This is a genomic window from Niallia sp. RD1, from assembly GCF_024219955.1.
Classification (GTDB): Bacteria; Bacillota; Bacilli; order Bacillales; family Cytobacillaceae; genus Niallia; species Niallia alba.
This window is the reverse complement of record NZ_CP100420.1, coordinates 4,477,477-4,535,147: the sequence shown is the minus strand read 5'-3', so window position 1 is coordinate 4,535,147 and position 57,671 is coordinate 4,477,477. Positions and strand designations below refer to the sequence as shown.

Here is a 57,671-nt window from a genome sequence, read left to right as displayed (position 1 = left end):
TAAAATGCAAAAGACATATTCTTTTAATCCATCGCCTTTTTTAGAGAGATAAAATTTATAGGAAAATAGTGCATACTGCTTTACTTTAAAACGTTTTCTTAAAAAAATTTAATTTTCTAAGGGGTATTTTTTCTTGTTTAAAAAAGACTATACATACATAGATAACATAGACAAGTATAAATGAATAAAATAGAAAAAAAGGAGAAATCCTGGTAAAGGAGGGGTTGAATTGCCGACACCTAGTATGGAAGACTATATTGAGCGCATTTACAACCTAATAGAAGATAAAGGATATGCACGAGTATCAGATATTGCGGAAGGCTTATCTGTACATCCCTCCTCTGTAACAAAAATGGTTCAGAAATTGGATAAGGATGAATATCTAGTTTATGAAAAATATAGAGGCTTGGTTTTAACGCCAAAAGGAAAAAAAATCGGGAAACGACTAGTCTATAGACATGAGCTATTAGAGCAATTATTAAGAATTATTGGTGTCAAAGAAGAGAATATATACGAAGATGTGGAAGGAATTGAACATCATTTAAGCTGGGACTCGATTGATCGCATTGGAGATTTGGTTCAATTTTTTGAGGAAAACCCAGAACATACAAAAGAATTAAAGTTAATTCAGCAAAAAAACGATTCGATCGAATAAGGGAAGGGCAATTCTCTCTAGGTATGTGCTACTTAACATAACAGTAGCATGGACGCCTACAGAGAATTGCCCTTATTGGTTAATGAAGAAAGTCAATTAATAGATAGGGGGGTAATTGTCAAAGTTATCAATTATAGAAAAGGATAGATCTTCTTCCTTTCTTTCATTCTCAACAACTTCTACTCCATCGATAACGCCTGTTTCGATATCCAGTAGTGCTTTGCGATAGGAGATTACTCTTCCATTAGAGGTTTTAAAACTAATAATGTCTCCTAGATGATTTCTTTCAACTGCAATTATTTTTTCCATACAAAGTAGCTCCTTTCCTCGTGAAAAATATAAATTTTATTCCTAGCAATTAATGTATATGAAATAGTATATACAAACATATTCAAAATTATCATTATTTACTTTTGTGTTTTATGCAATCGTAGAAAATATATTTATCCCACTCTTAACGGACAGTAAGACTCTTGCAGTAAGCTTATGAAAATACGAGGAAGATAGGAGGGAGATCAACTGTCCATAAAGGTCCCCTTGGTTCAACTAACCATCAGTGGGGGATGAAGGGAAATCCCTACTGATGGAAGTTTCACTTTATCTCTACCCCAAATTTATATTTTCATTCCCGTTTCTAGATGATATCCTAAAATTAACAATTTAAAAGAGGTGAGAGTATGGGGAGATATGGATTAGAGGAGTTCTTAACAAAAACAGAGCAAAAAGATAAGGATGAAGGAATTTTTGAACTAGAAACAGAGAGAATGCTCGAAATAAATTTAACAAATCAAATATGGGCAAAAGCAGGAAGTATGGTTTCTTATCGTGGAAACATTCGATTTACAAGGGAAGGTATTTTGGAACATGGACTAGGCAAAATGTTTAAGAAAGCATTAACAGGCGAAGGTGCCTCTCTTATGAAAGCAGAAGGCAATGGAAAGCTTTATTTGGCTGATCAAGGAAAGAAAATTTCCATCCTGCATTTAAATGGGGATTCTATCTTTGTGAACGGTAATGATTTACTTGCTTTTGAACCATCGATTAAATGGGATATTAAGCTAATGAAGAGAATTGCAGGGATGCTTTCTGGTGGTTTATTTAATATCAATCTATCTGGAAGTGGCCTGGTTGCAATTACTTCTCACTATGAACCACTAACACTAAGAGTTACTCCAAATAACCCAGTATTTACAGACCCTAATGCAACAGTTGCGTGGTCGGGAAACCTACAGCCAGAATTTGTAACAGACATAACCCTTAAAACTTTTTTTGGTAGAGGTAGCGGAGAATCCATTCAAATGAAATTTTCGGGAGAAGGCTTTGTCGTGATTCAGCCATTTGAAGAAGTGTATTTTTCCAATGGTGGCGGCAATAATGGCTAAGTTGTGCATCAAATTAAATTGTAAAGGAAAGAAAGTATTGCCTGTTAGGCAGTATTTTCTTTCCTTTTAACTTGATAAGTTAATAGTATTATTTCCACTCGTAAGGTGTTTCTTGATAGACATAATAATTTAGCCAGTTGGAAAATAATAAATGAGCATGAGAACGCCAACTGTTTAACGGCTTCATACCTGGATTGTTATTTGGGAAATAACGTAATGGAAGATGAATATTTAATCCTTTATCTTTATCTCGTTTATATTCCTCCGCTAGTGTACAAGAATCGTATTCTAAATGACCTGTAATCATGATTTGTTTTCCTTTATTTGCACTGATGATAAATGCGCCAGCATCATCTGAGGCAGATAATAGCTCTAGGTTCGAATGGGCTTTAATTTCTTCAATTGATACATTTGTATGCCTTGAGTGAGGGGCTAAAAAGCTGTCATCAAACCCACGCATTAACTTATCCGACGGATTTAATACAGAGTGGGAATAAATTCCGTAACATTTTTGATCTAACTGATACTTATTAATCCCAAAATGATGGTAGAGAGCTGCTTGTGCTCCCCAACAAATATGAAGAGTAGATGTAACATTTGTTTTAGACCATTCCATTATTTTCGTTAATTCTTCCCAATAATCAACTTCTTCAAAGCTCATTAATTCTACAGGCGCACCTGTAATAATCATCCCGTCGTATTTATTTGTTTTTATTGCTTCAAAGTTACGATAAAATTGTTCCAAATGGTATGGACTTGTATTCTTTGATTCGTAAGATGCTGTTCTTAAAAAGGATATATTTACTTGTAAAGGGGTATTCCCAAGCAAGCGTAAGATTTGTACCTCTGTTTTTTCTTTTTGGGGCATTAGGTTTAATATTAATATGTTTAATGGTCGGATATCTTGTGCTTTTGCCCGACCTTCTTCCATTACAAAGATATTTTCATCTTCTAGTATTTCACGTGCTGGTAAGAGATGAGGAATTTTTATTGGCATATAGGTATTTCTCCTCCTAAAGATAGAATCATCTTATAATGTATTTCTATGATGGAAATAGTAGTGTTACACAAAGATATACGGTCGTTTTTCTTAGAAATAACCGAATATCTTAAAAGTTATCAAATGGAATGTTTCTTTATCATGGCACTTTCTTCAACATAGCTTATTATAAATTTGATTTGAATATGTCGCAATCATAATGTTTTGAATTTTAGAAAAGATAGATTATTTTATCCCACTCTTAACGGAGGGCACTGAAAAACTGGCTAGTAATGATGATGGACAATAGCCACTTTTTAAACATAAGATGATGGATTTGTTTTCCGAGGCATCCGCTCGCTTTCCATGGGGCGAGTGCCAAGCCTCCCATAGGAGTCGAGCGGACGCCTCTCCAAACCAACCTTATTTTCACTTTCAAATATGCTTGCTCTTCATTTCACACGAAAAAAAAGACTTTTTCAGTGGCCTCCTCTTAACGGACAGTGAGACTCAACCATAAGCTTACGAGAATACGAGGAAGTTTGGTGTGATTAACTGTCCGTAAAGCCTCGATTGGTTCAACTAATCATCAGTGGGGGAAGAAGGAAAAACCCCAAATGTTGGAAGTTTCACTTTATAGAAAATTATAAGGAGATTGCTAGTAGAAATAAATAAGGATTGGGAACTAATTGAAGAGAGCGTAGAAGGATTTTGTCGAAACGTGTACTTATAACGTCTCTTTTATTGTACAATACTAATTGAAGGTTGAAATTGCAGGAGGAAAATCATGGAGGTAAAGACGAAAATGAAATCTGACATCGAAATTGCTCAACAAGCAGTAATGAAACCAATTATACATATTGCCGAGAAACTTGGCTTATCAGACGATGATATTGAATTATATGGAAAATATAAAGCGAAAATTTCTGCAGATACATTAAATACTTTGAAAAAGAATAAAGCAGGTAAACTTATCCTTGTGACAGCTATTAACCCAACTCCCGCAGGAGAAGGGAAATCGACCGTTACAGTTGGTTTAGGTGATGCATTGAATAAATTACATAAAAAAGCAGTTATTGCGATGAGAGAACCTTCCTTAGGTCCAACAATGGGCATAAAAGGAGGAGCAGCTGGTGGCGGAAAGGCACAAGTGCTTCCAATGGAGGATATAAACCTGCATTTCACTGGAGATCTTCATGCCATTACAACGGCAAATAATGCTTTAGCAGCTTTAATAGATAACCATATTCACCAAGGGAATGAATGCCGCATTGATCAGCGCAGAATCGTATGGAAAAGAGCTGTGGATTTAAACGACCGGGCTCTAAGAAAAGTAGTTATCGGGTTAGGTGGTCCATTACAAGGAGTACCAAGGGAAGATGGCTTTGACATTACCGTTGCTTCTGAAATTATGGCCGTATTATGTTTGGCATCCGATATTAATGATTTAAAAACTCGATTATCACGAATGGTCGTTGCCTATAATATAGATAAAGCTCCTGTGACAGTTGGAGATTTGAAAGTTGAAGGAGCACTTACTTTACTACTTAAAGATGCAATTAAACCAAATTTAGTTCAAACGATCGAACATTCTCCAGCTATTATTCATGGTGGTCCATTTGCGAATATTGCCCATGGCTGCAATAGTGTTATTGCGACAACTGCTGCGGTAAAATTAGGAGATTATGTAGTAACAGAAGCTGGATTTGGAGCAGATTTAGGGGCAGAGAAATTTTTAAATATTAAGTCGAGAAATAAAGAGATAAATCCTGAAATTGTTGTGATAGTTGCAACGATTCGAGCGTTAAAAATGCATGGAGGAGTTTCTAAACAAGAACTTGCCATGGAAAATACCGAAGCACTTCGAACTGGTTTTGCAAACCTGCAGAAGCATGTGGAGAGTATTAAGGAATTCGGCTTACCATTTGTTGTAGCCATTAATAAATTTATAACAGATACAGAATCAGAAATTAACGTGTTGAAAGAGCTATGTGAACAAGCAAACATTCCCGTTGCTTTAACAGAAGTATGGGAAAAAGGTGGAGAAGGTGGCTTAGAACTTGCTCAAAAGATATTAGCTATTTTGGAAAAGAACGAACATACATTCCAAAACTTATATTCTCTTGAATCCACAATAGAAGAAAAGATTCTTGCGATTGCCACCAAAATTTATGGAGCGAATAGAGTGGAATATTCTTCTAAAGCAAAGAAACAAATTGCTGACTTTGAAAAATTCGGCTGGGGTAATCTCCCTATTTGCATGGCGAAGACACAATACTCCTTATCTGATGAACCGTCATTAATCGGCAGACCAGAAGGGTTTTCGATTACGATTCGTGAGTTTAAGCCTTCTATTGGCGCAGGATTTCTCGTAGCCCTTACTGGAGATGTCATGACAATGCCTGGTTTACCAAAAAAACCAGCTGCTTTAAACATGGACGTTGATGAAGATGGAAAAGCGGTAGGATTATTTTAAAATAGTCAAAGTAAAGCGCAAGGATTATATACCCACAATGTAAGAGATTTCTTTTATATGTAAGTAAAAGGCTTGCGCTTTTATAGGCAGCCTGTTTTCTAAAGGATTGTTGTTTTTTCAATAGAAAAAAAGAATTAGTTGGAAAAATGGAGCAGCCGGAATATACGAAGACGCCACGGGGATTAGCGAGACAGCCTGAGACCCCGGAGGCGAAGCTGAGGAGACTCAGCGCGAGCCCCACCCCCACGGAAAGCGAAGTGTATTCCGGCTGTGGGTAATCGCAACAAACTTTACGAAAACAGCCTTTCTAAAAGATCGGTATTCTTTCAATAGGAAAAAGCAAAGGAGAAAAAAGAATGTTTGATCCCACTGCCTTTGAAAATATGAGAACAGTGATGGAAGGTCTTATTTATGACCGCGATTTGGATGGGGATATCATCGTCCTAGATCGTAATGATTTATTTAACAGTAGTAAACTCGCAAGGAAGTATACAATAACATTTCGATTGAAAAATCAACAAAATGCAAAAGTAATGTTTGAATTATTTGCTGATTTACATAATTTATCGGCAGAACTTTTAGCTACTAAAAATAAGAAAAGTTTAATTGGTGCTTCCATCTATATTCATCTATTTTTAAAACATAAAAAGGACACAGAGATTTATACACTGTTACAGCATACATTAGAAGATATTTGGGGAAAGGACATGAAGATCATCCAAGAAGTTAGTTTCTATCCCCTTGATTCTGATGATATTGTCCATAATCATATTACCATTGATTTTAAACGCTTAATTACAGAAGAACAGATTGATGATATGATAACCATGATGGAATTTATGGAAAAAACGTTACATTCGTTGCAATCTCATGATTCATTATTAACTGTATAAGGAGAATGTTGTATGAGCATTTATGATTTCGAAGTAAAAACGATGGATGGAGAATTGCGCTCATTAAGTGATTATAAAGGAAAAGTCTTATTAATTGTAAATACAGCAAGTAAATGCGGGTTCACTCCCCAATTTAAAGAATTGCAGGAGCTGTATCAAGCATATAAAGAAAAGGGTTTTTCCGTGTTGGGTTTCCCGAGCAATCAGTTTATGAATCAAGATCCTGGAACAAATGAAGAGATTAAAACATTTTGTGAAATAAACTTTGGTGTAACCTTTCCGATGTTTGCAAAAGTTGATGTAAATGGCAAAGAGGCAGATCCACTATATCAATTTTTAACAAAAGAAGCACCTGGAGCATTAGGTGTAAAAGCGATTAAATGGAATTTTACAAAGTTTCTAATTGATCAAAATGGAAAAGTGCACGAACGGTATGCACCAAGTACGAAGCCTTCAGAAATAATAAAGGATATCGAAAAGCTATTGAACTAATATAAAAAGGGAGTCTAATCATTTTTAGTGAACAAGCTTATTTCACTAAAAATGATACTAGATTCCCTTTTTTAAAACCATTAACGATAGGAGAAAAGGCGAATAAAGCCGCTTTTTTTCTGCTTTGTTTCTTTTTCACTCACTATTGATTGTTTCGTTTTTCTCGATTTAGCTAGATTTTCTTCTTTTCCTTCTAGAACTACTGGATTTTCTAAAAATGCAATTTGTTTTTCTTGGCTTTCAATATGTTCCTGCTGACGTTCAATATGTTCCTGTTGCTTTTTTAATTGCTGGACTAAAACTTGATTGAAATTTTTTTGAAGTTCCAATTCTTCTTTGATTGTTTGTAAATCCTGAAGAATTTTTTCCGTGGCATCCGTGGCAATTGGGATAGAGGCGGGAACAGGACTTGTAAGCTCATCTTCAATTTGTCTTAGAGACATTTGTTTTTCATTACGCATTTGTTTTACTTTGACTAAAATATCCAAGCTTTTTTGGTCAAAATATCGATAGCCATTTTCGCCAATAACGACGGGAATGAGCGTTTTTAATTCTCGTAACCAGTTTCGTACAACCCCAGGACCTTCTTCAATATATTCTGCCGCTTCTTTCACACTTAATAATTTTTCTTCTTTAATAGAAAGTTCTTTTGTTTGTACACTTAACATTTTATACACCCCTCAATAATAAATAATTGATACTAAACCATTGGCTAGAAGGACGTTTAAAAGACTTGTATGTATAAATTTCTAGATAGACAAAAAAAATCCTTTGACGACCTTTGTCTAGTTTTGTTGGATTATCATTTAAATTATTAGAAAAATTATTATTGCGATATCTTTACAAAAATTCTTAATAATAATACGATAGAAACGGAGCGTTGGAAAAACATTCCTATAATTGAGGAAGGAGGAGATAGCTATGAAACATAATAAAGAAGTTAATGTACAAACAAAAATTCAAAATAAGAGGAATGAGGGTTCTTAGTGGAAAAAGTACAAGAAGATTCACAAACAATAAAAATTGTCAGCTATCACGATGGATTGGCTCGTAATGTGGCGGATATGTGGATGAAGAGTAAAGATTCATGGGGAGGAACAGGAAAAACAGAAGAACAAGTGCGTGATCAACAGCAAAGCTCAGATAATCTTGATACTTTCTTAGCGGTTCTTGGAGAGGAAGTAGTCGGATATTGTGGACTTTCTGTTTATAAAGAAGATGTAGGAGCATTGTATGTCCCCTTGTTAAATGTTCGTCCAGACTTACATGGCAAGAAAGTAGGAAAAAAATTATTATTACATGCCCTTAATGTGGCGATAGAGCAAAAATGGCCGAGGCTAGATTTATATACATGGGCAGGTAATTTAAAGGCGGTTCCGTTGTATAAACGATGCGGTTTCTTTTGGGAGGATAATGACAAATACACACACTTAATGAATTTCATCCCAACAGTTAGAAATGATGATTTACTAAATCATTATTTAAAAGAGATGGACTGGTATGCAGATTTGCAAAGAAATCTGGATATAAAGCCAGATGGAGTGTTGGAAAATGGCTTTACCCATTATGAATATATTTGGCAAAAAGAGCAGGAATCCGTTATTGTAAAATTTGAAAAGACAGGTAGAGGGATCAGCTCTATTGAAACAAAAGATTTTCAGATTGAATTAACAATGAAAAATCATGAATGTATAGAAGAAATAGAGCATCAAGTCTATTTAAAAATAAAAAATAAGACGACAAATCTCGTTTCTCTGCAAGCTTTGGCAGAAAACCATGGCAGAATTCAATGCAGTTTTTCTAAAACAATAGAGGTAAAGGCGAACGAAGAACTATCCTTTCCAGCGTCTTTTGTGATAGCAGAAGGGGTAGAACCTGTGGAAGGAAAAACGTTTCCAGTATTAAAAGTTGCTCTCAGCATAAATGGTATGAAGACTAGTTTACAAGTAGGAGTCTTACCTAAATCGCCACTTTCTATAGAGACAAAGGAAATAGAGGCTATTTTAGCTAAAGGAATGAATACTTATTTAGATTTAGAGGTAAAAAACAATTTAGATAAAGACATTACCGGAAGACTTACCATTCCAACGAATGAGCACTTGCATTTTACGGGTGATAAGTTTACTTTCACACTAGCAAAAAAAGAGAAAAAATGGATACGAATTCCAGTCCGAGTGAAAAATTGTGGTAGTTTTAAAGAAAGGTTTACATGTGAAATTTTTGAAGTTGAGCAGGAAGTATTAACGATCGAAAAAGAAATTAGCATTGGCTTAAAGGGAATTGGAGAACAGTTTATCGTTGAAAATGATAAGAATTGGAAGGTATACAATGGTCCACATCAATTTTCGATAAATAAAGTAGACCAAACGACGGAAATTGTAGATACAGACTTTGCTATATTTGCACCATCCATTGGTAAACCTTTTTCAAATGAGTTGTCTAAACAAAAACCTTATCAGGTGAGTACAGCAAAAACTGGGAATAGTATTGCTTTAAAGCTATTCTTTAAGTCTAGTGACTATCCTGGTATGGATATTATTCTAACGAATCAACTATTCGCAGAAGGTTTTATTAAACGTTGGGTAACGGTTACTAATAATAGCTTGGTAAAAAAGGAAGTTAGCTTACAGGAAACATTTTATGATTCTTGGCAGAATCTATATTTTCCTATAAATGGTAGAGTTGTTTTCTTTAATGAATGGAATACCGTACTTCCATTTGAATTAAACTCGAAAGATATAACAGGAAATTGGTATTTTTCTTCTAAAGGCTCTATTCCATTTGGAGTCGCATGGGATAAAGATGCCCACATCAAAATGGACAATTGGAAAATGCATATCGAGTCTACTCGCGAGCTCAGAATGAATGAATCATTCGATTTTTCACCTATTTGTTTGAACATCGGCGCTTATCGTAAATGGCAACAGTGGGAGTTAGCTTCTGAAGGAATGATGAGAGAGCGAGAAAGCACGGTTGTCCAGGAAACGGTAGTTGAGTTTAACGAAGGAAATCTTATTTTAAATAAACATAATGACTTGAAAGTAAAGGTGAAAACCTTTAGAAATCAACCGTTAAATGGAGATATGGCAATTACTATTAATGAAAAGCAAGAAGATCCATTCCCGATTAATTCAGAGGAATCGGAAATATACCAAATCATGCCCCAGAATGCTGTTCAGACAGGTATAAATAAAATTCAAACAACTATTTCCTTGCCGACAAAGGAAATAGACACAGATGGTTTGTTTTTTGTGCCAAGTGAAAGGGATATTACAACAGAAAGTTTAGAAGAAGAAGGATTAACTGTTTATCGTGTTTCAAACGGGATAGTGTCTTTTAAAGCTTCTCCTGATTATTATCCAGGTGTTTATTCACTAGAAGTAAATGGGAAACAATGGCTAGACCATTCCTTTCCTAAACCTATTGCAAAAAGCTGGTGGAACCCATGGGGTGGCGGCATAAAAAATGGACCACCGGATTTAAATGCATTTTCCTTATTAAAGGAAGTGACAACTTGTGAGTTTACTAGTTTAAAGGATATTCATCAAAATGAATGGTCAGGTTTGAAGCTAGTAACAACAATTCAGCATCATCATAAATGGAAGGGACTTAAGTATGTTCAATATTTTGTCACAATGCAAGGCTTACCTTTACTTATAACTTTTGTAGAAATAATAGATGATGCGGGCAATCGAATGGCAGAGGAGAATTGGCATACAAACCTGTTTATAACCTGTAACGAACAGGAAAAAAGTGTGCTCCATATTAAAGATGATAAAGTGAGAAATAAACAATTTATGGTGGCTGACGAAGAACAAGAAGTCAATATAAAGGATCATTACTATTTATCGCTAGGAGCAGAAAAGCTTTACTATATCGCAAGTGATCAATCAAGAGATATAGAGTTTTATAGTAATAAGGATGCGATACAGTTGATTTCCTTTGCTAAATGTAAAAGAACAAATAATCGCTTACTCACAGAACCAAACTATTTATTGTTTACAAAAGAAGAAATTTCTCCATCTTTAGTTGATCAAGTGAGAAGAATAGGATTTTAAGAAAGGGAATACATGGATGAAAATAATTGATGCCCATATACATTACTCAAGTATAGAATCGTTTAAAGATACGGCGAAGAATCTTTCTTTTGTAGATTATAGTTATGAAGGAATTAAAAAAGAAATGAAGGATGCTAATATTGTCCTTGCGATTGGAATGGGGGTTACAGAAACTCCACAGATGGGTTTTCCTGATTATCATGCACAAACACCGATGGGGCTAGATTTAGATTTATTGATTCCTGAAAATGTAGTCTATTGTGCTGGCATAAATCCATATGATATGGATGTGTCGGCACAGGAAAGGCTTGAGATTGAGATTCAAAAGCCGAATGTGGTTGGAATTAAAATTTATTTAGGCTATTATCCGTTTTATGCTTATGATGAAGTGTATGAACCAGTATACAAACTTGCAGAGAAGTATCAATTACCAGTCGTTTTTCATACAGGAGATACTTATTCGGAGAGAGGATTTTTAAAATATGCTCATCCTTTAGCTATTGACGAAGTGGCTGTTAAGCACCGTGATGTTAATTTCATGATGGCCCATTTTGGTGATCCATGGACATTGACTGGTGCCGAAATAATTTATAAAAATTCAAATGTGTATGCAGATTTATCTGGTTTAATCGTTGGAACAGAGAAAGAACTGGAAGAGGCTCATGAAGGGATTTTTCTTGACCATTTGCGCCATGCCCTCGTTTTTTCTCATTCATATGATAAGCTGCTTTTCGGCACAGATTGGCCGCTAGCTCCATTTGCTCCATATATCAACTTTGTTAGAAAGCTAATACCTGAAGTTTATCATGAGGATGTATTTTATCGAACAGCATTGAAAGTATTTCCCAAAATAAAACCTTTTATAAGCACAGAATAAGGTTTTAATAGAGATGAAAAAGCTAAGTTGGAATGGTGAAACAGTTCCGACTTGGCTTTTTGTATATGGAGTGTGACACTCTTTCTTATTCGAAAAACTAGTTTTCATGATACAATATGTTCATAATAGGATTGCTGGATGTGAAATGAAATGAATATTATTACCAAAGTAGAAAAATTGGTGAAACTAGAGATGGAAAAAGATACAAGCGGCCATGACTGGTATCATGTTGATAGAGTTCCGAAAATGGCTTTATTGCTCTCCGAAAAAGAGGGAAATGGCTATTCCAGGTCAATCGAGCTTGCCGCGTTATTACATGATATTTCAGATGAAAAATTAAATAATTCAAAAGAAGAGGGTCAACAGAAGTTGGCTAACATTCTAGCATGTATTTCGATAGATAATCACGAGAAGGAGCAGATTATCACCATCATATCATCGGTTGGTTTCAAAGGGGGAAATGGGATATTTCCCGAAAGCCTAGATGCAAAAATAGTTCAAGATGCTGATCGATTAGATGCAATCGGAGCACTTGGTATTGCTAGAACATTTGCTTACGGTGGAAGCGTAGGAAGTCCTATTTATGATCCTTCCTTATCGATAAGACAAAAGATGACAGAAGAGGAATATCGGAAAAATAACTCTTCATCCATTCATCATTTCTATGAGAAGCTATTAAAAATCAAAAACCTTTTACATACAGATAGTGCTAGAAAAATCGCAGAAGCAAGGCATCTGTTTATGGAAAGTTTTCTACAAGAATTTTATAAAGAATGGAATGTACAAGATGAAAAGTATTTTAATTGAAAATGTAACAAAAACATATGGAGAGAAAAAATTATTTGAAAACATTTCCTTTTCGATAAGTGAAAAGGAACGTGTCGGTTTAATTGGCATAAATGGTACTGGAAAATCTTCTTTATTAAAAATCGTTGTTGGTATTGATCTTCCAGATGAAGGAGAAATAATAGCACCGAAAGATTATCGGATTGCCTATTCTGCACAAAGTCCGGAACTAAGCCCTGAGCTTACTGTTTTAAATCAAGTATATGCTGGTGATGCGCCAGTGTTATCACTAATTAAAGCGTACGAAGCGATATTAATAGAAATCAACAATGATCCGGAAAACAATCAGCTTCATGAAAGGCTGTTTGATCTGCAAAAAAGAATGGATGCCTTAAATGGCTGGGAAGTTCATACAAATGCAAAAACTGTACTAATGAAGTTAGGAATTACTAATTTTGAAAAGAAAGTTGGAGAATTGTCAGGGGGGCAAAAGAAAAGAGTAGCTTTAGCGCAAGTTCTTATTCAAGAGCCAGATTTACTAATTTTAGATGAACCAACAAACCATCTTGATTTTGAGGCTGTTAAATGGTTGGAAGACTATTTAAGCAGATATACTGGTGCGCTTTTATTAGTAACACATGATCGGTATTTTTTAGATCGTGTCACAAATAGAATGTTTGAACTCGATGGAGGAAATCTCTATAGCTATAAAGGAAACTACGGTGATTTTTTACAAGCGAAAGCTATTCGGGAAGAAAATGAAGCAGCGACGATTGACAAACAAAAGAATTTATTTAGAAGAGAATTAGAATGGATTAGAAGAGGAGCAAAAGCACGTTCTACAAAGCAAAAAGCAAGAATTCAACGGTTTGATGCTTTGGATGATACATTGGCTAATGTTAAAGCAAAAGACAAACTGGATATCTCCCTTAAAGGAAGTAGATTAGGAAAACAAGTCTTTGAATTGGTTGACGCAAGCAAATATTTTGAGGATAAAATTATTTTGGATAACTTTAATTTACTTGTAAAACCGGGAGATAGAATTGGGATAATCGGTAAAAATGGAACGGGTAAATCAACTTTCTTAAATGTATTAGCAGGCAAGATATCACTTGATTCTGGTGAAAGAGTGATTGGGCAAACCGTAAAAGTTGCCTACTATACGCAAGAAAGTGAAGATATGGATACTTCTAAAAGAATGATTGAATATCTAAAAGAAACAGCAGAAATAATCGAGGCATCAGACGGTAAAGTGATTACAGCTGCACAGATGCTGGAAAGATTTTTATTTCCTCCCCATACACATGGTACTATTATCGGAAAGTTATCTGGAGGAGAAAGACGACGACTTTATTTATTAAAAATACTTATGGGGGAACCAAATGTTCTTTTATTAGATGAGCCGACAAATGATCTGGATACACAAACTCTAATGGTGCTTGAAGATTACTTAGATGACTTCAAAGGAGTCGTTATTTCTGTATCCCATGATCGCTATTTCCTCGATAAAGTTGCCGAACAGCTGTTGATTTTAAAGGGAAATGGTGTAATAGACACATATTATGGAAATTATAGTGAATATATAGAGGTAGAAAGAAAAGAAGAACAACAAATAAAAGAAAAATCGGAAACACCAGTTCAAAGAAAGGAACCAAAAGAGAAAAAAGTAAAGCTTAGCTATAACGAACAGCGAGAATGGGCATCCATTGACCAGGACATTGAAAACGTAGAAGAGCGACTAGCAAGCATCGAAACAGAACTAGCCGAAACAGGCAGTGATTTTGAAAAAGCTGCTCAATTAATGAAAGAACAAGAACAGTTAAATGAGAAATTAGAACATCTTATTGAGCGATGGAGTTATTTATCCGAAATAGCCGATATGTCGTAAGAGTTATTTACTTACAAAATGTCTTCAGTATGCTAGTACTCATTTGATTGCTTATACAAAAAAGGTAATGGAGTTTTGGTAAGCATTATATCATGGCGAAAAAAGACAATACGAAAGCTATTTCTTTTAAGAAAAGGAATAAATCATGATAATATAAGTGTTGTAAGAAGAGGGGGATGGATTATGAGAATTATTTCTATTGAACCAACACCAAGTCCAAATACTATGAAAATTAACTTAGACCAAGAGTTGCCAATGGGAAAGAGTAATAATTATAAGGGAGATAATTCATCGGAAGCACCAGAATTAATTCAAAATATCCTTTCTATTGAAGGAATTAAAGGTGTCTATCATGTAGCTGATTTTCTAGCAGTGGAAAGAAATGCCCGCTATGATTGGAAGGAATTACTTTCAAAAGTGCGCAATGTCTTTGGGGAGGACGAAGCTGCTGAGGAAGTGCAAGAGATAAATGAGCACTTCGGAGAAATCAACGTTCAAGTTCAAATGTATAAAGGTATACCAATGCAAATTAAATTATCAGATGGCAATGAAGAAAGAAGATTCGGCTTACCTGAACTATTTATACAAGCCGTTTCAGCAGTGCGTACTCCTGAAGATAATGTTGTGATGACAAGAAAATGGAAAGATTTTGGCGTGCGATATGGGGAATTTGAGGAAATTGGTAATGTTATGATTGAAGAACTCGTTGCTGCATATCCACAAGAGAGGATTAATGCAATTATTGAACATGCTAAAAATCCACAAACAGAAGCAAGCGAAAAACCTATACGAGTTAGAACTAAACTAACTTTTGCAGATTTAGAAGATCCTGATTGGAAAGTTCGATATCAAAAACTAGAACAAAGCGAAGATCCTACAGTAGATGATATCTCCGTTTTAACGAAAGCACTGGATGATGAAAAACCATCTATTCGCAGACTTGCAACTGTTTACCTAGGCATGATTGAGGATACTGCCGTTCTTCCTTCTTTATACAAAGCTTTGAAGGATAAAACAGTAACTGTACGACGAACAGCAGGCGATTGTTTGTCCGATTTAGGATTTCCTGAAGCGATGGAAGAAATGATGCAAGCACTAGATGATAAAAGCAAGATTGTTCGATGGAGAGCAGCGATGTTCTTATATGAAGTTGGGGATGAAAGAGCCCTTCCGGCATTAAAAGTACATGAAAATGATCCGGAATTTGAAGTTAGCTTGCAAATAAAATTGGCAATTGAACGAATCGAATTAGGGGAAGAAGCGAAGGGGTCTGTATGGAAACAGATGACGGAAGCAAGAAAATAAACAGGTTTAAAAGATTGCAGGAAGACCATTTCTAATGTATATTAATGGGATATAATAACACGGATATTGGAGGGATTTAGTATGTCAATGGCATATGATGAGTATATGAAACAAGTGGTAAAACCGATGAGAGCAGAACTAACACAAGCGGGTTTTGAAGAATTGCTAACAGAAGAAGCAGTGGAGCAATTTATCGAAACAAACAAAGGAACTTCTTTAGTAGTCGTTAATTCAGTTTGTGGCTGTGCTGCAGGTTTAGCAAGACCAGCTGTTACACAAGCAGTGCTTGCTTCAGAAAAGAAACCAGATCAATTAGTAACAGTGTTTGCTGGTCAAGAAAAAGAAGCAACAGCAAAAATGCGTGAATTCTTCGGTGATATCGAGCCATCTTCTCCATCAATGGCATTAATTAAAGATAATCAAGTCGTTCATTTCATTCATCGCTACGATATTGAAGGAAATACAATGGAAGCAATAATGGAAAACCTAGTATCAGCTTTTGAACAATATTGCTAAACAAAAATAGTTCATGGAAAAAGGGTTTACCTTTTTTTCATGAACTTTCTTTTTAGACTCTTATTGTATATTAGTGAGCCACTGAAAAAGTTTTTTTTTTCGAACGAAATGAAGAGCAAGCATATTTGAAAGTGAAAATAAGGTTGGTTTGGAGAGGCTTGGCGCTCGCCCCATGGAAAGCTAGCGGACGCCTCGGAAAACCAATCCCTCATCTTATGTTTAAAAAGTGGCTATTGTCCATCATCATTAACTAGCCAGTTTTTCAGTGCCCTCTATATTAGTAGGATATAGATAAGAGTTCTCTGGAATATTTGAATGACTTGATAATAATGCAAAATTTCATTTAAAACATCTACTTTCAACAAACAATAAGAACGGTTTTAACATTCCGTTAAAAATCTGTATTATAAAGAATTTAGGAGAAAAAACATGCTTGTAACAACCGCAGGTAGAACAAATAATGAAATGCAGATGCTTGCAAAAAGAATTGCAGCTGAATTTAACTGCAAATTTGTAGTTAGAGAAAAAGTATCTATCGACTACTTAAAACTACAATATCAGTCAGATATCCTTGTTATCGGAAAAAATCGTTTTGAATTTTATCCATTTGATATAGCACAACCATTCTTTTTTCATCCAAATTCAGCTGTGTTTCGAATTAAAAGACTAATAAAAAAGGAATCAGATCCATTTATCACAGCAAGCAATTTAAAAAAAGGAAATAGTTTTTTAGATTGTACTTTAGGTCTTGCTTCCGATAGCATTGTTGCAAGTTTTGCAGTGGGAAGTAATGGCTATGTAGAGGGGGTAGAAGCAAACAATGTGATTGCATTTCTGGTGGAAACGGGGTTAAAAGAATGGGAGACAAATCACTCTGCAATAGATGAAGCGATGCGAAGGATAGTAGTGAAGCATTCCAATGCGTTAGATGTGCTAATCAAAAAAGAAGATAATAGTATAGATTGTGTCTATTTTGATCCCATGTTTGAAGAAACTATTTCATCTGCTGGAATCCATCCTTTAAAAAAACTAGCCCATTATGAAGAGTTAAGAGAAGAAATAATCCATCATGCAAAGCGTGCTGCAAAAGAGAGAGTAGTATTGAAAGATCATTTTAGAAGCAGGAGATTTGAGCAGTTCCAATTTGAGCAGCAAAAACGTAAAACAGCAAAATTTCATTATGGAATTTGGCTAAAAAATGAACAATGAAAAAATAATCTATATATATAGGATAATAGTAGAAGATATACTAGTAAATAATATATACTTAAACTATTAATAATTTTTATCCCACTCTTAACGGACAGTAAGACTCCCCCCCCTCAAACTTATGAGAATACGAGGAAGATAAGTGGGAGATCAACTGTCCGTAAAGGTCTGATTGGTTCAACTAACCATCAGTGAGAGATGAAGAAAAACCCCCACTGATGGAATTTTCACTTTATTACATATTCAAAATCATCAGGATGAACGGAAAGCGAGGTGTAATAAATGCCTAATTGGATTCGTAAAAGCCTGGTCGTATTTGTTTCTATTTTAACTTTTGGTCTTGTTTCTCCATCACCGGCTACTTTTTTTAATAATAATAACGATAATGACAAAAAACCAATTGATGAAAGAGAAATGCCTTTTGCTAGAGAAAGTGTGGAAGAAGAAGCTGTATTGACAGATAGTACAGAAGAATACTTCACACGAGAAGCTTTTATTAGCAAAATGATGAAAGAAGCGGAAGAACAAAGCTATTTAAAATTTGGACCAAAGATTAAACCAGTAATTGAAGATGAGTTTCGCTTAGTCGTTCTCCCTAATATGGAAAAAGCAATTAATGAAGTAACAAGTATTTTTCCAGAAGAAGAATTAAGCTATTTAACGGTCACAGAAATTCCATCATCTGGTACAAGTGAACGAATCTTTCACATAACAAGAGAATATGAGGATATTATCCGTTTTCATGTAAGAAGGGATCGCCCCCCACAGGAAGGGTATTATTTTAACTTCCATTATCATACGTATCATGATCAATTCCAAACTCACTATACACTTGGAGAAATATATTGGAATAAAAATACTCCGCCAAAGTGGATGAGTTAAAAGGAAAGACTATTATCAAAAAGATTGGATCTGTGATTATATTTTAAATTGAGAGTGGATTGAAGCAAAACATGCTTATTCCTGTTGCAAGAAGAGGAAAGGTCTGGAATATGATTTCTAGCTTAATTTCATAAAAAAATGACAAAATATATGAAAGCAGTCTAAGATAAAAGAAGATGAAACTTTTTCTAATATGATTACGTAGAGAAACTATACTGAAAAATTTGGAGGTAGTAATATTATGGCAATTAGTTTATCTAAAGGACAAAAAGTAGATTTAACAAAAGGAAATCCAGGTCTGTCAAAAGTAATTATCGGATTAGGATGGGATGTAAATAAATATGATGGCGGAAATGACTTTGATTTAGATGCATCTGTTTTTTTACTTGGAGAAAATGGAAAAGTAACAACTGATGCAGATTTCGTCTTTTACAATAATCCAACTGGTGGTAATGGAGCAATTGTTCATTCAGGAGACAATCGTACAGGAGCTGGGGACGGTGATGATGAACAAATCATCGTTGATTTAAAAGGTATTCCTGCTAATATTCAACGTGTTGCTTTTACAATTACAATCCATGATGGAGAAAATAGAAATCAAAACTTTGGACAAGTTTCTAATTCTTATGTCCGTATTTTAAATGAAGAATCAAATGAAGAATTAATCCGATATGATTTAGGAGAGGATTTTTCCATCGAAACAGCATTAGTTGTTGGTGAATTATATCGTCATAATAATGAGTGGAAATTTAGTGCCATTGGCAGTGGATACCAAGGCGGTTTAGCCACATTAGCAACTGACTTCGGTCTGCAAATTGGCTAATATTTTTAAGCATATTTTAGGGGGAAACAAGTTTCATGGGAATATTTGAGACGATTATTGATACATATGCACAGTTTTTTAACTGGCAAATGTGGGGAGAGGTATTAACAGACCCAGTTAGCTGGGGTTATATTGGAACACTTGTAATATTAGAAGGGTTGCTGTCGGCTGATAACGCATTAGTGCTTGCTGTTATGGTTAAGCATTTACCACCAGAGCAAAGAAAAAAAGCATTATTTTATGGGTTATTAGGTGCTTATTTATTCCGCTTTATAGCTATAGGTATTGGTGTTTATTTAATCGAATTCTCATGGGTAAAAGTACTCGGAGCGGCATATTTAGCATATCTTGCTATTAAGTATTTTGTGGATCGTAGAAAAGCAGCTAATCAAACGGAAGAAGAAGAAGACAACAAAGGAATCAATAAAAACGGGATTCTTATCCGTACATTTGGTCTATTTTGGGGAACCGTAATTTCAGTAGAATTAATGGATATTGCTTTTTCTGTAGATAGTGTTTTAGCAGCATTTGGAGTAAGTAACCAAGTTTGGGTGTTATTACTAGGTGGTATTCTTGGCGTTCTTATGATGCGTGGTGTAGCGGGTGTTTTCCTAAAATTAATTGATAAAATTCCCGAGTTGGAAGCAACAGCTTACATCCTCATCTTAATTATTGCGGTTAAGATGTTACTAAGTGTTTTTGAAATTCACATCGATCATGTTTATTTCTTCGGATTGTTAGTATTAGCATTTGGTGCAACTTTCATTGTCCATTTTAGAAATAAAAAGAAAGCGGAACAACAAGGAGAAGCTTAAACTATTCCTAAGGATATTTCTAGTTGCTTGTTACCGTTACTACTAGAAATATCCTTCTTTCTATTAGGCTGTTTCTTAGAAGATTGTTGGTCAAATAGGAGTAAGGCTCTAATAAGAAAAAACGGAGCAGACTGAATACATATAGACTCATGCAAGATTAGCGAGATAGGAGCGTCGAGGAGAGACGCACCACTCGCACGATGGAAAGTGTAGTGTATTCACTCCAGTTATAGCAACAAACTATAAGAAGTCAGCCTTCTATTAAAAGAAAAAAGTTTTTATTTGTACCCTTCGCCTATATACCTGCCTTGTAAAAAACCTTCACATGCTGTAATAGGCAGCAATCAAACTCCGTTAACTATCTTATCTAAAAGTAATTATTTTCAAAAAATGAATCTTATTGTAAAATAGTAATAATTCCCTATACGTATATACTGTTTTAATTTTCAGAATAGTTTATAAAATGGATGTTATTATAAGTGAATGGAGCAAAGGAAATGAAATTATTCTCTGACTTAAATAAAAAACAAATCGAACGTCTTTTCTTTAAATTGCCAGAAGAGGTGTTTAGTACTTCGGAGAAGGAAGTATTGTCCTATGCGCTTGCTTCAACCCTATATATGCCTGCCACAAGACCAAATATTTATCATGATTTGTTAATAAAAAAGCATCCTGCTTTAACGTCTATGGTTATTTGCTTGGAGGATTCTATAGGCGATCATGAAGTGGAGGTGGCAGAAAGAAAATTAGTAGAAGAGTTAACGCATATTTACCAAGCGCTAGAAGAGGGAGTCTTAGTGAAAAATGAACTACCACTGATTTTTATTCGAATTCGTTCTGTTGCTCAGTTCTTGAAGATTATGCATGCGCTTGGTGACAAAATAGCTTTACTAACTGGAATTGTTATTCCAAAATTTGAAGCAGTAGCAGGAAAGATCATCTTAAAGGAAGTAGAAAATTATAATAAACTAGGACATTGTTTATATGCCATGCCGATTTTAGAAACCAAGAAAATAATTGAAAAGGAAACGAGGATGGAAGAGCTGCTCTCTATAAAAAAAGTCCTCGATCATTATAAGCATCTCATCTTAAATGTACGCATTGGTGCCACTGATTTTTGCGGATTATATGGGATTCGCAGAAACGCTGAAACAACGGTTTATGATATTGCTATTATTCGAGATTGTATTTCTGATATTGTTAACCTATTTACACGCGCAGATAGTGCTTATGTTGTTTCTGGGCCTGTGTGGGAATATTTTACGACTAAAGAAAGAGTTCTGATTCCACAATTAAGAGAGACACCTTTTCGCAAGCGGTATGGAAAAGCTGGCATGAATATGCGAACTCAACTTATAGATAAGCATATGGATGGATTAATTAGAGAAGTGATGATGGATATTACAAATGGATTAACAGGGAAGACAATTATTCATCCAACACATATAAAGCCAGTACAGGCCTTAAATGTTGTTTCTTATGAAGAGTATTTAGATGCTTGCAATATTATTGATAGTAGCAATGGTGATATAGGTGTGATGAAGAGTAGTTTTTCAAATAAGATGAATGAAATTAAACCGCATTTCTATTGGGCTCAGAAAATTATATTAAAATCAAAGGTTTACGGGGTGTTTCATGAAGGAACTACATACATTGACTTACTTAAACAAGAAAATTTCATTACCAATCATTAATGATTTACAGATGAACATTACAGTAGAAGAAAACCCATTTGATCTTCCTATAGAGGATTTTTTTAAAATGGCGGCAAGAATTAATAAGAAGCGGGCATTTTTATTTGTCAGCAAATTATTAGGTAAGCATTTACCGATTGAACCGAATAAAGGTCTATTGACGGGGTTTTTGCTTGCAGCGAGATATGAGGAAATTATTACTGGAAATGTCTCATCAAAAAGAGCTGAGTTGATGACTATTTATCGGAATTCCTCTTTGCATTTTATTGATGAGCCATTTATCGGTAAGGAAGTATCTAATCCTATAATTATCGGATTTGCAGAAACAGCAACGGCATTAGGACATTCCTTTTACAAAGCTTTTCAAAACGCTGTTTTTTTTCATACAACAAGAGAAAACATAAATGAGATAGTTCCAATCATTTCTTTTGAAGAAGAGCATTCACATGCTACTTCCCATCGTTGTTATGTTAAAGATGAAATCCTTGATAATCAACGAGAAATCATTCTGGTCGATGATGAATTAACAACGGGCAAAACCGCAATCAATATCATCCGGGATTTACATAAGAAATATCCCAGAGACAAATACAGCGTTGTCTCCATCTTAGATTGGCGCTCTAATGATTGGCAGTTGGAAATGAAGGCTCTCGAACAGGAATTGGACATAACAATTCAAGTAGTTTCTCTACTTAAAGGAAATTTTGAGCTAGTTGGAGAACATACGGATTTAGTTTTGCAAGAAGAGATACTAGGAATGATGGTAGAGGAACCTCTAATCGAATATATAAGTTTAGAAGATTTTGCGAAAGAGCGAATAGTTTCTATAACATCTACTAGCCTAGCAGGAATTCGAAATGAATTTGGCTACTTAAAGGATACAGGGAGATTTGGTATCCATACAGATGAAAGAACAGATGACTGGATTAGACAAGCTGCCAATGATCTAAAAAAGAAGCGCTTGGGAACGACACTTTGTGTAGGAACAGGAGAATTTATGTATATACCTATGAAGCTAGCAAGTTTTATGGGGGAGAATACATATTATCAATCAACTACAAGAAGTCCGATTTACCCAAATGATGAAGAGCACTACGGAGCTATGACGGGATTTCGTTTTACGAATCCAGAAGATGACGATGTAATAAATTATTTATACAATATTAAAGCTAATCAATACGATGATATCTTCTTATTTTTTGAGAGAAAAGTGAGCGGTGAAAGATTAAATGAGTTACTAGCTAAATTGAAAGTTATTCAAATGAAAAAAATAAATATCGTATATTTTAGTGGGAGGTAAAGAATGAAAATAAACGCACAACAAAAAGTAAAGTTTGGCTCCTATGATAAAGAAGATGTTATCTTTCTTTTAAAAGATTTAAGTGGAATTTCTTTAGAAGGATCTACCGAAGACCGAGAAAAAAAGATCCAAGGCGGAGCGCATTATAGTGAGACTTTACCAATTGAATATAATCCACCAGAACATTATTTGCAGTTGTTTTGGGAAACTCTTCATGATTATAAAGACAAAGTAGCCCGTAGTATTGCCATCGTGGCAGAGCAAATTTATCAAAAACATAGAGAACAAACGGTATTAGTTTCTTTGGCAAGAGCAGGTACACCTATTGGGATTTTAATCAAACGCTATTTGAAATGGAAGTACAATGTATCATTACCACACTATAGTATATCCATTATAAGAGATAGAGGCATAGATGAAAATGCTATTCATTATATGCTAGAAGCGCATAAAGGGTATGCCCTACAGTTTATCGATGGCTGGACAGGAAAAGGGGCTATTTCGATTGAATTAACGAAAGCATGTGAGATATTTTATCAAAAATATCAAGTCCGTTTAGATGATACTTTAGCCGTTTTGGCTGATCCAGGTTATTGTACAACACTTTATGGAACACGAGAAGATTTTTTGATTCCAAGTGCTTGTCTGAATTCAACCGTATCAGGTCTTGTAAGTCGTACTGTCTTAAATGATGCCTATATAGGACAAGCTGATTTTCATGGAGCGAAATATTATCAGGAATTAGAGCCTTATGATGTATCGAAAGTATACTTAGACAAGATTACAGAGGCTTTTCAAAAGGTAAATCCAGCTTATATAGCGGAGAAGATTAGCGCAAACCATCTTGATCAAACCGTGGATTTTAGAGGGATGCAAGAAGTTCTTGCCATTAAGGAAGAGTTCCACATTGATAGCACGCATTATGTAAAACCAGGTGTAGGAGAAACAACAAGAGTCTTATTAAGAAGAGTACCATGGAAAATTTTAATGAAGGATCCAGACAGTCCATATGTAAAACATATTGTTATGCTTGCAAAAGAAAGAGGCGTAGAAGTTATCCCCTATCCTAATATGAGCTATACTTGTTGTGGATTGATTAAAAAGGTTGTGCAAGAAGGATGAAATTATTTGCATCAGATTTAGATCGAACATTAATTTACTCGAAACGTGCTTTAAATGAAATGGAAACTCCGTGGAATCCACAGATGATTGGGGTAGAAGAGAAAAATGGTGAGCACGTTTCTTTTATGACGAAAGAAAGCTATCATTTGTTGAAAGAAATTGCTGCTAAGCATCTCTTCGTTCCTGTAACAACAAGAACCTATCAGCAATATAAGCGGATTTTTATAATGGAAAAAGAAATTCCTGTTACCTATTGTGTAACGAGTAATGGGGCAAGGATTCATTATCAGGGAGTAGTTTTGAAGGATTGGGATGAAACGATTCAACAGCGTTTAAAAGCAGATTGTTGCGAAAAAGAGGAAATATTAGAGAAACTTCAGCAGTATGCTCTTGATGGTGAATTAAAGATTGCCGATAATCTTTTCTTTTATTATGTATTAAATGCAAAAATAGACCAGGATAATAAGAAAGAAATAACCAAATTAGCAAGTGATCATGGCTGGAATATCTCTTTACAAGGACGAAAACTTTATTTTATGCCTAGTCCTATTTGTAAAGGCAAGGCCATTTCGTATATAAAAGAAAGAGAAGGAGCAGAGCAAACAATCGGAGCGGGTGATTCATTATTAGATTCTCCCTTCCTAAATGTTTGTCAAACAGCTTATATTCCATGTCATGGAGAGCTGACATTGGAAGAATCAAGAAATGCGACACATGTATTAACAAATCAAAAAGGTGCATTTGCCGGAGAAGAAATTGTGAGAAATGTTCATAAACAGTTTGTTTTTTAAGCAAAGGTTGAAGGCGACCGCAAAACGATCGCCTTTAGTACATGATTTCTAATTAATAAGGGAGTGTAAAATAGTAATGAAGGTTTACATTGATGATAAAATAATCATCAAAATTCATCTGGGGGATCTTTTATCCATTTGAGCAATAAACAATATATCGCAACAAAGAATAAATAACTGCAAATAAATATAATAATCCCAAATAAAATGGATTCGAAAAATATAGCCATAAAAAAACTAATAATAAGAGAAATAAAGATTAAATCAACAAATACATACATATTAGAGGAAAGAACATTTTGTACATAATTTAAATCTGCTTCAATTTCATGATACGTGTATTTTCGAAAGAATGATCTCATAGTTAGCACCTACTCGCCTATTGTACTGTATTATATGCACACTCAAAAGCTTTGGTGCTTAAATCAATGGAATGTAGAGGGAAAGTAAAAAATATTGTTGAATAGCCTTTAGTCCTTTTATAAAAAGGTGAAACTTTTTTATGAAAAAATCGTAAAGAAATATAGAGTAGAATATTTAGGGTTAACGTATAGCTATGCTATGATAAAGGTAGATATTTATCTTTGGTTTAAAATTAGGAAGTGGAGATAATGAACAAAGACTACTATACAATCAATAACGTATTACTTCCTTTGTCTAAGGAAAATTGGTTTGATATCTTGTTAAAACCAATTAACGAACGACCGTTATATGATACGAATAACCGTATTTATACTTTTGGTCAGGCAGTAATAAAATTATTAGGAATATCATTAGACGAGGATGAATATTATAATCAGCTGTATAATTGGATACATAAAGACAATACTGGTTTACACTTGCTAACCGATGAAACACTGGATAGGACAATTGATAATCAGCATTTTCAATCGATTCAAAAAGTATTTAATCGGATGCATGAGCAAAATTTGTCCATTAATCGATTTGTTGCTTTTCTTGACGGGGAGAATGTATTACTGAAATCTTCCGTTCCTGCTATTCATCGGAAATTGCGAGAAAGCTTTATTAAAGTCATTCAGCATTTTGCTGAAATTGAAGAAAATGGATTGAAGAATAATGATTTAAGAAGATTAGTAGTTGATGTTGTAAAATGGTCGATTAATCATTTGCAACCTGCCCTGGAAGACAGTAAGCTCAGTGAAAATATGCCTAAGTTTCTTTGGTATGGAGATGCGAATAAAAGTCAGTCCTATTTTATTTATTATCTCCTTACATTTGGGTGTGACATTGTTATTGTCCATCCAAGAGGGGAGGATATTCTGGGAAAATTGAAGCTGAATAAGGAACTGTTTTTTCAGCATCAATATCCGCAAAATAAAGAGCCAGAAAGCTTTCCCGCAGAGGAGCGAAAAAGAACAGCAACCGTAGCTTATCGGGCATCGAGGGAAATTGAGAGTATTCTTCACCACGAAGGATCCAATCTTTATAAGCCATGGCAATTTAGAGACTATATCCCGATATCCATCACATTAAAAACGACGTATGATGAAATATTTCTCTTGGAGAAAGAACTCGCTATGATTCGGCCAAACTTTAATGTAATGAATGGAGAAGTGCATATCCCTTCCGTTTTTGCTAAAATATTTGGTGTTAGTAAAAATAGAAAAGAATACTGGGATCGAATACATGGAATAGTCAATAAAGAAGAAACATTATTAATAAATAATTTTCCGTTTACAAGAGCGATTGTTAGTGATTACCGATACCATTATCGTGGGGCTTTAGGAAGAGATGGTATCCTTGAGACAGAAAAGATGATGACAGCGCATTATTGGAGTTATAAACAGCTGCCAGCTGGCTTGCAAAAGGGAATTGCTACTGCCATTTCAAGAGTTTGCGCAAGACCAGCACTTAAGAAACAGTCTAATGAATCAGATGAGGATGTGGCAATTTTTCTATTTTCACAATGTTTACTCATTCCTGATGAATTTTTAAAAATGCTGCAAAAATTTGATTACTCTCAAGAGGTACCAAGTATCGTATTATTTAAAACAGAGAAAAATGGTGTATTTACGAGAGAAGATGCAGCAATGTTACTTCTAATGAATGCATTAGGTGTGGATGTGATCCTCTATAACCCACCAGGCCATGTAGATATGGAGACCTTTACGAAAGACACGCTTTTTGATGTGCATTGGTTAGAAGATGTTGTGTTTGATATGGAATATAAAGAGCCATCCTTTCTAAAAAGAGGCATATTTAGCGGGTTTTTAAAGAATAGAAAAGGAGAATAAAAGATGAATATGCAACCATCGAATATAAATAATGAAACCAACCAAGTTACTGAGTTATTAACAGCAGAAAAAGTATCAGAAATCAAATTAGCGCTTAGAAATGAGCCAGAGGTACAAAAATTGGCTCAGTCTATAGATGAAAAGGATCAAATTCAAATACTTGAATTTGGTAAAGAACCTGCGACACAAATTTCTAAATTCTCCGATAAAATCCTTAATAATATGAGAACAACAAAAGTGGAAGACTCTGGTGAATTATTAAAACAACTTGGCAGAATTATGGATAAATTTGATAAAAAAGATTTTGAAGACACATCAAAAGGCTTCTTGGGTAAACTGTTTAAAAAAAGTGAAAAAATCATGGAAAAGCTTTTTGGAAAATACCAGTCTATGGGCCAAGAGATTGATAAAGTATATGTAGAAATTTCGAAATATCAAAATGAAATGGTTGATTCTACAACGATGCTCGATGAAATGTATGAGCAAAATTATCAATATTATCTTACTTTAGAAAAATATGCTGTTGCAGGGAATATGAAATCAGAAGAATTAAAAATGCAAGTACTTCCTCAAGTAGAGGCAAAAGCTATTGCTGGTGATCAGCTAGCTGGTATGCAACTCGATTCACTCAGAAATGCAATCGAGCTATTGGACCAGCGTGTTTATGATTTGGAAATGGCAAAAATGGTCGCTTTGCAAACCGCTCCACAGATTCGCTTATTACAAAGAGGAAATACGAAATTAATTGGCAAGATTAATTCAGCTTTTGTAACCACTATTCCTATTTTTAAAAATGGTCTTATTCAAGCTGTTGCAGCAAAAAGACAAAAATTAGTCGCAGATAGCATGAGTGAGTTGGACAGAAGAACGAATGAGATGCTTGTTAAAAACGCGCAAAATATTTCACAGCAAAGTGTTGATATTGCAAGACTGGCAGGCAGTCCGAGCATTAAAATAGAGACAATTGAAGAATCCTGGAATATTATCATAAAGGGTATGCAAGAAACAAAATCTATTGAAGAAGAAAATAAACGCCTGAGAGAAGAAGGCACAAAGAAATTAGAAGAATTACAAAATAACTTTAAGCAAATGAAGCTGCAAGGGTAATTCATTTTCAATTTTAATTAAAGGTTTGTTATTTTTAACGTATTGTAAAGAATCACAAACTGAGTTGTTTTTTGCAGGGTCACTTGTGACTCCTACGGGAAGCGAGTGACTCAAAAAGCTTCTACAAATAGGAGAAAAACACCTCTTAAATAAATGAGGGCTTTATATATTTCAGGATTGAGCAGAAACCTTTTTTGAAAAAGATAAATTATTATACATGGGAGTGGAGAAAAATGGCGATTAATTTACAAAAAGGACAAAGAGTCGATTTAACTAAAGGGAATCCAGGTTTAAGTAAAACTTTAATTGGTCTTGGTTGGGATCCCGTTCAACAAAGCAAAGGTGGAGGCTTGCTAGGCGCACTTTTTGGTGGCGGACAGGCAGCAAGTATTGATTGTGATGCTTCTGTGATTATGGTTAATGAGCAAGGAAAAGTTCAAGCAAATAGTGATGTTATCTACTTTGGAAATTTAAAAAGCCGTGACGGGAGTGTCCAGCATAGTGGTGATAATTTAACTGGAGACGGTGATGGTGATGATGAACAAATCCAGGTTGAATTAAGTAAAGTACCTGTACATATTCATAAACTAGTTTTTGTTGTTAATATTTATGATGCAGTAAAAAGAAAACAACATTTTGGGATGATTCAAAATGCCTTTATCCGTATCGTTAATCCATTAACAAATCAAGCACTTATTCACTATAATTTAACAGACGATTATGCAGGTAAAACTAGTTTAATAGTTGGCGAATTATACAGAAACGGACAAGATTGGAAATTTGCAGCAATCGGTACAGGCACAAATGCAGGTAGTTTAGGTGAACTAGTCAAATCGTTTTCATAGAGATCAGAATAATGATTGTTACAAATAATCTATTAATCAACTAGGGAGGAATAGAAATTGAGTATTAATCTTTCGAAAGGTCAACGAATTGATTTAACTAAAACGAACCCCGGATTAACGAGAGCAATCATTGGGCTAGGTTGGGATATTAACCAATATGATGGCGGAACTGGCTTTGACTTAGACGCATCAGCTTTCATGGCAAATGAAAATGGCAAAGTTGTCAATGATGAGGATTTTATCTTCTATAACAATCTTATCCATTCAAGCGGAGGAGTAGAACATACTGGTGATAACCGTACTGGTGAAGGGGATGGGGATGATGAGCAAATCATTATTGATTTTACAAAAATTCCTAGCCATGTAAATAAAGTAGGTATTGCAGTAACTATCCATGATGCAGAAACAAGAAGACAAAATTTTGGACAAGTTTCCAATGCTTTTGTTCGTGTAGTAAATGAAGAAAATAATGTGGAAATATTACGTTTTGATTTAGGAGAAGATTTTTCTGTGGAAACTGCGGTTATCGTATGTGAACTCTATAAACATAATGGAGAATGGAAATTTAACGCAGTCGGCAGTGGCTTTTCTGGAGGACTTGCTGCTTTATGCCGTAATTATGGTTTAGACGTATAAAATGACCGAGTTTGATTGCTAGAAACTCAAACATGCAATTTTCACAATAACAACAGACTATCCAATAAGAATGACTATAGAAGAATATAAATTTCTTTCTATGTATACATTCTTTTGGATTTTTTTGTGGACTGTAACCCAATATTAACTAGTTTGTGTCTATACCTTCCTATGCTATAATTTTTAATAGATTAGTATGTTCTTAACTGATTTTAGAATCTTATTAGATAATAGGATGAATAACGCAATAGGTGTATTGGGAGGAAGAAGGATGAGATGGCTCAAAAGATTAGCACCAGTATCTATGATAGCAGCAACAAGTATTCTTATGGGAAACTCACAGCTTCCGAATAATGAAATATATTTAAAAACATTATCCGAATTAACGATTGTTAAAGCACATCTTTCTACAGACGCAAAAGAAAATTTAGGAAACATTATTATTTTGCCAGAAGAATCGTTTGATCAGAAAGAAGCAGCAGTGATAATTGAAAGATTAAATCATTTACCACCTTCGCTTTTGAAAAAAGTCCAATCTCGTGGAATAAAGGTGAAATTATTCACTGGCAAATTAACTGATAATAAAACTGCACAAAAATTTACTGGCATTATTCCAAGAGGATATACTTCTCAAAAAACATGGGATGATGTACCTGGCATTGGTGGAGGAAAAGTGGTGCTTGTTAAGATTGGTGCAAGCGAAAGAGGCCAAGGCCATAGTTCTGTAAATTTGGAGTATCATGAATTAGCCCATTCGATAGACTATAAAATATTAAAAAATGCTAGTAAATCAGAGGGATATAGAATAATGTGGAATGAAGAAAAATCTCGATTATTTCCAAACAAACCATACTTTATTCAATATGCGGAGGAATATTTCGCAGAAACCTTTGCCATGTTTTATATAGGGGGAAAAGAAAAGGAAAAATTATTAGAGTTTGCGCCAAAAACATATCATTATATCGCTTCTATTAAATAACTTTTATGATAAAATAAAACGAATTAATAATCTGGCAATAAATAAGTTAGTCTATTAAAGACATACAACTAGGCTAAGTAAATGAAATCGCAACTAAATAAAAAGGGTGTTATAAAATGAGACAATATTTAGATCTATGTGAGCATATTTTATCAAATGGTGTAAGAAAGGAAGATCGTACAGGAACTGGAACGATTAGTACGTTCGGTTATCAAATGCGATTTGATCTTTCGGAAGGTTTTCCATTAATTACTACAAAAAAACTCCATTTACGTTCGATTATTTATGAATTACTTTGGTTTCTAAATGGTGACACAAATGTGAAATACTTACAAGATCATAATGTCCGAATTTGGAACGAATGGGCGGATGAAAAAGGAAATTTAGGTCCAGTGTATGGACATCAATGGCGTTCTTGGACAACGAGAGAGGGGAATACGATTGATCAGATATCTGAATTAATCCATACGATTAAAACCAACCCTGATTCAAGAAGATTAATTGTAAGTGCTTGGAATGTTGGAGATATTGAGAAAATGGCGTTACCGCCATGTCATTGTCTATTTCAATTTTATGTAGCAGATGGCAAATTATCCTGTCAGCTATATCAGCGTTCAGCAGATGTATTTCTAGGAGTACCTTTTAACATTGCTTCCTATGCACTGTTAACACATATGATTGCCCAAGTTTGCGATTTAGAGGTAGGGGATTTTGTTCATTCCTTTGGAGATGTTCATATTTATACCAATCATATTGAGCAAGTAAAGCTTCAACTTACGAGAGATCCTAAGCCGTTACCACAGTTAAAAATCAAGCAAGACGTAAAAGATATCTTTTCCTTTGCATATGAAGATTTTGAAATCGTTAATTACGAAGCACATCCACATATTAAAGGAGTGGTAAGTGTATGATTTCGTTGATTGTTGCAATGGATAAGAACAAGGTCATAGGCGTAAACAATCAATTACCATGGCATTTACCAGCTGACTTAAAGTATTTTAAAAAAGTAACGACTGGGCATCCGATTGTGATGGGTAGAAAAACAAGAGATTCTATCGGTAGAAATTTACCAAATCGTGAAAATGTCATCATAACGAGAAATCCTGACTATCAATGTGAAGATTGTACGGTTCTCCATTCAATCGATGAATTTTATGAGTGGAGCAATGCACATGCTGAGGATGAGATTTTTATCATTGGTGGGGCCGAGCTCTTTTCTGAAACAATTAAGAAAACAGACAGGTTGTATATAACGGAAATTGATGCAGAATTTGAAGGAGATACTTTTTTTCCAGCATTAGATTGGCAGGAATGGCAGGTTGTAAGTGAGCAAAAAGGGATTGTTGATGAAAAAAATATTTATCCACATACTTTTTTTGTGTATGAGAGAGTGTAAGTAATCAGAAAAAGAGCTGGTATATAACTAGATAGATACTATTGTGCTACAGACACTCGCTTTCCGCGGCGAGGAAACTGAGCCTCCTCATTGCATGCACCGCGGGGTCTCAGCCTTTCCTCTACTTCCCGCAGGAGTCGAGTGTCTTCAGACTACGGGCGATTACCACCAACCTTCTTTTTTCCAGGAATAAAAAACCCAAACACGGATACTAAATATTTTTTCAATCTTCGTATCCGTGTTTGGGTTTATCTTTGGCTGAAATACATATGTCCCAGCCTTTTCTTACTATAAGTAAATTTCCTTTAAACATAAAGATATACACAGAAATACATTAAAGCACTGCCAGCTAATACAAATAAGTGCCAAATGGCATGGAAGTATGGAATCTTCTGCATAACGTAAAAGATACTGCCTATTGTGTATAGGAGGCCGCCACCGATAAGAAGCATAAAGCCAGTCGTGCCAATTGCATGATAAAGCGGAACAATTGCCGTTACAATGAGCCAGCCCATAATGACATACAGAATTGTTGATGTAACAATATATTTTTTTACATAGTAACATTTAAAGACTATTCCAATAATAGCTAATCCCCAGACAATACCAAATAGCGTCCATCCTAAGCCGCCACGTATAGCAACTAAAACAAAGGGAGTATAGGTGCCAGCGATTAAAAGATAGATGGAGGAATGATCTAATATTTCAAAAAGATCCTTTACTTTTTCATGGGTGATGCTATGCAGTAATGTGGAACATAAATAAAGAATAATCATCGTGGCTCCAAAAATTGAAAAACTTACAATTCTCCATGGATTTGCAGATTCAGCAGCATTAATAATAAGCATGACTAATGCTGGTATACTTAAAAGTAATCCAATCCCATGGGTAATACTGTTAGCAATCTCTTCCTTTAATGAGAAATCTTTTATTGAAAAATTCATGTATATAGTCACTCCTTATCCCTTTATTGTAAAGTATTTCAGCCATAAAAACAAACATTTGCAGAACATGGCATTAACAATAAATTCTACGCAATCAAAAAAGTTTAAAAAAAAAGAAAATTTAAAATTTTATTAGGAGTAACAGAAAAAATCATGGTATAATGTACAAATTAAAATGGTTAGAAATGAGGGTGTGGAAATGGAACAAGATGTAATGAAAAAATGGGTGCAGTTGGAGGATATTATTATTGCATACCAAGGCATTAAAGACATAGTAGCCCATACTCCCTTACAAAAAAATTATCGTTTATCTGAAAAATATGATTGCAATGTTTATTTAAAAAGGGAAGATTTACAGCATGTGCGTTCCTTTAAATTAAGGGGAGCATTTTATTCAATGAAAATGCTAGAAAAAGAAAAAATGAAAAATGGGGTAGTTTGTGCTAGTGCAGGAAATCACGCACAAGGTGTGGCGTATTCATGTCGTTATTTAAATGTTCATGGGAAAATTTTTATGCCTGCAACCACACCAAAACAAAAGGTTACGCAAGTTAAAATGTTTGGTAAAGAAAATGTGGAAATCATTTTAACTGGTGATACATTTGATGATTCCTACGTAGAAGCGGTTGCTTGTGCTGAAGCAGAAGACAGAGCATTTATCCATCCATTTAATGATGAAAATGTCATCGCAGGACAAGGAACAATGGCAATTGAAATAATGAATGATATTGATGTGCCAATTGATTATGTTTTTGCAAGCATTGGTGGCGGCGGTTTAATGGCTGGTTTAAGTACATATATAAAAAGCGTTTCCCCATCTACAAAAATGATTGGTGTTGAACCAGCAGGAGCACCTTCGATGAAGGAAGCTTTAATAAGAGATAAAGTAGTAACGTTAAATAAAATTGATAAATTTGTAGATGGGGCAGCAGTCAAAAGTGTCGGACAAAAGAATTTTGAAATCTGTCGAGATTACGTGGATGACATTCTTTTAGTACCTGAAGGAAAAGTTTGTACGTCTATTTTATCTTTATACAATGAGCATGCTATTGTTGCTGAACCAGCAGGTGCACTACCAGTTGCTGCCTTAGATTTATATAAGGAGAAGATAAAAGGAAAAAACATTGTGGTTATTATTAGTGGAGGAAATAACGATATTGATCGGATGCAGGATATTAAAGAGCGTTCGTTACTATATGAAGGATTATTATATCACTTCATCGTTAATTTTCCCCAACGGGCGGGGGCACTAAGAGAATTTTTAGATGATGTATTAGGACCAGATGATGATATTGTCCGATTTGAGTATGTAAAAAAGAACAATAAAGAAAATGGTCCAGCCGTAGTTGGTTTGGAGTTAAAAAAAAGGGATGATTATAAAGAATTAATAGAACGGATGGATAAAAAAGGTTTTCCTTATACCGAAATCAATCGAGATTCCAATTTGTTTCATCTACTCGTCTAACATATAAGTAACCTAATTTCAGTTTGTCGACAAAAAGATTTTTAGAAACTTAAATGGAATTTTCACGTGTTGCTTGGAGTGGAAAGCAACATCCCTATTCAAAGAGACTAATAAATATACTATATGCAAACCTCTGTTTCTAAAATTCAGGGATTTGTCTACAGTCTGACCTAATTTGCCTTGCATGTTAATAGTAATTAGACATGTGAGGCTTATTTTGGAGAAAAATACGATGAGAGAAAAAAGGTTAAACTCTTCTTCTCTGCTCCACTAAGATGATACCCTTTTGACTAAAACAGACTGCGGTTTATTGGGATCTAACAATTCTACTTCTAAGAGTTATGGTTTGTCTGCAGTTAGACAGCTTAGAAAGGCTGATTGTATTATTGGGGAGTTTACTTTATAATATTTCCTTTAAATTAAGTTTTTCCCATAAAGCGGAAGTGTAATGTGATTTAATTCACAGGTTACGAAAAGTATAATTTGTGGTATAGTGAATTATATATGTTCAAAAAATAATAGCAGAGCATATAAATAAATTAATAATAAAACTTTAGTAAAGAAAGCGCTTAAATGAAAAACGAATGACAAATAGGGAAGTGTAAAATGAAAAAAATCAAAATTGTTACAGATTCAACAGTTGATCTATCACAGGAAATATTAAATAAATATGAAATTGAAGTAATATCTTTATCTATTTATATTGATCATAAATCTTATTTGGATAGAGTGGATATAACACCAGCTGAATTTATCGATAAAATGGTAAAAGCAGAAGAATTACCAAAGACTTCACAGCCATCTGTTGGCACTTTTGTTGAAAAATATGATGAACTTGCTGACGAGGGATATGATATTATTTCCATTCATATGACAGGCGGAATGAGTGGTACGGTAGAATCAGCGAAAAGTGCCAGTCAATTAACAAAAGCAAGGGTATTTGTAGTAGACTCTGAGTTTATATCTAAAGCTTTATCTTTTCAAGTATTAGAAGCTGCAGAAATGGTTCAAGCAGGGCATAACGTTGCTGAAATTTTGCAAAGATTAAATCATGTAAAAAAACATACGAAATTATATGTCGTTGTAGATACATTGGAGAATTTAATGAAGGGCGGTAGAATCGGAAAAGGGAAAGCTTTTCTAGGTTCTTTATTAAATATTAAACCAATTGCAACACTTGAAGATGGTGTATATACGCCTATTGCAAAAGTAAGAAGTCGTTCTCAGGCAGTAAAGTTTTTAGCTAGTGCTTTTGTAGAAGATAGTATTGGCAAAAAAATTAAAAGTGTCGGGATTACACATGCTGGTAGTCTTGAAGTTGCCCTAAAGTTAAAAGAAGCAATCGAAAAGGCTACTGGTTTCAATAAAGTGGATATCGACTATACGACACCAGTTATTTCGACTCATACAGGACAAGGGGCCATTGGTTTTAGTTACTATATCGAATAGTAGTATCGTTCTTCATTATAAAGTTGAAATAATAGCATACTTGTAAATATAACAGAGAGCCCATCTTTATTTTATAAAGATGGGTTTATTTATAGTTGAGGAAATACATACCCTTTACTTGAGCTGATGGTGTGCAATTCTATGAGGATTATTGCAAATTATACAAAATGGGATTTCTCTTAAAAAAAATGGAGTAATTAAAGGGAATTTAAGTGAAAATGTCGAATCAAAATATAATTAAATTACAAAACTATTTTTAAAACTATTTACACTAGTGTTGCATTAATTTAATTTCACTATTAAAAATACTCGAAATGTTCACTTTTATTATTTTATGCATAGAAAAAGTCCTTTATAATGGATAAGTCAGGTGGTAACCCGTCCAAATCCACTAAAAAAGGACCAATCTCATGGACAAGATTACACGAAAAACTTCATTTGGACAATGGTTTTCGCCAATTAATCTTCAATTATTTGAAGAACAGGTGAAAACATTGAAATTAGATTGCTATACGAAAAAGTTAACGACAGAATCATTCCTAAAACTATTACTTTTTGCACAATTAGAAGAAGTTGAAAGTCTTCATGCGTTAAGTGATTGCCTTTTTGATGATCATCTTCAAAAGGAAATCGACCTTGATTCTATAAGCATTTCTCAGCTCTCGCGCCGTTTAAATGGTCTAAATCCAGATTTGTTTCAAAGACTTTTCCTTGATTTAGTCGGACAAATTCACGCCAAAACACACTACACAAAACTTGTCATGCCGTTAAAAATTATTGATTCAAGTACTTTGCCACTAAATTTGACCAATCATAAATGGGCGAAGTTCCGCAAAACTAAGGCAGGCGTAAAGTTACACTTACGCCTTGTATTTATGGAAAAGGGAGAATCCTATCCCGAAAAAGCCGTGATGACAACGGCAAGCGAACACGATCGTGGTCAACTTGAGATTATGGTTGACGATAAAGAATGCATGTATGTGTTTGACCGAGGTTATCTAGACTACGAGCGTTTTGATCGCATGACCGATGAAGGCTACTTTTTTCTTTCTAGGCTACGAAAAAACGCAGTCGTACGGGAGGTTTATGATTTTAAACTACCCAAGGATTCATCTGTTTTGTCGGATCAAATGGTGTTGATTGGTACAACTCAAAACCGAGCTGAAAACTATTTTCGACTTCTAAAAATAATAGATTCAAAAGGTAATGAACTTCATTTAATCACAAATCGTTTTGACTTAAGCGCCGAAGAAATATCGGAAATGTATAAATCACGATGGGCAATTGAGCTGTTTTTTAAATGGATTAAACAACATCTCAATATCAAGAAATTCTACGGTCAAAGTGAATGGGCGATTCAAAATCAAGTGTTTATCGCACTTATTGTTTTTTGTCTTCATGTTCTGGTACAACTCGAAACAAAAAGTAAGCGGAAAACCTTGCAAATTAGCCGTTATTTAAGGGCATCATTGTGGAAACCAGCACATGTCTGGCTTCGCAAAATTGAAGGAAAAGCCATCCCTTAATCAACAAATTGTTGTCGTTGCACAGGTCTAATTGTAAATAAATTTCCAAATGGACAGGAGCCGCCTTTAGAAAGGTAATTACTTTTTTGGCTCTAAGTAGAGTAAACAATTAAACTGAAAATTATGACACTATTTACGCAACACTAGTGAACTATTTAAATAAATGAAGGATATGTAAACATGTTAATTTTTTACAGTATGTCTATTAAACACGAAGGAATACAAGAAATAGGTGGCCAGTATGATAAAAAAAATTTGCAATATTCCGTTTGTGAATAAATATCAATTATTATCTTTTTTTCTGCCCTTCTTCTTTCTAATGGTTTTTATAACCATAATTTTCTTTCATCATTTTAAAGAGCTAAAAATACATGTTGAAGAAGATGGAGAAGAAATCTTAACATTACTAAGTGAAAATGTTTCTTTGAAAATGAAGGAATGGAAGAATCTTGATTCTGAACAACTGTTACAGGTTTTATATTCGTCTGAATTTAGGGAAAACATAGCAGATATGGAGGAAAGCCTTTATTTTTCAATGACTGCAGAAAATGAAAATCAACCAAGTATTGCCGTTATTTCTTCACACGATCAAATAAAGGAAATCAATTATGTAGATACATTAGCTGAGAATATTATGCCTATTTACAATAAAACACAAATATTGCATGAAATGCAGCATAGTAGCATATACAAACGTAAGGAAGATTATTATATGAGTTCATTCACTCCTATTAATGACGAAAAGGGACAATTAGTAGGAGTTATAGGAGTGGAGAGAAAAGTTAGTGAACTCTTCATTTTTCTAAAAAAATTAGCTGTCCAAACAATCTTATTTATACTTGTTAGCTATCTCTTCATTTTCCTTTTTATCAGAAGATGGTTAAATAAAATACTTCGTCCTATTAACAAGATGATGATAGGTTTAAATGAAATAAGTGTAGGGAATTTTGATGTTAAAATGGAAGTAATTGATAATCCTGAATTACAGGGCTTAATGAAAAACTATAATGAAGTTGTCGATAATCTCGCTTCCCTTTTTTATCGATTAACTAATACAGCGAAAGAACTTGGGACGATTTCAAAGGATTTTCAATTAACTACGATGGAAGAAGCTCTTACTCAAATGGATAATATTGTAGAATTTTTGAAAACGAATCGGGAACTGCAGAAAGCGGAAAAGATGAACGCTGTTGGTCAACTAGCTGCTTCCGTTGCACATGAAATAAGAAATCCAATGACTGTAGTTAAAGGTTTTTTGCAAATATTTTATGCAAAAGAACATATGAGTGAAGAGGAAAGAACATATATTAAACTAATGATTGAGGAAATGAATCGTGCAGAAACGATTATCAATGATTATTTATCGCTTGCGAAACCTGATGTAGATCAATCTCAAAAGATCGATGGTGCAGATTTAGCGAATAAAGTGATTGATTTAATGCACTCTTATGCAATGATGGGCAAAGGGATTCATTTTATAAAGAATATACAGCAAGTATACATAGAAGCAAATAATAACGAATTGAAGCAAGTGTTAATCAATATTTTAAAAAATGCAATTGAAGCAATGAAAAATGGTGGAACGGTTACAATTAGCCTCTCTTCAACAAAAGAATATGGCGTATTTGAAATAGCCGATACTGGTATTGGCATGACAGAAGAAGAGATAAACCGATTAGGTACTGCTTTTTATTCATTGAAAGAAAAAGGGACTGGAATGGGGCTAATGGTTTGTTACCAAATGGTTGAACAGATGAATGGACGTATCGAAGTACAAAGTGAAAAGGGAAGAGGAACGTCTTTTAAAATTTTCATTCCGCTCTCACAAAACTAGTAACAAAGAAAACGTCCATCAGTGGGTTTTTACTATCCGTTAAGGGATAAGACTAATTTTTGATAAATTGAATGAGCAAAAACAAGAGAATTATTTTACTCTTTTGAAAGTGAAATTGGATGCATAGCGGGAGATTATTGGTAAAAAAATAAGTACATAAAATAATTTCGAACCCTCTCCAATATGCTATACTATAAAAATGAAGGTAGGTGAAATGATGAAAAAACCATTTACCTTTCTTGTTTTATTAATTTCTCTTTTAATGCTTGTTTCCTGCTCTAATCAGACACTATATAATACAGAAAAAGATATCGTAGTAACAGAAAAAAAGGATATTCCAGTAAGTTTTTTACCACAGGAATTATCAATAGTATCTGTTGGAGACTCTCTTACACAAGGTGTTGGCGACAGCACAGGAAAAGGTGGGTATGTTCCTTATCTGCAGAATTTGCTAGAAGAAACAAAAGGGGTAAATAAGGCGGATTTTATTAATTATGGTGTAAGGGGCAACAGGTCAGATCAGTTATTAAAAAGAATTAAAACAGAGGAAGTTAGTGAATCGCTTAAAAAAGCAGATGGTGTCATTCTTACTATTGGTGGAAATGACATTATGAAAGTGGTACGAAAAAACTTCACCAATTTACAAGTTGATTCTTTTAATGAACAATTAAGTGACTATGAAAGAAACCTAAATGAGGTATTGTCAATTATACGAGAAAACAATCCTAATGCTGTTATTATATTAGTAGGGGTTTATAACCCATTTATAAAGATGTTTTCTGATATAAAAGAAATGAATCAAATTGTTGCAGATTGGAATCGTACGAGCGAAAAAGTATTAGCACAATATGAGCATACTTATTTTGTTAGCATTGAAAATATTTTTGAGAATCCAACTTCAGATTTGCTGTATGAAGATTATTTTCATCCTAATGACCAAGGGTATCAGCTTATTGCAGAGGCTATATATAATAAGATGTTAACAGCACCGTTAGCTGAAATACTAGAGAATTTGCAAACAGAGAATTGAGGAGAAAAGGTTGTTTAACAATAAGTGGAAAGTAGCATTTTTAACATTAGTAGGTGTTCTCGTAGTTTGTATTATCTTTTTAGCTATTATGATATTTAAACCTGTCGAGAAGTCACCAATCATCAAGAAAAAAGAACGGGAAGAAGTACCTTTTGCTGTTACGACAAATCGTGAGGACTTAACTAAGTTAATTAATCATTATCTAGAAAAGGAAGGACTTAATGGACCCATTCATTATGAAATTAATATAGCGGATCAAGTAGAGTTATACGGTACCTTGCCAATATTTAATACAGATATTCAAATGAAGTTGTCCTTTGAACCCATTGCATTAGAAAACGGAGATTTATTATTAAAGCAAAAAGAAATCAGTATTGGCCAGCTGCCACTGCCAGTTTCTTATGTTATGAATTTTATCGCCAATCAATATAAGTTCCCAGAATGGGTTGATATAAACCCAGAGGATGAAGAAATATATGTTCATTTAACAAAAATGGACCTGAAAAATGGAATGCTTATAGAAGCGAAAACATTTGATTTAGAACAAAATATTATTCAATTTAACTTGTTACTGCCAACTGAATAAGCATAATACTAAGGGCTATTCCATTTAAAGTCTCATGTGAAAACAAAACGATTAAGCAAGCTAGATTGTTTTTGCAGAAACGTGATGGAATAGCCTTTTTTTAACAGGAAAATAACAGTAATTCACATCGTTTGTCTTCGTGTCCTTCCACAATAATTGCACTGTATGTTTTATCAGCTTCTAACCGTATTGGTGGAAATGCGATTATTACTTCTTTTGTTTCTGCATTTCTTGCCTCTAAGTTAACGGTCATTGGATACAAACCTAAATAAGAGCTAGCTCCTTTATAAAGGATGGAAGGAAAGATGGTATCGCCTTTTTGAACAGCGATATCAATTGTTGGCAAGTTTTCTGCCAGTTGAATAAATCGTAATTTTGTTTCGTTAGGTGGGACAACTGGATATTCGGGAAAAGAATGGATCTTTATTTTCTTCTCAGAGCCAGAAAAAGCGAAAGTATGATATATGTTGCTCTCCACACTAATTTTCTGACTGCATAAGGCATCAATCATTTTTCCAGTTTCATAAATATCAATTTGGTATTTTCCTGCCGGCAATGTTAAATCATTGCTCATTGTTTTAAAGGACACCTCTTTAAACATACGCATACCGTTAATATAGATATCAACAATTGCCAAGTTTTGCGAACCATGTAATATTCTTATTTTCCCATATTCTTTCTGCCGATCAACATCAGCTACAATAGCAGATTTCTCCTCATGGCTAAAAGCATGTTTTAAGCTTAGAAGGTGTTTATGATAATAATAAACATGTAATTCTGGATTCGTATATTTATAATAATCACTTAATACATTATACATACCAGCTTCATGTATCGAGTGATAGTGATTTTGTGGCATAGAAATTCCTCCTATTCGTTATCTTTAATGCTGTTTTCTAAGCGATTTAAAAGTAAATCTTGTAAGTTGACTTTTTAGAAAGAGCCTTCTGAAAATAGAATATGCCAAAAGATTAGGGAAAGTGCCTAATGTCAGAGAGGGAAATTTACTTTACAATTTGTTGGAAAATTTATATAATAAAGTTATTAAATGAAAGGGGCTGATGTTTTATGAGCAAAAATACATTTTTTAAGTCGAGTATTTTATATAGCATACAGCCCAAACGGTTATCACAATAGTACGTATTTTATTCTTGGCCGCATTTTATGTGGTTAATATGCGTTCTCTTGTTAAAACTTTTAATTGTTTGTAAGAAAACCATGGGCTGTATGCATCATGGTTTTTTATTTTGCAAATATTTGGAGGTCAATACATGGAATTAACGCATATCGGTTTTAATGATAATGTAAAAGAAGCATATGAAAAGATAGCAAAGGTAAATCAAATAATTGGTAGAATTTCTTTAGAACATAAAAGAATGTATCGTGTGTGGACTGTTTACGGAGAACTGTTATGTGAGGTTTCCGGAAAATTAGCTTACGGTGCACAATCAAGAGAGGGATACCCTGCTGTAGGAGATTGGGTTATTCTTACCCCAAGAAGTGCCGAAGCAAAAGGAACGATTACTAATATTTTGCCGCGAAAAAGCAAATTTTCGAGAAAAGTAGCAGGGAACAATACAGAAGAACAAATAGTAGCAGCAAATATAGATATGATTTTTTTGGTCAATTCTTTAAATGAAGATTTAAATATAAGAAGATTAGAGAGATATGTAACCTTAACATGGGAAAGTGGTGCGAGTCCGGTTATTGTGTTAACGAAAGCCGACCTAACAGCAGATTTAAGCGAAAAATTAAGGGTAGTTGAATCAGTCGCTTTGGGGATACCTGTAATAACGATAAGTGTTGTAAATAATATCGGATTGGATCAGTTGAAAACATATCTTCATCCTGGAAAGACAGTTGCTTTATTAGGATCATCTGGTGTGGGGAAGTCGACATTAACGAATTATTTGTGTGGTTATGAAAAACAGGAAGTACAAGAAATTAGAGATACAGATGCAAAAGGTAGGCATACTACGACTAACCGGGAAATGGTGTTATTACCAAATAATGCGATTTTAATCGATACTCCAGGGATGAGAGAGCTTCAATTATGGAATAGTGAAGACGGGATTTCTAACAGTTTTTCAGAAATAGAAGAGCTTGCAGCAAGTTGTAAATTTAGAGATTGTCAGCATGAAAAAGAAATGGGGTGTGCTGTGAAACTTGCTATTGAAGAGGGAGAATTGGAAGAAGAAAGACTGCAAAGCTATAAAAAATTATTAAGGGAATTAGCTTTTTTAGAAAGACGTCAAGATAAAAAGGCAAAGTCTGATGAGAAGAAGAAATGGAAAAGCACGACAAAGCAATTTAGGAAGAGATGATCTGTGTCATCTATGAAAATGGATGAATCCTTGTTTTATCCCACTCTTAACGGCCAGTAAGACTTCCGCCTCAAGCTTAGGAGAATACGAGGAAGATAGGTGGGAGATCAACTGTCCGTAAAGGTCTGAATGGTTCAACTAACCATCAGTGGGAGAGGAAGGAAAACCCCCACTGATGGAAGTTTCACTTTATAAAAAGCAAGGGATAATTAATTATTTAATCAATAAAGGCTTTATTTTTTGCATATTTCTACATTAAACATTAAGCTAATAGTGTGAAATCAAACATATAAGGGAATAAAAAGAGGAGAATGTTTTTAAAAGGGGCTGTTTAAGTGGAAAAGAATACGGAATTAGCAACATTTGCAGGTGGCTGTTTCTGGTGTATGGTTAAGCCTTTTGATCAAGAGCCTGGAATCATGAAAGTTATTTCAGGATATACAGGTGGTCATAAAGAAAATCCAACATATAAAGAAGTTTGTTCAGAGACGACAGGACATTATGAGGCGGTTCAAATTACGTATGATCCGAGTGTGTACTCTTATGAAAAACTTCTTAATATCTATTGGCAACAAATTGATCCAACTGATCCTGGTGGTCAATTCTATGACCGTGGACAATCTTATCAAACAGTAATTTTTTATCACACTGAAGAGCAGAAGAACTTAGCTGAAGCATCGAAGCAGCAATTAGAAGCAAGCGGAAAATTTAACAAACCGATAGCAACAAAAATACTTCCAGCTTCAACATTTTATCCTGCTGAAGAGTATCATCAGGATTATTATAAAAAAAATCCTGAACATTATAATCGTTATCATATTGGTTCAGGTCGTGCATCATATATTCAATCGAATTGGAGAGAGAATTAATGGAAAAAAATAAATTAAAAGAAAATTTAACACCAATCCAATATGAAGTAACTCAAAATAATGGAACTGAACCACCATTTCGTAATGACTACTGGGATGAGTTTTCAGAAGGTATTTATGTAGATGTTGTTTCTGGAAAACCGTTGTTTAGTTCTCTAGATAAATATGATGCGGGTTGCGGTTGGCCAAGCTTTACAAAACCAATCGATGAAGAGGAATTAATAGAAAAGAAGGATACAAGTCATGGCATGATTCGTACCGAAGTGAGAAGTAAAGAAGCGGATTCCCATTTAGGTCATGTGTTCAATGATGGACCAAATCCAACTGGTTTACGTTACTGTATGAATTCAGCTGCGATGAAATTTATCCCCAAAGAAGAGCTTGAAGAAAAAGGTTACGGAAAGTACTTGCGATTGTTTAAATAGAAGGAGAGGCAGACCCCGCACTGGAACTTAAGAAGCGAGAGGCTTGGCGCTCGCCCCATGGAAAGCGAAGTGTATTCCGTCTGCGGGTGATCACCACAAACCTTCCTTTTAAAATGAATAAAACCCCAAACAATTATACGAACTTTTCTTAGCATGTACGTATAATTGTTTGGGGTTATTTGGTTGAAAATGCTTTTTCTCAAAAGATCATGTTAATTAGTAATAATAGAAGAAATTTGAACTAGTTGTTGATCTGTTATGTTATACCTTGATTTATTTGCAGATAATTGAAAGGTAACTGTATGATTCCGATCGGTTAATCCACTCGTGACATATAAGGATCTTTCTTTCTTAAACGGCCACCATGTGGATATAGTTGTCACATAGTTATCATCTACAAAAACATCTATCATGCCACCTTTTTCACTTCTAATTACGTTCACTCCTAAAAAAGATCCGGAAAAATGATATTCAATATCAGCGCCAATTTTATTCGATGTATAAAAGCCTGCTTCGTTTTTAAAAGAAGGATCAATTGAATGAAATGGATGAAGAGTATTCATTTCTAGACTAGATACTTCTTTAACTGGAATAGTGGAAGTGAGAACGGTTTTTTTCTCCCGAATTGCTTTGTTCATTGTATCAACAACTGCTTGTGCATATAAATAGTAACCATAATCATTTGGATGTACCAGATCATTTGTTAAACGTTCAGTGGATAGACCAGAGTTTCGAAAAGGAATTCTCATATCGATATTGGTAGCATAAAATTCTTTTGATAATTGTTTAATTATGTGAACAAAATCCTCGTTATCTAGACTACTTTCCGTAATTGTCACTAATTCTGCATGCGGATGACGGATGACGATTTCTTCTAATAAAGATTGATAAAAGAAGTAAAATTGCTTATCGTCCATATATTTTCGATCATTTTCTCCAAACACAATGAATACTAAATCAACATCTTTAGATAAGCTATTTTTCAATTTATATAAGCCTTCAAATGCTGTAGCGCCACTTTGTACAACTAAATGTCTTTTAAAAGATCCTCCGTATTTTTTTGTTAAACTTCTCTCTACAAGTTGAAACCATTTTCTATGGTTATTGCTAGCTCCTGAGCTACGACCTATACTATCACCGACAATTAAATAGTTGACCTGTTTTCCATCAGCAATTTTTTTATAGACATTTCTTTCCGGTTGTTTCGAATCAATTAATAAATAAAACATACTTATAATAACGATAAAAATAAGCGAGTAAATAATGTATTTTAATCCCTTTTTCATATTGCTTTTTAATTTTTCCTCCTTTTTAAAGAAAACACAGTACTATTACGATTAAATTACCCTTTTAAAGGACAAGGTAAGCAGTAATTTACTGGTGTTTAATAACAGAAGACAGTGATTGATAGACAATAAGATATCCTGATCAATATGTGCTTGTTTCAAATTAGGTAAATCACTTGCACCATTATTTTCATTTATGTATAGTATACGTTATATCAATTGATCAAGGAAGGTGAGAGCATGACTAAATCCTTTTATCATTTTTTAATGAAGTTTCGACATCCTGAACCAAATGATCAAATTAGTGAATTTGCAAATGAAGCTTATCTTGATCATGATTTTCCAAAGAATAGTTTTGACTATGATGAGATCAGTGAATATTTAGAATTAAATGGTCACTATTTGCAAAGTATGCGTGTTTTTGATGAGGCTTGGGAACAATATCTATTTCAAGAAGAAAAGAAAAATTATAGTTATTGATGACATCCAGCAAGAAATTGTTTGGATGTTTTTTTATGCAAATGGAGATGTTTTTAAACTGCTGCCGAATTTATCTAAAGGTCCTGTAATTGGAAAGAAAAAAAGGAAGAGCTATTGCTTGTACTTATAAGCACAAATGTATTCTTCCTATGTATAGATAGACATATAATGAATAAACAGTTTGAAGTGTCTTTAAATCGTTTGATTCAGGAAGAAAGGAATTTATTATGAGCGAATATTAGAGTATTGCATATGATGGTAGTAACAAATGAATGTGAAAGTCTAATGAACAAAAAGGATGAAAATTAAATGGTAACTGAAGATAGGTTTATATTCCTTTAAGATCCCCCATCTTCATTGATCAAATGTTCTATTCAAGGTGTGGGGGGAAAACCGCATAAGTTGGCAATGCCACCCAATCTTGTTTAGAGAGGATTAGTAATTATGGCGAATCGTAAAAAACCTAAATTTAAAATTGGTGATACAGTAGTTATCACTATTTATGGAACAGTTGGCAAAATTACAGATGTGAAGTATTTAGATAATATGCATGTATATGAAGTGAATAAAAGTGAAGGGTTATATTTAGAATCCAGTTTACAAATGCTTTCTGAGTATGATGGTGAAATAATGGATTCAGAGAAAATAGATATCGAATATCGCTTCTTTATTGGCGATTTAGTAAAAGTGAAAGGATATGGATCCAATCTTTTTAAGATTATGGGATTCCGAACAGAAATTTGGAGATATAAAACAGATGCATGGGAAGATGTAATTTACGAGCTTTCTAGAGTTAGTGATGGAGAATGGCTAGAGGCAGCGGAAGATGAATTAACCTTGGTGGCAGATGCGGATAGTGCGGATTCATTTATACAAAAATTAGGTTTATTATATATAATGGATAAAAAACAAAAGTCTATCGACTTAAAAAAAACAAATAGTTCTTTCCACAAGACTGAAAAGGAATTGTTAGAAAGAACGAAGGAAAAGAAAGAGCTAATTGACGGATTGTTAGATATCTATAATGATTACAGTATTTTATATTCTTTATTTAAAGATCCAGAGTATGAACAAGTAATGAAGTTAACCCTCCGAAAATTGAAACAAGTAAGCAAAAAAACGGATAAAGACAATAACACAAAAATCTAGAATAAGAGATAAATAAACATTGGAACACTACTAATTATCAGAAGAGAAAATAATTTCTTTAAAAGGGAATGAAAAATAGCAAGAATTTGACTGTCTTCTTCGTTTAAATCTACTTTTATATCTTCGACTAGGTATTGGATTTTATTCATTAATAGTGCCTCCCTTTTTTTATAGTAAATCTATATGTTTCAGCTTTCATAAACATGTCTAATTTCACTAGTGTTGCATTAATTTAAATTCACTATTAAAAATACTCAAAATGTTCAATATTATTATTTTGCGCAAAGAAAAAGTCCTTTATAATGGATTAGTCAGGTGGTAACCCGTCCAAATCCACTAAAAAAGGACCATCACATGGACAAGATTACACGAAAAACTTCATTTGGACAATGGTTTTCACCTATAAATCTTCAATTATTTGAAGAAAACGTGAAAACGATGAAATTAGATTACTATACGAAAAAATTAACGACAGAGTCATTTCTAAAATTACTACTTTTTGCGCAGCTACAAGAAATTGAAAGTCTGCATGCGCTGGGTGATTGTCTTTTCGATGACCAGCTTCAAAAAGGGATAGACCTTGATTCTATTAGTATTTCTCAGTTGTCACGGCGGTTAAACGGCATAAACCCTGATCTATTTCAAAGGCTTTTCCTTGATTTAGTGTCACAAATTCATGCCAAAACGCATTACACGAAACTCGTGATGCCGTTAAAAATCATTGATTCAAGCACATTGCCACTTAATTTGACCAATCATAAATGGGCTAAATTCCGCAAAACAAAAGCAGGTGTAAAGTTACATTTGCGCCTTGTGTTTATGGAAAAGGGTATATCCTATCCTGAAAAGGCCGTTATGACAACGGCAAAAGAACATGACCGTGGTCAGCTTGAAATCATGGTGGATGACAAGGAATGCATGTATGTGTTTGACCGTGGTTATCTAGACTACGAGCGCTTTGATCGCATGACTGATGATGGCTACTTCTTTCTTTCACGGCTACGCAAAAATGCAGTCATACGGAACGTTTACGATTTTAAGCTACCCAAGGATACAGCTGTTTTATCAGACCAAATGGTGTTTATAGGTACGACTCAAAACCGTGCTGAAAATTACTTTCGGCTTCTAAAAGTGATGGACTCAAAAGGAAATGAACTTCATTTAATTACAAATCGTTTTGATTTAAGCGCCGAAGAAATTTCAGAAATGTATAAATCACGGTGGGCAATTGAGCTGTTTTTTAAATGGATCAAACAACATCTCAGCATCAAAAAGTTCTACGGTCAAAGCGAATGGGCGATTCAAAATCAAGTATTTATCGCACTAATTGTTTTTTGCCTACATGTTCTCGTGCAAATCGAGACCAGAAGCAAGCGAAAAACCTTACAGATTAGCCGTTATCTAAGGGCTGCATTGTGGAAACCAGCGAATGTTTGGCTTCGAAAGATTGAAGGAAAAGCCATCCCTTAAATATGCAAATTGTCGTCGTTGCAAAAGTCTAATTGTAAATAAATTTCCAAATGGATGGGGCCACCTTTGATTGGGTATTTACTTTTTTGCCTCTAAACAGGGAAGGTGAGTAAACTGAAAATTATGACACTATTTATGCAACACTAGTGGTCTAATTTATAAAAAGAATATTTTTGAATTAGTTCCTATTATTTCACTTGAAAAAAAGTCTGTTTTATCAGATAATTTTTTTAAGAAAGCATTATTTTTAAAATGTCACATATATTCTTTAAAAAGGGGGCGATAAGCTTGAAAGAAATCGACGTGATTATTGATACAGAAGAAATAGCAGAGTTTTTCTTTCGTGAGCTATTAAAAAGGGGATTCGTTCCCACTGAAGGTGAAATTGAAGAATTGGCTGACATTACATTTGAATATTTATTGGACAAATGCATTATTGATGAAGAAATTGATGAATAGAAAATAAGAATGGTAAGGAGAAATCCTTGCTATTTTTTTATTGTAAAAATGTCGCAACATAAAGGTGTGTAGAAAATCAAAATTTTTCTTAAACCATCGTGTTAATCAATAGGAATAAACTTCCCACCTGTTTTTATTTCAGATTATCCCACTCTTAAAGGGCGGTAAGCCTTACCTTTAGCTTCGGAGAATGGAGGAAGCGAGGGGGGAAACTCTCCCGTAAAGATCTGATAAGTGCAGCTAACCATCAGTGGGAGATGAAAAATCCCACTGATGGAAGCTTTTGTTACCTTTTTCTTCTAGTTGCAGAATACTCTTTACCATGTGCTTCGTGTTCTGCGATAATAGCCTCTTTTGGAATATGATTATTTTTCTTTGGAGAATTGATTCGATTTCGATGTTTTTTTCCCATAATAATCCCCCTCCAATCATTTGTTCCATATTAAGATTGTTTTGCCTCAAAGCTAGAGGAAAACTAAATATAGTATAACCCTCTAAAAAAATGTTATCCTAAAATTAAATATGTTTTACAGCATATTAGAATATGATATAGTACAAATAGTGAAGTTTTCATAAGTAGAAAAATTTGGATTTAAATAAGTAATGAAGTATTAATTGGAGGAAATAAAATGAGTGTACATATTGGTGCAAAAGAACACGAAATTGCAGAAACAGTCTTACTTCCAGGAGATCCGTTAAGAGCCAAATACATTGCGGAAAATTTCTTGGAAAATGCAACATGCTATAATGAAGTCCGCAATATGTTTGGTTATACTGGAACATATAAAGGGCAAAGAATTAGTGTACAAGGGACAGGCATGGGTGTACCATCTATTTCAATTTATATTAATGAACTAATTAGTAGCTATAATGTTCAAAATTTAATTCGTGTTGGTACTTGCGGTGCTATTCAAAAGGATGTAAAAGTAAGAGATGTAATCCTTGCTATGAGTGCATCAACTGATTCCCAAATGAATCGATTAACATTCGGCGGTGTTGATTATGCGCCAACAGCTGATTTTGAATTATTAAAAAGAGCGTATGATAGCGGACTTGAAAAAGGACTATCCTTAAAAGTAGGAAATGTCTTTACAGCGGATATGTTTTATAATGATAATTCGGAGTTAGAAAAGTGGGCTAAATACCAAATTCTAGCGATAGAAATGGAAACAGCAGCACTTTATACAATCGCTGCTAAATTCGATCGTAAAGCACTATCTGTTTTAACAGTAAGCGATCATATTTTAACAGGCGAAGAAACAACTGCACAGGAAAGACAAACAACATTTAACGAGATGATAGAAGTGGCTTTAGAAGCGGCAATTAAATAATTGTTAACAGATAAAGGTATGCTTTTTGCATACCTTTATCAAATCATGTGCAAGAAGAAAATTTAACGATATGTAAGGTGAATTAAATGAAAAAATCAGTAGCAATCTCTTCTCTAGCATTAGCATTAGCTATGTTAACGGGATGTGAAAGAGTAGATTTAACATCAATAAAAGAGAAAATTTCTTTTTGGGACAAGAAAGCAGATGAGCAAGATAGTGAAACATCAGTTAACACAGAAGACCAGGGGAAGGAAGAGGAGCAAAATACTTCCGAAGATGTGCCAGAGGAAGAAGAGTATCCTTGGACATTAGAATCTGTCTTTTTTAATGAAATTAAAGTAGTAGATGGAAGAAATATTATTCAAAACCCAACAAATATTGTATCTCTTGTCAATAAAGAATTCGGTTTGCCAGATGGATATACACCAGAAGATTTAGTACGGCCAAATGTAGAATTTTCTTTTGGTAATCAGGATATTGAAAAGAGCTATATGAGGCAAGAAGCAGCTAAGGCATTGGAAGAAATGTTTAATGGTGCAAAGAAAAGCGGCGTAACGCTTTATGCAGTTTCAGGATATCGCTCCTTTGATCGCCAGACAGAACTATTTGGAGCAGAAGTAGATCGTGTTGGAGAAGAGAAGGCTGTGCAGGCAGTTGCATATCCTGGTAATAGTGAACATCAAACAGGTCTTGCCATGGATATATCCAGTCAAAGTGCTGAGTTCCTTCTAACGGAAGAATTCGGAGAGACAAAAGAAGGTAAATGGTTAAAGGAAAATGCTCATCTATATGGCTTTATACTCCGTTATCCTAAGGGAAAAGAAAACATTACACAGTATAAATTTGAACCATGGCATTTTCGATATGTTGGGAAAAAATCTGCAAAAGATATTTTTGAAAATGACTGGACGCTAGAAGAATACTTTAAGGTTGTTCGAAAAATATAAAAAGTAAGCAGGAAAGAAATATATATTTCCTTTCTGCTTTATCCCACTCTTAACGGACAGTAAGACTCTCCCCCTCTTTTTTTATGAGAATACGAGGAAGATAGGTGGGAGATCAACTGTCCGTAAAGGTACGATTGGTATCAGTGGGGGATGAGGGGAAAACCCCCACTGATGGAAGTTTCACTTTATTAAAATGGAGCTTCCTTACATTTGATTAAATAAAATTAAACATGGTATTCTATCTTTATACATAATTTATAACTCTCTTGTTAACGAAAGTGGTGAAACATTTGGATAACGAACAAAATAATACGGAAAAGGAAATAGAACAAGAACAGGAAAATGAACAAGGGTATTTTAAAATAAAAAAGTTTTATTTTGTAATGCTTTTATTTGTAGTTGTAATTGCAGCTGCTGGAATTACGACGATTGCCTTTTCCTTTGGGGATGAGCCTGCTGTAACAGTAAACAATCAAAGAGATGAATTTAATAAATTATATACTGCCTATGACACATTAATGGACAGCTACTATAAAGATTTAAGTTCAGACGATCTCGTTAATGGAGCTATTGATGGTATGTTTACAGCTTTGGATGATCCTTATTCAGATTATATGAATGAAGAAGAAGCAGCAAGCTTTCAACAAAGTATTTCCTCCTCTTTTGAAGGGATAGGAGCTGAAATACAACAGTTAAATGATAGTATAGTTGTAGTATCTCCTATTAAAGGTTCTCCAGCTGAAAAAGCAGGGATTAAGCCGAATGATAAAATTCTTACGGTGGATGGAAAGTCTCTTCAAGGAATGAGCTCATCAGAAGCAGTTCTATTAATCCGCGGTGAAAAGGGAACAAAAGTAGAATTGGAAATTGAACGATCAGGTGCAAGTGAACCATTAAAAATCACGATTACAAGAGATACAATTCCAATTGAGACGGTTTATGGGGAAATGGATAAAGATAAAATTGCTAAAATCCAGATTACCAGCTTCTCGGAGCATACTGCATCGGAGCTAGTTGACATTTTAAATAAATATCAAGAAGATGGTATGAAAGGAATTGTCCTTGATTTAAGGCATAATCCTGGAGGTCTTTTAGAAGAAGTCAAAAAAATTGCAGGGCTTTTTGTTCCAGATGGGGAAGTTATCTATCAAATTGAACATAAAAACGGTACAGTCGAAAAAGTTACTTCACAAAATAGTAGTAATATGGATATTCCACTTGTCGTTCTAATTGATGGAGGTAGCGCAAGCGCTTCTGAAATTTTAGCAGGTGCTGTAAATCAATCTGCTGATGTACCATTAGTTGGAGTGAAATCATTTGGAAAAGGAACAGTACAGCAAGCGAAAAGCTTTACAGATGGTAGCAATATCAAGTTTACGGTTGATAAATGGTTAACACCGAATGGTAGCTGGATCCATGAAAAAGGAATTGAGCCAACACATAAAGTAGAGCTTCCAAGCTATGCAAGTCTTACAATGATTAACCCAGAAAGCAAATTAAAAATAGGCAGTAATTCAGAGGAAGTCAAAATCGCACAAGAAATGTTAAAAGCTTTAGGCTATGACATAGACAATACGAATGGCTACTTTGATGAAAGCACAGAAAATGTTACGAAAGAGTTTCAAAAGAAAGAAAAATTAAAGGAAGATGGAGTTATTACGGGTGAGACAACCACCGAATTAATGAATAAACTCCGTGAAAAAATTCAAAAATCAGATACACAAATGAAAAAGGCAGTAGAAGTATTAAAAGAGGAAATGAAAAAATAAGGGTTAAATTAAACCAGAAAAGGGTGACACATTATTGTCATCCTCTTTTTCTTTCTTATAAAAATAATAAAAGGAAGTTTATAAAATGAAACAGACAGATATATATGTACTTTCTGGATTTTTAGGAAGTGGAAAGACGACATTGTTAAAAGAAATACTTAAAAAAGAGAAAGCGCTTGGTCGCAAAGTAGCTGTCTTGATGAATGAATTAGGAAAAATCTCCATTGATTCCAATGAAATCGATGGAGATATTCCGTTAAAAGAATTACTGGGAGGATGTGTGTGCTGCACAATCCAAGATGAAGTCGAAGCGCAAATTCAGACATTATTGGTGCAAGAAAAACCTGATGTTATTTATTTTGAAACAACTGGAGCTGCACATCCAGTAGAAACAATAGATGGTATCCTATCTCCAATTTTTGCAGATCAGCTTCGATTCAAAGGGATAATAACAGTGATAAATGGAAGACAATGGCTTGAACGATCTACATTAAGTGCCCCAATTCAGCAACTTATTATGGAACAAGCTAGACATGCAAGTTTAATAATCGTTAATAAAGAAGACCAATTAACAGAAGCAGAAAAAGCAAAAATTACGTTTGAACTGCAATCGATTTGCTCACATGCATTTACCGTGTTAACAACTTATTCTAAATTCCCTTTTGAAAAATTACTGGAAATGGAAAGTCATATATATAGTGGCATTACCAAGACATCGGTTCATGCCTTACATTTAAGTACGTTTGTATATACCTTTAAAAAGAGTATTGCAGCAGATCAATTTGAATCCTTTTTAAGAGAGCTTCCTAATACAATTTACCGTATTAAGGGCTATGTTAAATTTCATCAAGCCAAATATCCAGATTTGTTTCAGTACTCATACGGAATGCCTTTATTTATGCAAGAGGAAATGAATATGCCATTAAATATGGTGTTTATTGGTGAAAATATCGATTGGAAAAAAGTAGAGAATGAATTGAACCTCTTATAAGATTTAGGATATATAGTAGCTAGTACAAGCAAATGACCGATAGTGTCATTAATTGGTAATTATTAGTGATGCGAAGTGCACGAGAGTACAGAGGAGAAAATGGGGCAAACTTTCATTATTGAAAAATTATAATGAAGGTGGTTCTCAGTGTATAAACAAATTCTACTTTTTCTATTTTGTAGTACTTTCATAACTTCCGCTCATATAGTGAAAGCAACAGGAGATAATACTTCCTCGCCAATTAGTTTTGACATTCAGTTATTGTCATGGGATATGATTAATGAATGGCTTCCTAGATACAGCAAGTTTACAATTATGGACATTGAAACAGGTAAGCAGTTCAACGTTCAGCGAAGAGCAGGAAGCCAGCATGCAGACGTACAGCCGCTTACTACAGAAGATACAAAGATAATGAAGGATATTTATGAGGGTAAGTGGAGCTGGCGTCGGAGAGCGGTCCTCATCATGGTAGAGGATCAATGGTATGCTGCATCCATGCATGGAATGCCACATGGTGCAGGTGCTTTGGCAAATAATTTTACTGGTCATTTTTGTGTTCACTTTTTAGGAAGCACAACTCATAAAACAGATAAGATGGATTTTTCCCATAAATTAATGGTTTATAAAGCAGCAGGGCAATTAACGGAGTATTTAGAGCAATTGAATCCCAATGATGTAGCTACAGCATTTATTGCTGGCATAAAAGAGCAGGATACAACGATACTACAATCTATTTCAACGAAGCAAGATTGGTCTTCTGAACTAACGATGATAGAGAATATAAAAATGATGGACATGAAAGAGTTAGAGCACGAAGATTATGAGCAAGAGTTGCAAGTGAACCTTTCAATCGATTGCAATGTGTATGTGAAAAACGAAAAATCTAGAAGAGTAAGAAAAGAGCTATTACTGATTAGGAGTTCACCGTTAGAAGGATGGAAGGTAATTGTTGAGAAACCTCTGTTAGAATAGTTGTCCAAATAAAAGACATCCCGTACTTTTTATTATAAGAAGACGGGATGCTTTTTTAATAGGTTTAGAAATGAAAAGAAATTATCCCTTCATTTCCCCAAATTTAATAAATGTTTTTTCCTCTTCAACCAATCCACATGCAGCGCATTGAATGCGATAATCAGGACCAGAATATCCCATATGAAATGAGGATAAATTCTCGGATGTGTATTCCTCTACAACAGTACCGGTTTGCGGATCTAACTTAACCGATTGAGGGACTTGCTGAATAATATTAAAGCGACTGCGATTCGTTTTGCAATTGGGGCAGCAATACGGTGTATTCATATCATTACTCCATTCTTTATAGATATTAATCCTTTTTATTTTTCCAACTATGCCGTTTTTTATGCAATTTTCCTGTTTAGTGACTTGTAATAAACACTACATTTTTGTAAACCTTTTGTCATTAATGTTATTTTGGAGCTGGTCAAAAAAATATGTCAACTATTTTTTTTGACCAAAATACGGAGGATGAAGAAAAAAAATCAATTATTGTTTTTTTTATCCATCTTTATTTATAACCAAATAAACAACAGATATTTGTTGATCTACCTATTAATCTATTCTATTTTCTTTTTATCTATTAATTTATTCCGCAACATTATTTTTCATCTGTATTTTTTATCCAAAATTATGACAAAAATCGTATGATATGATGTTGTTGTAAGTCGAAAACAACAAAATCTATTAATTTTTCGATTTGGATAACCAAGGAGGAAATAACCGATGAAAAAGAAAAATGTAATTTTTTCAGTAGCAGCAGCATCAACATTAATGCTGGCAACACCGCTTGCAAATAAAGCAGAAGCAGCATCTATTCAACCTCAAGAAGCAAAAATAATCTATCAATCTAATAATTTATCAGAAGAGCAACTAAATAAAATCCTTAACAATATTTCTACTAATTATCAAGTAGATATAGATAAAGTATGGAACGATCTAAAAGTTGCAAAACAACAGACGCACAATAAACAAAAGGAAGTAGAAAATCGTCCGCTAGAACAAAAAGACACTACAAATAAACAAAGTAAATCAAATCCTAAAAAGACTACTTCACAAAATAATGCAACAACCGATTCGGCTAAAGACAGTTCTGCAAAAACAGCAACATCAGTAAGTGCTTATGAAAAACAAGTAGTAGAATTAACAAACAAAGAAAGAGCTAAAAATGGCTTACCTGCGCTTACATTAGATACTGGATTAAGCAAAGTGGCAAAAGCGAAGTCACAAGATATGAGTGCAAATAATTATTTTGCTCATACAAGTCCAACATATGGAAGCCCATTCGATATGATGAAGCAATTTGGTATATCGTATAAAGCTGCAGGAGAAAATATTGCTAAAGGTCAAAAAACGCCAGAAGAAGTAGTGAAAGCATGGATGAATAGTGAAGGCCATCGTGCCAATATCTTAAGCAATAAATTTACACATATTGGTGTTGGATATGTAGAAAACGGAAACTACTGGACACAACAATTTATCGGAAAATAAACTTCGATTTTAGTTTTACAAAAAGATTAGATAAAATACAGCTTCTCAGAAATTTATTTTTGATGAAGCTGTATTTTTTTTAAACTAGAATAGGTCTAAAGTTTTATTTATCCCACTCTTAACGGACAGTAAGACTTCCCCCACTGATGGAAGTTTCACTTTATCAAAAAAATTAAAATTATAGAAATATAAGCTTCTGTTAATCAAAATAGTGGTTTTTTTGTCGATAAATTTATATAATGATTTTTCCTGAATATCTACTTTTAGAAAAAGCACACTAATTAATAGAGATATCAGAGAAGAATTTATTGTATAGGAGAAATTACAAGTGGAAATTAGACAAGGACATATAGATGATTTGCCAGTAATTATGGAAATCGTACAAAAAGCTTTAGTTATCATGCAAGGAGAAGGAAATGATCAATGGTCACATAAATATCCAAATGAAACTAGCTTCAAAGTAGATATTGAAAATAATAATCTTTTTGTTGCCATAATAGATGATAAAGTGGTTGGTTCCATTACGATCGATCAAATTGGCGGTAAAAACTATGAGGAAATAGAGTGGACCTATACCAATAAGGAATATATGGTTATTCATCGATTAGTTGTGGACCCTGATATCCGTGGAGGTGGAATTGCCAGTAACTTATTAGCTTTTGCTGAGGTTT

56 protein-coding genes (1 of these 56 running past the window's edge) are annotated in these 57,671 nt (G+C 34.2%); 46 read left to right on the top strand and 10 right to left on the bottom strand.

Annotated elements, in window-relative coordinates:
* Positions 1-229: 229 nt before the first annotated feature.
* Positions 230-655, top strand: a complete 426-nt coding sequence (mntR, locus tag NKG37_RS21900) for a transcriptional regulator MntR (protein ID WP_016203108.1) — start codon at positions 230-232, stop codon at positions 653-655.
* Positions 656-751: 96 nt separating this feature from the next.
* On the opposite strand, the gene NKG37_RS21895 is transcribed toward mntR, so the two are convergent.
* Positions 752-964 carry a DUF3892 domain-containing protein gene (locus NKG37_RS21895; protein WP_101730987.1) on the bottom strand — a complete coding sequence of 71 codons (213 nt, stop codon included), beginning with the start codon at positions 962-964 and terminating at the stop codon, positions 752-754.
* Between the two features lie 368 nt (positions 965-1,332).
* Here NKG37_RS21895 and NKG37_RS21890 point away from each other — a divergent pair, with 368 nt between their 5' ends.
* The gene (locus tag NKG37_RS21890) at positions 1,333-2,037 is read left to right on the top strand and encodes an AIM24 family protein (protein ID WP_101730988.1); all 705 of its coding nucleotides are present in this window, start codon (positions 1,333-1,335) and stop codon (positions 2,035-2,037) included.
* Positions 2,038-2,125: 88 nt separating this feature from the next.
* Here the strand turns inward: NKG37_RS21890 and metA are convergent, their stop codons facing one another.
* Entirely contained in the window at positions 2,126-3,034 is a 909-nt protein-coding gene (metA, locus tag NKG37_RS21885) for a homoserine O-acetyltransferase MetA (protein WP_016203111.1), read from the bottom strand.
* A 769-nt stretch (positions 3,035-3,803) separates the two neighbouring features.
* On the opposite strand from metA, the gene NKG37_RS21880 reads away from it, so the two are divergent.
* The 3 genes from NKG37_RS21880 (at position 3,804) to NKG37_RS21870 (ending at position 6,877) form a co-directional block, all read left to right on the top strand.
* On the top strand, positions 3,804-5,492 hold the full coding sequence (locus NKG37_RS21880) for a formate--tetrahydrofolate ligase (RefSeq protein WP_169188747.1): 1,689 nt from the start codon (positions 3,804-3,806) through the stop codon (positions 5,490-5,492).
* Positions 5,493-5,848: 356 nt separating this feature from the next.
* Positions 5,849-6,385, top strand: coding sequence for a hypothetical protein (locus NKG37_RS21875; RefSeq protein ID WP_169188746.1), 537 nt, complete (start codon positions 5,849-5,851; stop codon positions 6,383-6,385).
* 12 nt (positions 6,386-6,397) lie between these two features.
* Complete coding sequence (locus NKG37_RS21870) at positions 6,398-6,877, top strand: glutathione peroxidase (RefSeq protein ID WP_169188745.1); 480 nt, start codon at positions 6,398-6,400, stop codon at positions 6,875-6,877.
* A gap of 80 nt (positions 6,878-6,957) precedes the next feature.
* Here the strand turns inward: NKG37_RS21870 and NKG37_RS21865 are convergent, their stop codons facing one another.
* Positions 6,958-7,545 carry a MerR family transcriptional regulator gene (locus NKG37_RS21865; protein ID WP_016203115.1) on the bottom strand — a complete coding sequence of 196 codons (588 nt, stop codon included), beginning with the start codon at positions 7,543-7,545 and terminating at the stop codon, positions 6,958-6,960.
* Positions 7,546-7,863: 318 nt separating this feature from the next.
* Here NKG37_RS21865 and NKG37_RS21860 point away from each other — a divergent pair, with 318 nt between their 5' ends.
* The 14 genes from NKG37_RS21860 to NKG37_RS21795 all read left to right on the top strand — a co-directional run bounded on the left by NKG37_RS21860 (position 7,864) and on the right by NKG37_RS21795 (position 24,943).
* Positions 7,864-10,935 carry a GNAT family N-acetyltransferase gene (locus tag NKG37_RS21860; RefSeq protein ID WP_254415340.1) on the top strand — a complete coding sequence of 1,024 codons (3,072 nt, stop codon included), beginning with the start codon at positions 7,864-7,866 and terminating at the stop codon, positions 10,933-10,935.
* A gap of 16 nt (positions 10,936-10,951) precedes the next feature.
* Positions 10,952-11,812: an amidohydrolase family protein gene (locus tag NKG37_RS21855; RefSeq protein WP_016203116.1), complete on the top strand. Its 861-nt coding sequence runs from the start codon at positions 10,952-10,954 to the stop codon at positions 11,810-11,812.
* A gap of 150 nt (positions 11,813-11,962) precedes the next feature.
* Positions 11,963-12,619 carry an HD domain-containing protein gene (locus NKG37_RS21850; protein ID WP_254415339.1) on the top strand — a complete coding sequence of 219 codons (657 nt, stop codon included), beginning with the start codon at positions 11,963-11,965 and terminating at the stop codon, positions 12,617-12,619.
* Positions 12,600-14,486: an ABC-F family ATP-binding cassette domain-containing protein gene (locus tag NKG37_RS21845; RefSeq protein ID WP_254415338.1), complete on the top strand. Its 1,887-nt coding sequence runs from the start codon at positions 12,600-12,602 to the stop codon at positions 14,484-14,486. The genes NKG37_RS21850 and NKG37_RS21845 overlap by 20 nt, the downstream gene beginning before the upstream one ends.
* A gap of 183 nt (positions 14,487-14,669) precedes the next feature.
* Positions 14,670-15,791, top strand: a complete 1,122-nt coding sequence (locus NKG37_RS21840; RefSeq protein ID WP_016203119.1) for a conserved virulence factor C family protein — start codon at positions 14,670-14,672, stop codon at positions 15,789-15,791.
* Positions 15,792-15,872: 81 nt separating this feature from the next.
* The gene (locus NKG37_RS21835; protein WP_016203120.1) at positions 15,873-16,307 is read left to right on the top strand and encodes a BrxA/BrxB family bacilliredoxin; all 435 of its coding nucleotides are present in this window, start codon (positions 15,873-15,875) and stop codon (positions 16,305-16,307) included.
* Between the two features lie 429 nt (positions 16,308-16,736).
* A complete protein-coding gene (locus NKG37_RS21830; RefSeq protein WP_169188740.1) occupies positions 16,737-17,516 on the top strand; it encodes a class I SAM-dependent methyltransferase in 780 nt (259 codons plus the stop codon).
* Positions 17,517-17,798: 282 nt separating this feature from the next.
* On the top strand, positions 17,799-18,398 hold the full coding sequence (locus tag NKG37_RS21825; protein WP_016203122.1) for a YpjP family protein: 600 nt from the start codon (positions 17,799-17,801) through the stop codon (positions 18,396-18,398).
* Positions 18,399-18,639: 241 nt separating this feature from the next.
* Entirely contained in the window at positions 18,640-19,221 is a 582-nt protein-coding gene (locus NKG37_RS21820) for a TerD family protein (RefSeq protein WP_169188739.1), read from the top strand.
* A gap of 35 nt (positions 19,222-19,256) precedes the next feature.
* Positions 19,257-20,036: a TerC family protein gene (locus tag NKG37_RS21815; protein WP_016203124.1), complete on the top strand. Its 780-nt coding sequence runs from the start codon at positions 19,257-19,259 to the stop codon at positions 20,034-20,036.
* 497 nt (positions 20,037-20,533) lie between these two features.
* Positions 20,534-21,730, top strand: coding sequence for an HpcH/HpaI aldolase/citrate lyase family protein (locus tag NKG37_RS21810; RefSeq protein WP_169189688.1), 1,197 nt, complete (start codon positions 20,534-20,536; stop codon positions 21,728-21,730).
* Positions 21,672-23,030, top strand: coding sequence for a phosphoribosyltransferase family protein (locus tag NKG37_RS21805; RefSeq protein ID WP_254415337.1), 1,359 nt, complete (start codon positions 21,672-21,674; stop codon positions 23,028-23,030). The genes NKG37_RS21810 and NKG37_RS21805 overlap by 59 nt, the downstream gene beginning before the upstream one ends.
* Positions 23,031-23,033: 3 nt before the next feature.
* A complete protein-coding gene (locus tag NKG37_RS21800) occupies positions 23,034-24,152 on the top strand; it encodes a cysteine protease StiP family protein (RefSeq protein WP_016203128.1) in 1,119 nt (372 codons plus the stop codon).
* On the top strand, positions 24,149-24,943 hold the full coding sequence (locus NKG37_RS21795) for an HAD family hydrolase (RefSeq protein ID WP_101731003.1): 795 nt from the start codon (positions 24,149-24,151) through the stop codon (positions 24,941-24,943). Before NKG37_RS21800 ends, NKG37_RS21795 begins: the two co-directional genes overlap by 4 nt.
* Positions 24,944-25,050: 107 nt before the next feature.
* Here NKG37_RS21795 and NKG37_RS21790 read toward each other — a convergent pair whose 3' ends face one another.
* Positions 25,051-25,305 (bottom strand): hypothetical protein, encoded by a 255-nt coding sequence (locus NKG37_RS21790; protein WP_016203131.1) that lies wholly within the window; start codon positions 25,303-25,305, stop codon positions 25,051-25,053.
* 249 nt (positions 25,306-25,554) lie between these two features.
* Between NKG37_RS21790 and NKG37_RS21785 the strand changes: the two genes are divergently transcribed.
* The 7 genes from NKG37_RS21785 (at position 25,555) to NKG37_RS21755 (ending at position 32,161) form a co-directional block, all read left to right on the top strand.
* On the top strand, positions 25,555-27,198 hold the full coding sequence (locus NKG37_RS21785) for a YceG family protein (RefSeq protein WP_212120217.1): 1,644 nt from the start codon (positions 25,555-25,557) through the stop codon (positions 27,196-27,198).
* Positions 27,199-27,207: 9 nt separating this feature from the next.
* Positions 27,208-28,305: a toxic anion resistance protein gene (locus NKG37_RS21780; protein ID WP_101731387.1), complete on the top strand. Its 1,098-nt coding sequence runs from the start codon at positions 27,208-27,210 to the stop codon at positions 28,303-28,305.
* A 233-nt stretch (positions 28,306-28,538) separates the two neighbouring features.
* Positions 28,539-29,150 (top strand): TerD family protein, encoded by a 612-nt coding sequence (locus NKG37_RS21775; RefSeq protein WP_016203135.1) that lies wholly within the window; start codon positions 28,539-28,541, stop codon positions 29,148-29,150.
* A gap of 57 nt (positions 29,151-29,207) precedes the next feature.
* Positions 29,208-29,786 carry a TerD family protein gene (locus NKG37_RS21770; protein ID WP_169188736.1) on the top strand — a complete coding sequence of 193 codons (579 nt, stop codon included), beginning with the start codon at positions 29,208-29,210 and terminating at the stop codon, positions 29,784-29,786.
* 271 nt (positions 29,787-30,057) lie between these two features.
* Positions 30,058-30,765 carry an anthrax toxin lethal factor-related metalloendopeptidase gene (locus tag NKG37_RS21765; RefSeq protein ID WP_254415336.1) on the top strand — a complete coding sequence of 236 codons (708 nt, stop codon included), beginning with the start codon at positions 30,058-30,060 and terminating at the stop codon, positions 30,763-30,765.
* Between the two features lie 116 nt (positions 30,766-30,881).
* Positions 30,882-31,676 carry a thymidylate synthase gene (locus NKG37_RS21760; protein WP_169188734.1) on the top strand — a complete coding sequence of 265 codons (795 nt, stop codon included), beginning with the start codon at positions 30,882-30,884 and terminating at the stop codon, positions 31,674-31,676.
* The gene (locus NKG37_RS21755) at positions 31,673-32,161 is read left to right on the top strand and encodes a dihydrofolate reductase (RefSeq protein WP_212120208.1); all 489 of its coding nucleotides are present in this window, start codon (positions 31,673-31,675) and stop codon (positions 32,159-32,161) included. Before NKG37_RS21760 ends, NKG37_RS21755 begins: the two co-directional genes overlap by 4 nt.
* A gap of 305 nt (positions 32,162-32,466) precedes the next feature.
* Here the strand turns inward: NKG37_RS21755 and NKG37_RS21750 are convergent, their stop codons facing one another.
* Complete coding sequence (locus NKG37_RS21750; RefSeq protein WP_016203968.1) at positions 32,467-33,105, bottom strand: PAQR family membrane homeostasis protein TrhA; 639 nt, start codon at positions 33,103-33,105, stop codon at positions 32,467-32,469.
* Positions 33,106-33,304: 199 nt separating this feature from the next.
* On the opposite strand from NKG37_RS21750, the gene ilvA reads away from it, so the two are divergent.
* The 6 genes from ilvA (at position 33,305) to NKG37_RS21720 (ending at position 40,995) form a co-directional block, all read left to right on the top strand.
* Positions 33,305-34,570, top strand: a complete 1,266-nt coding sequence (ilvA, locus tag NKG37_RS21745; protein ID WP_169189687.1) for a threonine ammonia-lyase IlvA — start codon at positions 33,305-33,307, stop codon at positions 34,568-34,570.
* Positions 34,571-35,176: 606 nt separating this feature from the next.
* Entirely contained in the window at positions 35,177-36,019 is an 843-nt protein-coding gene (locus NKG37_RS21740; RefSeq protein WP_016203965.1) for a DegV family protein, read from the top strand.
* Between the two features lie 410 nt (positions 36,020-36,429).
* A complete protein-coding gene (locus NKG37_RS21735; RefSeq protein WP_016205139.1) occupies positions 36,430-37,545 on the top strand; it encodes an IS4 family transposase in 1,116 nt (371 codons plus the stop codon).
* A 241-nt stretch (positions 37,546-37,786) separates the two neighbouring features.
* Positions 37,787-39,379 (top strand): sensor histidine kinase, encoded by a 1,593-nt coding sequence (locus NKG37_RS21730; protein ID WP_169188731.1) that lies wholly within the window; start codon positions 37,787-37,789, stop codon positions 39,377-39,379.
* A gap of 199 nt (positions 39,380-39,578) precedes the next feature.
* Complete coding sequence (locus tag NKG37_RS21725) at positions 39,579-40,409, top strand: SGNH/GDSL hydrolase family protein (protein WP_254415335.1); 831 nt, start codon at positions 39,579-39,581, stop codon at positions 40,407-40,409.
* Between the two features lie 10 nt (positions 40,410-40,419).
* A complete protein-coding gene (locus tag NKG37_RS21720) occupies positions 40,420-40,995 on the top strand; it encodes a YpmS family protein (RefSeq protein ID WP_254415334.1) in 576 nt (191 codons plus the stop codon).
* A 100-nt stretch (positions 40,996-41,095) separates the two neighbouring features.
* Here the strand turns inward: NKG37_RS21720 and NKG37_RS21715 are convergent, their stop codons facing one another.
* Positions 41,096-41,854: a DUF4397 domain-containing protein gene (locus NKG37_RS21715; protein ID WP_224427694.1), complete on the bottom strand. Its 759-nt coding sequence runs from the start codon at positions 41,852-41,854 to the stop codon at positions 41,096-41,098.
* Between the two features lie 412 nt (positions 41,855-42,266).
* Here NKG37_RS21715 and rsgA point away from each other — a divergent pair, with 412 nt between their 5' ends.
* From rsgA to msrB, 3 genes are all read left to right on the top strand, one after another.
* Positions 42,267-43,319 (top strand): ribosome small subunit-dependent GTPase A, encoded by a 1,053-nt coding sequence (rsgA, locus tag NKG37_RS21710; RefSeq protein ID WP_101731010.1) that lies wholly within the window; start codon positions 42,267-42,269, stop codon positions 43,317-43,319.
* Positions 43,320-43,654: 335 nt separating this feature from the next.
* Positions 43,655-44,188 (top strand): peptide-methionine (S)-S-oxide reductase MsrA, encoded by a 534-nt coding sequence (gene msrA / locus NKG37_RS21705; protein WP_016203960.1) that lies wholly within the window; start codon positions 43,655-43,657, stop codon positions 44,186-44,188.
* Entirely contained in the window at positions 44,188-44,613 is a 426-nt protein-coding gene (gene msrB, locus NKG37_RS21700) for a peptide-methionine (R)-S-oxide reductase MsrB (RefSeq protein WP_016203959.1), read from the top strand. The genes msrA and msrB overlap by 1 nt, the downstream gene beginning before the upstream one ends.
* A 212-nt stretch (positions 44,614-44,825) precedes the next feature.
* Here the strand turns inward: msrB and NKG37_RS21695 are convergent, their stop codons facing one another.
* Positions 44,826-45,899: an SGNH/GDSL hydrolase family protein gene (locus NKG37_RS21695; RefSeq protein WP_101731011.1), complete on the bottom strand. Its 1,074-nt coding sequence runs from the start codon at positions 45,897-45,899 to the stop codon at positions 44,826-44,828.
* Positions 45,900-46,139: 240 nt separating this feature from the next.
* Between NKG37_RS21695 and NKG37_RS21690 the strand changes: the two genes are divergently transcribed.
* Together NKG37_RS21690 and NKG37_RS21685 are read left to right on the top strand one after the other, a co-directional pair.
* Positions 46,140-46,379, top strand: coding sequence for a YozE family protein (locus tag NKG37_RS21690; RefSeq protein ID WP_101731012.1), 240 nt, complete (start codon positions 46,140-46,142; stop codon positions 46,377-46,379).
* A gap of 444 nt (positions 46,380-46,823) precedes the next feature.
* Positions 46,824-47,528: a hypothetical protein gene (locus tag NKG37_RS21685; protein WP_016203956.1), complete on the top strand. Its 705-nt coding sequence runs from the start codon at positions 46,824-46,826 to the stop codon at positions 47,526-47,528.
* On the opposite strand, the gene NKG37_RS21680 is transcribed toward NKG37_RS21685, so the two are convergent.
* A complete protein-coding gene (locus NKG37_RS21680) occupies positions 47,525-47,677 on the bottom strand; it encodes a hypothetical protein (RefSeq protein WP_156827827.1) in 153 nt (50 codons plus the stop codon). The genes NKG37_RS21685 and NKG37_RS21680 overlap by 4 nt on opposite strands.
* A gap of 205 nt (positions 47,678-47,882) precedes the next feature.
* Between NKG37_RS21680 and NKG37_RS21675 the strand changes: the two genes are divergently transcribed.
* Both NKG37_RS21675 and NKG37_RS21670 read left to right on the top strand, forming a co-directional pair.
* Positions 47,883-48,998 carry an IS4 family transposase gene (locus NKG37_RS21675; protein WP_254415333.1) on the top strand — a complete coding sequence of 372 codons (1,116 nt, stop codon included), beginning with the start codon at positions 47,883-47,885 and terminating at the stop codon, positions 48,996-48,998.
* A 288-nt stretch (positions 48,999-49,286) separates the two neighbouring features.
* Positions 49,287-49,457: a YozD family protein gene (locus NKG37_RS21670; RefSeq protein ID WP_016203954.1), complete on the top strand. Its 171-nt coding sequence runs from the start codon at positions 49,287-49,289 to the stop codon at positions 49,455-49,457.
* Positions 49,458-49,743: 286 nt separating this feature from the next.
* On the opposite strand, the gene NKG37_RS26200 is transcribed toward NKG37_RS21670, so the two are convergent.
* The gene (locus tag NKG37_RS26200) at positions 49,744-49,869 is read right to left on the bottom strand and encodes a hypothetical protein (protein ID WP_169188727.1); all 126 of its coding nucleotides are present in this window, start codon (positions 49,867-49,869) and stop codon (positions 49,744-49,746) included.
* Between the two features lie 217 nt (positions 49,870-50,086).
* Between NKG37_RS26200 and deoD the strand changes: the two genes are divergently transcribed.
* The 5 genes from deoD to NKG37_RS21645 all read left to right on the top strand — a co-directional run bounded on the left by deoD (position 50,087) and on the right by NKG37_RS21645 (position 55,467).
* A complete protein-coding gene (deoD, locus tag NKG37_RS21665; protein ID WP_016203952.1) occupies positions 50,087-50,788 on the top strand; it encodes a purine-nucleoside phosphorylase in 702 nt (233 codons plus the stop codon).
* 86 nt (positions 50,789-50,874) lie between these two features.
* Positions 50,875-51,735: a M15 family metallopeptidase gene (locus NKG37_RS21660; RefSeq protein WP_101731013.1), complete on the top strand. Its 861-nt coding sequence runs from the start codon at positions 50,875-50,877 to the stop codon at positions 51,733-51,735.
* Between the two features lie 290 nt (positions 51,736-52,025).
* Positions 52,026-53,504, top strand: coding sequence for a lmo1851 family serine protease (locus tag NKG37_RS21655; protein WP_302183198.1), 1,479 nt, complete (start codon positions 52,026-52,028; stop codon positions 53,502-53,504).
* 85 nt (positions 53,505-53,589) lie between these two features.
* Positions 53,590-54,495: a CobW family GTP-binding protein gene (locus tag NKG37_RS21650; protein ID WP_016203950.1), complete on the top strand. Its 906-nt coding sequence runs from the start codon at positions 53,590-53,592 to the stop codon at positions 54,493-54,495.
* Positions 54,496-54,642: 147 nt separating this feature from the next.
* Positions 54,643-55,467, top strand: coding sequence for a hypothetical protein (locus NKG37_RS21645; protein ID WP_254415332.1), 825 nt, complete (start codon positions 54,643-54,645; stop codon positions 55,465-55,467).
* 81 nt (positions 55,468-55,548) lie between these two features.
* Here the strand turns inward: NKG37_RS21645 and NKG37_RS21640 are convergent, their stop codons facing one another.
* The gene (locus NKG37_RS21640) at positions 55,549-55,794 is read right to left on the bottom strand and encodes a DNA alkylation repair protein (protein WP_254415331.1); all 246 of its coding nucleotides are present in this window, start codon (positions 55,792-55,794) and stop codon (positions 55,549-55,551) included.
* Between the two features lie 441 nt (positions 55,795-56,235).
* Here NKG37_RS21640 and NKG37_RS21635 point away from each other — a divergent pair, with 441 nt between their 5' ends.
* Both NKG37_RS21635 and NKG37_RS21630 read left to right on the top strand, forming a co-directional pair.
* Positions 56,236-57,000, top strand: a complete 765-nt coding sequence (locus NKG37_RS21635; RefSeq protein ID WP_016203947.1) for a CAP domain-containing protein — start codon at positions 56,236-56,238, stop codon at positions 56,998-57,000.
* A 328-nt stretch (positions 57,001-57,328) separates the two neighbouring features.
* A protein-coding gene (locus NKG37_RS21630; protein WP_016203946.1) for a GNAT family N-acetyltransferase crosses the window boundary here: on the top strand, positions 57,329-57,671 show its 5' portion. The gene runs 161 nt beyond the window's last position; 343 of the gene's 504 nt are visible here — the first part of the coding sequence; its start codon is at positions 57,329-57,331; the stop codon falls past the right edge of the window.

Bases quoted from the DNA above. Each gene is read 5' to 3' on its own strand.
- NKG37_RS21825 (WP_016203122.1), top strand. From the start codon at position 17,799: ATGCCTAATTGGATTCGTAAAAGCCTGGTCGTATTTGTTTCTATTTTA.
- NKG37_RS21650 (WP_016203950.1), top strand. From the start codon at position 53,590: ATGAAACAGACAGATATATATGTACTTTCTGGATTTTTAGGAAGTGGA.
- NKG37_RS21730 (WP_169188731.1), top strand. From the start codon at position 37,787: ATGATAAAAAAAATTTGCAATATTCCGTTTGTGAATAAATATCAATTA.
- NKG37_RS21750 (WP_016203968.1), bottom strand. From the start codon at position 33,105: ATGAATTTTTCAATAAAAGATTTCTCATTAAAGGAAGAGATTGCTAAC.
- NKG37_RS21870 (WP_169188745.1), top strand. From the start codon at position 6,398: ATGAGCATTTATGATTTCGAAGTAAAAACGATGGATGGAGAATTGCGC.
- NKG37_RS21835 (WP_016203120.1), top strand. From the start codon at position 15,873: ATGTCAATGGCATATGATGAGTATATGAAACAAGTGGTAAAACCGATG.
- deoD (WP_016203952.1), top strand. From the start codon at position 50,087: ATGAGTGTACATATTGGTGCAAAAGAACACGAAATTGCAGAAACAGTC.
- NKG37_RS21850 (WP_254415339.1), top strand. From the start codon at position 11,963: ATGAATATTATTACCAAAGTAGAAAAATTGGTGAAACTAGAGATGGAA.
- NKG37_RS21785 (WP_212120217.1), top strand. From the start codon at position 25,555: ATGAACAAAGACTACTATACAATCAATAACGTATTACTTCCTTTGTCT.
- NKG37_RS21830 (WP_169188740.1), top strand. From the start codon at position 16,737: ATGCTTGTAACAACCGCAGGTAGAACAAATAATGAAATGCAGATGCTT.
- NKG37_RS21880 (WP_169188747.1), top strand. From the start codon at position 3,804: ATGGAGGTAAAGACGAAAATGAAATCTGACATCGAAATTGCTCAACAA.
- NKG37_RS21890 (WP_101730988.1), top strand. From the start codon at position 1,333: ATGGGGAGATATGGATTAGAGGAGTTCTTAACAAAAACAGAGCAAAAA.
- NKG37_RS21790 (WP_016203131.1), bottom strand. From the start codon at position 25,305: ATGAGATCATTCTTTCGAAAATACACGTATCATGAAATTGAAGCAGAT.
- NKG37_RS21760 (WP_169188734.1), top strand. From the start codon at position 30,882: ATGAGACAATATTTAGATCTATGTGAGCATATTTTATCAAATGGTGTA.
- NKG37_RS21895 (WP_101730987.1), bottom strand. From the start codon at position 964: ATGGAAAAAATAATTGCAGTTGAAAGAAATCATCTAGGAGACATTATT.
- NKG37_RS21845 (WP_254415338.1), top strand. From the start codon at position 12,600: ATGAAAAGTATTTTAATTGAAAATGTAACAAAAACATATGGAGAGAAA.
- NKG37_RS21820 (WP_169188739.1), top strand. From the start codon at position 18,640: ATGGCAATTAGTTTATCTAAAGGACAAAAAGTAGATTTAACAAAAGGA.
- NKG37_RS21635 (WP_016203947.1), top strand. From the start codon at position 56,236: ATGAAAAAGAAAAATGTAATTTTTTCAGTAGCAGCAGCATCAACATTA.
- ilvA (WP_169189687.1), top strand. From the start codon at position 33,305: ATGGAACAAGATGTAATGAAAAAATGGGTGCAGTTGGAGGATATTATT.
- NKG37_RS21755 (WP_212120208.1), top strand. From the start codon at position 31,673: ATGATTTCGTTGATTGTTGCAATGGATAAGAACAAGGTCATAGGCGTA.
- NKG37_RS21815 (WP_016203124.1), top strand. From the start codon at position 19,257: ATGGGAATATTTGAGACGATTATTGATACATATGCACAGTTTTTTAAC.
- NKG37_RS21640 (WP_254415331.1), bottom strand. From the start codon at position 55,794: ATGAATACACCGTATTGCTGCCCCAATTGCAAAACGAATCGCAGTCGC.
- NKG37_RS21875 (WP_169188746.1), top strand. From the start codon at position 5,849: ATGTTTGATCCCACTGCCTTTGAAAATATGAGAACAGTGATGGAAGGT.
- NKG37_RS21805 (WP_254415337.1), top strand. From the start codon at position 21,672: ATGAAGGAACTACATACATTGACTTACTTAAACAAGAAAATTTCATTA.
- NKG37_RS21810 (WP_169189688.1), top strand. From the start codon at position 20,534: ATGAAATTATTCTCTGACTTAAATAAAAAACAAATCGAACGTCTTTTC.
- NKG37_RS21725 (WP_254415335.1), top strand. From the start codon at position 39,579: ATGAAGGTAGGTGAAATGATGAAAAAACCATTTACCTTTCTTGTTTTA.
- NKG37_RS21735 (WP_016205139.1), top strand. From the start codon at position 36,430: ATGGACAAGATTACACGAAAAACTTCATTTGGACAATGGTTTTCGCCA.
- NKG37_RS21690 (WP_101731012.1), top strand. From the start codon at position 46,140: ATGACTAAATCCTTTTATCATTTTTTAATGAAGTTTCGACATCCTGAA.
- NKG37_RS21660 (WP_101731013.1), top strand. From the start codon at position 50,875: ATGAAAAAATCAGTAGCAATCTCTTCTCTAGCATTAGCATTAGCTATG.
- NKG37_RS21865 (WP_016203115.1), bottom strand. From the start codon at position 7,545: ATGTTAAGTGTACAAACAAAAGAACTTTCTATTAAAGAAGAAAAATTA.
- rsgA (WP_101731010.1), top strand. From the start codon at position 42,267: ATGGAATTAACGCATATCGGTTTTAATGATAATGTAAAAGAAGCATAT.
- NKG37_RS21740 (WP_016203965.1), top strand. From the start codon at position 35,177: ATGAAAAAAATCAAAATTGTTACAGATTCAACAGTTGATCTATCACAG.
- NKG37_RS21775 (WP_016203135.1), top strand. From the start codon at position 28,539: ATGGCGATTAATTTACAAAAAGGACAAAGAGTCGATTTAACTAAAGGG.
- NKG37_RS21695 (WP_101731011.1), bottom strand. From the start codon at position 45,899: ATGAAAAAGGGATTAAAATACATTATTTACTCGCTTATTTTTATCGTT.
- NKG37_RS21780 (WP_101731387.1), top strand. From the start codon at position 27,208: ATGCAACCATCGAATATAAATAATGAAACCAACCAAGTTACTGAGTTA.
- NKG37_RS26200 (WP_169188727.1), bottom strand. From the start codon at position 49,869: ATGGGAAAAAAACATCGAAATCGAATCAATTCTCCAAAGAAAAATAAT.
- NKG37_RS21675 (WP_254415333.1), top strand. From the start codon at position 47,883: ATGGACAAGATTACACGAAAAACTTCATTTGGACAATGGTTTTCACCT.
- NKG37_RS21715 (WP_224427694.1), bottom strand. From the start codon at position 41,854: ATGCCACAAAATCACTATCACTCGATACATGAAGCTGGTATGTATAAT.
- NKG37_RS21800 (WP_016203128.1), top strand. From the start codon at position 23,034: ATGAAAATAAACGCACAACAAAAAGTAAAGTTTGGCTCCTATGATAAA.
- NKG37_RS21795 (WP_101731003.1), top strand. From the start codon at position 24,149: ATGAAATTATTTGCATCAGATTTAGATCGAACATTAATTTACTCGAAA.
- NKG37_RS21855 (WP_016203116.1), top strand. From the start codon at position 10,952: ATGAAAATAATTGATGCCCATATACATTACTCAAGTATAGAATCGTTT.
- metA (WP_016203111.1), bottom strand. From the start codon at position 3,034: ATGCCAATAAAAATTCCTCATCTCTTACCAGCACGTGAAATACTAGAA.
- NKG37_RS21685 (WP_016203956.1), top strand. From the start codon at position 46,824: ATGGCGAATCGTAAAAAACCTAAATTTAAAATTGGTGATACAGTAGTT.
- NKG37_RS21840 (WP_016203119.1), top strand. From the start codon at position 14,670: ATGAGAATTATTTCTATTGAACCAACACCAAGTCCAAATACTATGAAA.
- NKG37_RS21765 (WP_254415336.1), top strand. From the start codon at position 30,058: ATGAGATGGCTCAAAAGATTAGCACCAGTATCTATGATAGCAGCAACA.
- msrB (WP_016203959.1), top strand. From the start codon at position 44,188: ATGGAAAAAAATAAATTAAAAGAAAATTTAACACCAATCCAATATGAA.
- NKG37_RS21680 (WP_156827827.1), bottom strand. From the start codon at position 47,677: ATGAATAAAATCCAATACCTAGTCGAAGATATAAAAGTAGATTTAAAC.